Annotated in this window: 49 protein-coding genes and 4 tRNA genes (1 of these 53 running past the window's edge); 16 read left to right on the forward strand and 37 right to left on the reverse strand. The window is 35.3% G+C overall.

The features are described from left to right. Positions 1-762: 762 nt before the first annotated feature. The 5 genes from ACEN2F_RS12225 to ACEN2F_RS12245 form a co-directional block, all read right to left on the reverse strand. On the reverse strand, positions 763-1,632 hold the full coding sequence (locus ACEN2F_RS12225; RefSeq protein ID WP_441739449.1) for an ABC transporter permease: 870 nt from the start codon (positions 1,630-1,632) through the stop codon (positions 763-765). Between the two features lie 497 nt (positions 1,633-2,129). Beyond that, positions 2,130-2,435 (reverse strand): hypothetical protein, encoded by a 306-nt coding sequence (locus tag ACEN2F_RS12230; protein ID WP_441739451.1) that lies wholly within the window; start codon positions 2,433-2,435, stop codon positions 2,130-2,132. A gap of 75 nt (positions 2,436-2,510) precedes the next feature. Further along, on the reverse strand, positions 2,511-3,041 hold the full coding sequence (locus tag ACEN2F_RS12235) for a YceI family protein (RefSeq protein ID WP_441739453.1): 531 nt from the start codon (positions 3,039-3,041) through the stop codon (positions 2,511-2,513). A 423-nt stretch (positions 3,042-3,464) separates the two neighbouring features. Beyond that, positions 3,465-4,205, reverse strand: a complete 741-nt coding sequence (locus tag ACEN2F_RS12240; protein WP_441739455.1) for a pirin family protein — start codon at positions 4,203-4,205, stop codon at positions 3,465-3,467. A 269-nt stretch (positions 4,206-4,474) separates the two neighbouring features. Next, the gene (locus ACEN2F_RS12245) at positions 4,475-5,056 is read right to left on the reverse strand and encodes a Crp/Fnr family transcriptional regulator (protein ID WP_441739457.1); all 582 of its coding nucleotides are present in this window, start codon (positions 5,054-5,056) and stop codon (positions 4,475-4,477) included. A 149-nt stretch (positions 5,057-5,205) separates the two neighbouring features. Between ACEN2F_RS12245 and udk the strand changes: the two genes are divergently transcribed. The 7 genes from udk to ACEN2F_RS12280 all read left to right on the forward strand — a co-directional run bounded on the left by udk (position 5,206) and on the right by ACEN2F_RS12280 (position 11,372). Beyond that, positions 5,206-5,814, forward strand: coding sequence for a uridine kinase (udk, locus tag ACEN2F_RS12250; RefSeq protein WP_441739459.1), 609 nt, complete (start codon positions 5,206-5,208; stop codon positions 5,812-5,814). Between the two features lie 123 nt (positions 5,815-5,937). Further along, entirely contained in the window at positions 5,938-6,258 is a 321-nt protein-coding gene (locus ACEN2F_RS12255; protein ID WP_441739461.1) for an FtsB family cell division protein, read from the forward strand. 127 nt (positions 6,259-6,385) lie between these two features. Beyond that, positions 6,386-7,750, forward strand: a complete 1,365-nt coding sequence (locus tag ACEN2F_RS12260) for a methylmalonyl-CoA mutase subunit beta (RefSeq protein WP_441739463.1) — start codon at positions 6,386-6,388, stop codon at positions 7,748-7,750. Positions 7,751-7,822: 72 nt separating this feature from the next. Continuing rightward, positions 7,823-8,056, forward strand: coding sequence for a hypothetical protein (locus tag ACEN2F_RS12265; RefSeq protein WP_441739465.1), 234 nt, complete (start codon positions 7,823-7,825; stop codon positions 8,054-8,056). Beyond that, positions 8,043-8,342: a type II toxin-antitoxin system RelE/ParE family toxin gene (locus ACEN2F_RS12270; RefSeq protein ID WP_441739467.1), complete on the forward strand. Its 300-nt coding sequence runs from the start codon at positions 8,043-8,045 to the stop codon at positions 8,340-8,342. Before ACEN2F_RS12265 ends, ACEN2F_RS12270 begins: the two co-directional genes overlap by 14 nt. Before the next feature lie 32 nt (positions 8,343-8,374). Next, the gene (gene scpA / locus ACEN2F_RS12275; RefSeq protein WP_441739469.1) at positions 8,375-10,513 is read left to right on the forward strand and encodes a methylmalonyl-CoA mutase; all 2,139 of its coding nucleotides are present in this window, start codon (positions 8,375-8,377) and stop codon (positions 10,511-10,513) included. A 340-nt stretch (positions 10,514-10,853) separates the two neighbouring features. Further along, positions 10,854-11,372 carry a hypothetical protein gene (locus ACEN2F_RS12280; protein ID WP_441739471.1) on the forward strand — a complete coding sequence of 173 codons (519 nt, stop codon included), beginning with the start codon at positions 10,854-10,856 and terminating at the stop codon, positions 11,370-11,372. A gap of 65 nt (positions 11,373-11,437) precedes the next feature. On the opposite strand, the gene ACEN2F_RS12285 is transcribed toward ACEN2F_RS12280, so the two are convergent. From ACEN2F_RS12285 to dapF, 5 genes are all read right to left on the reverse strand, one after another. Beyond that, a complete protein-coding gene (locus ACEN2F_RS12285; protein ID WP_441739473.1) occupies positions 11,438-12,079 on the reverse strand; it encodes a peptidoglycan-binding protein LysM in 642 nt (213 codons plus the stop codon). Positions 12,080-12,176: 97 nt separating this feature from the next. Then, positions 12,177-13,088 carry a DUF2279 domain-containing protein gene (locus ACEN2F_RS12290; RefSeq protein WP_441739475.1) on the reverse strand — a complete coding sequence of 304 codons (912 nt, stop codon included), beginning with the start codon at positions 13,086-13,088 and terminating at the stop codon, positions 12,177-12,179. Positions 13,089-13,090: 2 nt separating this feature from the next. Next, a complete protein-coding gene (gene mltG, locus ACEN2F_RS12295) occupies positions 13,091-14,131 on the reverse strand; it encodes an endolytic transglycosylase MltG (RefSeq protein ID WP_441739477.1) in 1,041 nt (346 codons plus the stop codon). A gap of 79 nt (positions 14,132-14,210) precedes the next feature. Then, a complete protein-coding gene (locus ACEN2F_RS12300) occupies positions 14,211-14,744 on the reverse strand; it encodes a GNAT family N-acetyltransferase (protein WP_441739478.1) in 534 nt (177 codons plus the stop codon). Positions 14,745-14,777: 33 nt separating this feature from the next. Continuing rightward, on the reverse strand, positions 14,778-15,581 hold the full coding sequence (dapF, locus tag ACEN2F_RS12305; RefSeq protein ID WP_441739480.1) for a diaminopimelate epimerase: 804 nt from the start codon (positions 15,579-15,581) through the stop codon (positions 14,778-14,780). Positions 15,582-15,719: 138 nt separating this feature from the next. Here dapF and ACEN2F_RS12310 point away from each other — a divergent pair, with 138 nt between their 5' ends. Continuing rightward, positions 15,720-17,120: a S1C family serine protease gene (locus ACEN2F_RS12310; protein ID WP_441739482.1), complete on the forward strand. Its 1,401-nt coding sequence runs from the start codon at positions 15,720-15,722 to the stop codon at positions 17,118-17,120. A gap of 159 nt (positions 17,121-17,279) precedes the next feature. After that, complete coding sequence (locus ACEN2F_RS12315; protein WP_441739484.1) at positions 17,280-18,728, forward strand: glyceraldehyde-3-phosphate dehydrogenase; 1,449 nt, start codon at positions 17,280-17,282, stop codon at positions 18,726-18,728. A gap of 318 nt (positions 18,729-19,046) precedes the next feature. Here the strand turns inward: ACEN2F_RS12315 and ACEN2F_RS12320 are convergent, their stop codons facing one another. Continuing rightward, on the reverse strand, positions 19,047-20,453 hold the full coding sequence (locus ACEN2F_RS12320; protein ID WP_441739486.1) for an APC family permease: 1,407 nt from the start codon (positions 20,451-20,453) through the stop codon (positions 19,047-19,049). A gap of 520 nt (positions 20,454-20,973) precedes the next feature. Between ACEN2F_RS12320 and ACEN2F_RS12325 the strand changes: the two genes are divergently transcribed. Together ACEN2F_RS12325 and ACEN2F_RS12330 are read left to right on the forward strand one after the other, a co-directional pair. Further along, positions 20,974-21,390 carry a hypothetical protein gene (locus tag ACEN2F_RS12325; protein ID WP_441739488.1) on the forward strand — a complete coding sequence of 139 codons (417 nt, stop codon included), beginning with the start codon at positions 20,974-20,976 and terminating at the stop codon, positions 21,388-21,390. A gap of 526 nt (positions 21,391-21,916) precedes the next feature. Further along, positions 21,917-22,777 (forward strand): NAD(P)-dependent oxidoreductase, encoded by an 861-nt coding sequence (locus tag ACEN2F_RS12330; protein WP_441739490.1) that lies wholly within the window; start codon positions 21,917-21,919, stop codon positions 22,775-22,777. Between the two features lie 121 nt (positions 22,778-22,898). Here ACEN2F_RS12330 and ACEN2F_RS12335 read toward each other — a convergent pair whose 3' ends face one another. Together ACEN2F_RS12335 and ACEN2F_RS12340 are read right to left on the reverse strand one after the other, a co-directional pair. Continuing rightward, on the reverse strand, positions 22,899-23,126 hold the full coding sequence (locus tag ACEN2F_RS12335; protein ID WP_441739492.1) for a CDGSH iron-sulfur domain-containing protein: 228 nt from the start codon (positions 23,124-23,126) through the stop codon (positions 22,899-22,901). A 346-nt stretch (positions 23,127-23,472) separates the two neighbouring features. Next, complete coding sequence (locus ACEN2F_RS12340; protein ID WP_441739494.1) at positions 23,473-24,888, reverse strand: carbon starvation CstA family protein; 1,416 nt, start codon at positions 24,886-24,888, stop codon at positions 23,473-23,475. Between the two features lie 596 nt (positions 24,889-25,484). Here ACEN2F_RS12340 and ACEN2F_RS12345 point away from each other — a divergent pair. Both ACEN2F_RS12345 and ACEN2F_RS12350 read left to right on the forward strand, forming a co-directional pair. Next, on the forward strand, positions 25,485-26,537 hold the full coding sequence (locus tag ACEN2F_RS12345) for a glycosyltransferase family 9 protein (RefSeq protein WP_441739496.1): 1,053 nt from the start codon (positions 25,485-25,487) through the stop codon (positions 26,535-26,537). A gap of 73 nt (positions 26,538-26,610) precedes the next feature. Further along, on the forward strand, positions 26,611-27,078 hold the full coding sequence (locus ACEN2F_RS12350) for a VOC family protein (RefSeq protein ID WP_441739498.1): 468 nt from the start codon (positions 26,611-26,613) through the stop codon (positions 27,076-27,078). Between the two features lie 75 nt (positions 27,079-27,153). On the opposite strand, the gene ACEN2F_RS12355 is transcribed toward ACEN2F_RS12350, so the two are convergent. From ACEN2F_RS12355 to ACEN2F_RS12370, 4 genes are all read right to left on the reverse strand, one after another. Then, on the reverse strand, positions 27,154-28,620 hold the full coding sequence (locus tag ACEN2F_RS12355) for a LysM peptidoglycan-binding domain-containing protein (protein WP_441739500.1): 1,467 nt from the start codon (positions 28,618-28,620) through the stop codon (positions 27,154-27,156). Positions 28,621-29,265: 645 nt separating this feature from the next. Next, a complete protein-coding gene (locus ACEN2F_RS12360) occupies positions 29,266-31,530 on the reverse strand; it encodes an aconitate hydratase (RefSeq protein ID WP_441739502.1) in 2,265 nt (754 codons plus the stop codon). Between the two features lie 274 nt (positions 31,531-31,804). Beyond that, complete coding sequence (locus ACEN2F_RS12365) at positions 31,805-32,758, reverse strand: AAA family ATPase (RefSeq protein ID WP_441739504.1); 954 nt, start codon at positions 32,756-32,758, stop codon at positions 31,805-31,807. A 126-nt stretch (positions 32,759-32,884) separates the two neighbouring features. Beyond that, the gene (locus tag ACEN2F_RS12370) at positions 32,885-34,312 is read right to left on the reverse strand and encodes a peptidylprolyl isomerase (protein WP_441739506.1); all 1,428 of its coding nucleotides are present in this window, start codon (positions 34,310-34,312) and stop codon (positions 32,885-32,887) included. 708 nt (positions 34,313-35,020) lie between these two features. Here ACEN2F_RS12370 and ACEN2F_RS12375 point away from each other — a divergent pair. Further along, positions 35,021-36,463: an alpha-amylase gene (locus tag ACEN2F_RS12375; protein WP_441739508.1), complete on the forward strand. Its 1,443-nt coding sequence runs from the start codon at positions 35,021-35,023 to the stop codon at positions 36,461-36,463. A 184-nt stretch (positions 36,464-36,647) separates the two neighbouring features. After that, positions 36,648-38,237, forward strand: coding sequence for a peptide chain release factor 3 (locus ACEN2F_RS12380; protein WP_441739510.1), 1,590 nt, complete (start codon positions 36,648-36,650; stop codon positions 38,235-38,237). A gap of 124 nt (positions 38,238-38,361) precedes the next feature. Here ACEN2F_RS12380 and ACEN2F_RS12385 read toward each other — a convergent pair whose 3' ends face one another. The 20 genes from ACEN2F_RS12385 to ACEN2F_RS12480 form a co-directional block, all read right to left on the reverse strand. Beyond that, a complete protein-coding gene (locus ACEN2F_RS12385) occupies positions 38,362-38,727 on the reverse strand; it encodes a hypothetical protein (protein ID WP_441739511.1) in 366 nt (121 codons plus the stop codon). Positions 38,728-39,027: 300 nt separating this feature from the next. Further along, positions 39,028-39,339 carry a DUF3467 domain-containing protein gene (locus tag ACEN2F_RS12390; protein ID WP_441739513.1) on the reverse strand — a complete coding sequence of 104 codons (312 nt, stop codon included), beginning with the start codon at positions 39,337-39,339 and terminating at the stop codon, positions 39,028-39,030. Positions 39,340-39,341: 2 nt separating this feature from the next. Next, a complete protein-coding gene (gene rpoC / locus ACEN2F_RS12395; RefSeq protein WP_441739515.1) occupies positions 39,342-43,652 on the reverse strand; it encodes a DNA-directed RNA polymerase subunit beta' in 4,311 nt (1,436 codons plus the stop codon). A 300-nt stretch (positions 43,653-43,952) separates the two neighbouring features. After that, positions 43,953-47,765: a DNA-directed RNA polymerase subunit beta gene (rpoB, locus tag ACEN2F_RS12400; protein ID WP_441739517.1), complete on the reverse strand. Its 3,813-nt coding sequence runs from the start codon at positions 47,763-47,765 to the stop codon at positions 43,953-43,955. A 272-nt stretch (positions 47,766-48,037) separates the two neighbouring features. Continuing rightward, positions 48,038-48,406 (reverse strand): 50S ribosomal protein L7/L12, encoded by a 369-nt coding sequence (rplL, locus tag ACEN2F_RS12405; RefSeq protein WP_441739519.1) that lies wholly within the window; start codon positions 48,404-48,406, stop codon positions 48,038-48,040. Between the two features lie 90 nt (positions 48,407-48,496). Beyond that, complete coding sequence (rplJ, locus tag ACEN2F_RS12410; protein WP_441739521.1) at positions 48,497-49,009, reverse strand: 50S ribosomal protein L10; 513 nt, start codon at positions 49,007-49,009, stop codon at positions 48,497-48,499. A gap of 22 nt (positions 49,010-49,031) precedes the next feature. Further along, positions 49,032-49,721: a 50S ribosomal protein L1 gene (rplA, locus tag ACEN2F_RS12415; RefSeq protein ID WP_441739523.1), complete on the reverse strand. Its 690-nt coding sequence runs from the start codon at positions 49,719-49,721 to the stop codon at positions 49,032-49,034. 3 nt (positions 49,722-49,724) lie between these two features. Beyond that, the gene (rplK, locus tag ACEN2F_RS12420) at positions 49,725-50,171 is read right to left on the reverse strand and encodes a 50S ribosomal protein L11 (protein ID WP_441739525.1); all 447 of its coding nucleotides are present in this window, start codon (positions 50,169-50,171) and stop codon (positions 49,725-49,727) included. Positions 50,172-50,238: 67 nt separating this feature from the next. Beyond that, positions 50,239-50,790 (reverse strand): transcription termination/antitermination protein NusG, encoded by a 552-nt coding sequence (gene nusG / locus ACEN2F_RS12425; protein ID WP_441739527.1) that lies wholly within the window; start codon positions 50,788-50,790, stop codon positions 50,239-50,241. An 8-nt stretch (positions 50,791-50,798) separates the two neighbouring features. Continuing rightward, complete coding sequence (secE, locus tag ACEN2F_RS12430; protein WP_126455881.1) at positions 50,799-50,996, reverse strand: preprotein translocase subunit SecE; 198 nt, start codon at positions 50,994-50,996, stop codon at positions 50,799-50,801. Positions 50,997-51,013: 17 nt separating this feature from the next. Continuing rightward, positions 51,014-51,084 (reverse strand) — tRNA-Trp (locus ACEN2F_RS12435). Positions 51,085-51,151: 67 nt separating this feature from the next. Further along, positions 51,152-52,339 (reverse strand): elongation factor Tu, encoded by a 1,188-nt coding sequence (tuf, locus tag ACEN2F_RS12440; protein WP_441739529.1) that lies wholly within the window; start codon positions 52,337-52,339, stop codon positions 51,152-51,154. Positions 52,340-52,392: 53 nt separating this feature from the next. Beyond that, positions 52,393-52,464 (reverse strand) — tRNA-Thr (locus ACEN2F_RS12445). Between the two features lie 79 nt (positions 52,465-52,543). Next, positions 52,544-52,624, reverse strand: a tRNA-Tyr gene (locus ACEN2F_RS12450). A gap of 33 nt (positions 52,625-52,657) precedes the next feature. Beyond that, positions 52,658-52,731: transfer RNA gene (locus tag ACEN2F_RS12455), tRNA-Thr, on the reverse strand. 90 nt (positions 52,732-52,821) lie between these two features. Then, on the reverse strand, positions 52,822-53,124 hold the full coding sequence (hpf, locus tag ACEN2F_RS12460; protein WP_441739530.1) for a ribosome hibernation-promoting factor, HPF/YfiA family: 303 nt from the start codon (positions 53,122-53,124) through the stop codon (positions 52,822-52,824). Positions 53,125-53,155: 31 nt separating this feature from the next. Continuing rightward, the gene (locus ACEN2F_RS12465; RefSeq protein ID WP_441739532.1) at positions 53,156-54,052 is read right to left on the reverse strand and encodes a tyrosine-type recombinase/integrase; all 897 of its coding nucleotides are present in this window, start codon (positions 54,050-54,052) and stop codon (positions 53,156-53,158) included. A 66-nt stretch (positions 54,053-54,118) separates the two neighbouring features. Continuing rightward, positions 54,119-54,313 carry a 30S ribosomal protein S21 gene (rpsU, locus tag ACEN2F_RS12470; protein ID WP_035670421.1) on the reverse strand — a complete coding sequence of 65 codons (195 nt, stop codon included), beginning with the start codon at positions 54,311-54,313 and terminating at the stop codon, positions 54,119-54,121. Positions 54,314-54,633: 320 nt separating this feature from the next. After that, entirely contained in the window at positions 54,634-55,803 is a 1,170-nt protein-coding gene (locus ACEN2F_RS12475; protein WP_441739534.1) for an acyl-CoA dehydrogenase family protein, read from the reverse strand. Positions 55,804-55,929: 126 nt separating this feature from the next. After that, a complete protein-coding gene (locus tag ACEN2F_RS12480) occupies positions 55,930-56,826 on the reverse strand; it encodes a ComEA family DNA-binding protein (protein ID WP_441739536.1) in 897 nt (298 codons plus the stop codon). A 255-nt stretch (positions 56,827-57,081) separates the two neighbouring features. On the opposite strand from ACEN2F_RS12480, the gene ACEN2F_RS12485 reads away from it, so the two are divergent. After that, positions 57,082-57,671, forward strand: partial view of an amino acid permease gene (locus tag ACEN2F_RS12485; protein ID WP_441739538.1) — the 5' end (the start) only. The gene runs 862 nt beyond the window's last position; the window shows 590 of its 1,452 coding nt (coding positions 1-590); the start codon lies at positions 57,082-57,084; the stop codon falls past the right edge of the window.

Consider the following 57,671-nt stretch of genomic DNA (forward strand, 5'->3'; position numbering starts at 1 on the left):
ATTTTGAACAGTAAGGCTTTCGCATTACTATTCATAATTACTCGAAGTGACGTGTGCGTGAATCGTTTTTTATTTGATATTTCCTTGTTCTCGATACAATTTTGAACAGTAAGGCTTTCGCATTACTATTCATAATTACTCGAAGTGACGTGTGCGTGAATCGTTTTTTATTTGATATTTCCTTGTTCTCGATACAATATTGAACAGTAAGGCTTTCGCATTACTATTCGAAATTACTCGAAGTGACGTGTATATGAATCGTTTTTTATTTGATATTTCTTTATTCTCGATACAATTTTGAACAGTAAGGCTTTCGCATTACTATTCGAAATTACTCGAAGTGACGTGTGCCGATAATCATTTCTAATTCACCTCGACGGGTCGTATATTATTTAAAACCGATATTCATTTTTTTGAACCATTAAGGTCAACCAAGCATAAAAAATTAATTTTATTCCCGTTGCATGTGATTATTCAAAACGTCAGTTCGAGTGCGAAGCGTATCTAGAACCGTTTTTAATTCAAATTTTTCTTATTCTCGATACGATCCCGACCAAAAGCGGAATCACTCGAACTGATGGAAAATTATCATCCAAAACTAATTATACCCAACAGCTTACTTTTCTTACTGGTTTAAAACATTAAATTCTTTTTTTTGAACCATTAAGGCATTGAGGGCAACCCAGCATAAAACTTAATTTATTTTATGGTTTTAAAAAACAGTCTCAAAGCAAAATTTTGTATCGGAACCTAAGCCAACTTTTATACCGTATCGATAAAGCTTTTTTCGGTTCTGTTAAAAATCAATACGCCCACTAAAAACACCACTACTGTAATTAAAAAAGTATATGCCAATCCCAAAACAGATATTTGTCCAACATCCAAAAGCATGTATCGAGTTGTTTCTATTACATACGCCAACGGATTGTATTCGACCAGCCAGCCGTAATCAGGCAATTTTTCTTTAATCAACGCCATTGGGTACATCACGGCAGATAAGTACATCAATAATTGCACTCCAAAGCCGACCAAATTACTAAAATCCCTGTATTTAGTGACTAACGAAGAAATAAACATTCCCAGTCCCAGCCCTAAAACCCCCATCATAAAGATCAATAGCGGGAAAAACAGAGTTGCCCCGTTCATTCCTATTGCAGCACCTTGGGTATAATAATAAAGATAAAAACAGATGAATATAAAAAATTGAATTCCAAACTTCAATAAGTTGGAAACAACAATGGACAATGGCACAATGATACGGGGAAAATATACTTTTCCGAAGATACCTGCATTACTGCCAAAGGTATTCGAGGTACCATTGAGACAAGCGGTAAAGTAATTCCAAACTGTAATTCCAGCTAAATTAAACAAAAAAGGAGGAACGGTTCCGGTATTGATTCCTGCTACATTATTAAAAATTATGGTAAAAGTAATAGACGTAAAAAGAGGTTGAATCAAGTACCAAAGTGGTCCTAAAACAGTTTGCTTATATACGGTAACCACATCTCTTTTTACAAAGAGAAGCAGCAAATCTCTATATTGCCACACTTCCTTTAGGTTGAGCGAAAAGAATTTATTTTTAGGTGTTATTTCAAATAGCCAAGTGGTATTTGTATCTTCTGAATGCTTCATTGGTAAATGCTAAAATGCTTCTTTGGGTTGTGTTTTCTGGTACAAAAACAAATCTATTTTCTACTAAGACACTATTGTCTTCCTAAAAAGCAAATATAAATAATTTGCATTAAGTATTGTTTAAAAAACAACTTGTCCGCATTATTCTTTTTGTTGTTTTAAAATGACTGTTACTAATCGCATCGTTTAATCATTAGAAATTTAGTCCCTTCATCACAAATTTTCTAACAGTAAAACAGAGTAAAGCACCTTCTTTTAGTCGTTTTGAACCACTAAGTAATAAGAATAAAACAATGTTGCATTTTTTTTTACCATATAAGTCATGTAAGTTTAAGTTTCGATTGTGTTAGCCTTATGTAACTATAACAATCATAAGGTCATTTAAGGTTTAATTCTTATATGACTTATATGTTAAATATTATTTCACTCCTTTTTTAGTATGACATTAAATAAGTCCAACTACTTATTTATAGTTATTAATAGTAAAAAACAGTCGCTTATGCTTGTTCAATTGCCAGTAAAATTTCGCTTTTGAGCAAACCGCTACCTCCGCCATAATGCTGGACAATAATGATTTGCGGGTTTTGTTTTTTGAAAAAAGCACGCAAATCTATTTCATTTTCTTCCTCAATACCGGAACCAAGCAATACTATGGTAAATTTATTCTCCATAAAAACTTTTTTTGCTTCCTCAATATTCATCACCCCCACGCCACTCCAAGCGGGAACAGCATTTAGCAATCGGACTACGGTGGCTGTAATTTCGAGATGCCCGCCTATGTATAAAATAGCAATGGTTTTCATTGTTTTTGATTTTATAAAAACAAAACCTCAAAGAATACGAATTCTTTGAGGTCTTATTCTATTATTTGTTTGGATTTATTGTTTGGCAAATTGCAATTCAATATTCAATCGCACCTCTTCACTTACTAAAACACCACCTGTTTCCAATGCTGAATTCCAGTTTAATCCCCAATCTTTTCTGTTGATTTTTCCTTCCAATGAAAAAGCTGCTTTATTATTTCCCCAAGGATCTTTCATTATTCCTCCAAACTCAGCTACTAATTCTACTGATTTAGTAACACCGTGCAGGTTTAAATCTCCTACTAATTTATAATCTGATCCTTTTATTTTTGTAAAAGAAGTTGCTTTAAAATTAATTTCAGGAAACTGTGCTACATCAAAGAAATCAGCACTTAGTAGGTGCGTATCTCTGTCGGCATTACCCGTTGTAACAGAATCTATTGCTCCCGTAAATTCAATTTTTGCGTTTTCAAAATCTTCGTTTTCTGTTTCTATCGTTGCATCAAATTTTGAAAATTGACCAGAAACATTTGTAAACATCATGTGTTTCACTTTAAACCCAATTTCGGAATGTGTCGGGTCGATTACCCATTTTGTTGTAGACATAGTATTTGTATTTAATTAATAATTGTTGTTCTGTATTGTGACTTTCCGTTGGCGCTACCAACCGGAAATAGTGTTGGTGCTTTATAAATTTAAGTTCTTTTCTTTGAAACACTTTCGGCTCTAAGATTTATTAAGTCCAAAAACTTAATTTTCTTAATGGTTTAAATCATCTGGCCATTAGGTTTGTTACCATAAACTTACTTTTTTTCCCGTTGCCTATAATTAATCAAAACGTCAGTTCGAGTATTTTTTTGTGGAGTAAAACGGAACAAAGCTTCTCGATACGCTTCGCACTCGAAGTGATGTGTATCAAGAACCGTTTTATAATTATCCCCAACAGGTTAACTTTCTAAATTGTTTAAATTATTTAAGCCATACCGTCATTTTGTGTTTACCGAACAGTATAATTCGTTTTGTTTTGAATTACAATTGCATCGGAACTTCCATCAATAGGATTTGAGCATCGGCTGAATTAGCGATTAAATCTATTGCATTGGTATCCCAAATCCCTAATCCGTCCCGTTCCTTTACAGCGATGTTTCCTATAGTAAAATCTCCTTTTAATACAAAAGCATAAATACCATTACCCGGTTTTTTCAACGTGTATGTGGCGGCAAAATCCTTATCGAATTTCCCAATATGAAACCAAGCATCCTGATGAATCCAAACGCCTTCATCCTCTGGATTTGGTGATAAAATTTGCTGAAGTTTATTGTGTCGGTCCTTTAGATCTAATGTAATTTGGTCGTAACGAGGCGTTACATTTTTTTTGTTTGGATAGATCCAAATTTGTAAAAACTTAACCAACTGGTCTTTGTTTTTATTGTATTCACTATGAAAAATTCCAGTACCAGCGCTCATTGCCTGAATATCGCCTTCTTTAATAACAGTAGTATTGCCCATACTGTCCTGGTGTTCCAAATCCCCTTCGAGCGGAATAGAAATAATTTCCATATTATCATGTGGATGTTTTCCAAAACCCATTCCCTGACTGACTCTGTCATCATTAAGCACGCGTAACACTCCAAAATTCATGCGCTCTGGATTGTGGTAACTGGCAAAACTAAACGAGTGGAAAGATTCCAGCCAACCGTGATTAGCGTGACCTCGTGTTTCTGCTTCGTGTAAAACCGTTTGTATATTTATTTGATCTGTAGTTTCCATTGTTTTGTCCTTTAATAGTATGATGCAAAGTTGGGCTAATAAACAAGCCTGTGCATTGAACTGGGACAAGAAATGAAAAAATGAAGTTGTTTTTTGACGGAGATTGACCAGATTGGGCGGACAAGAACAAAATTCTATCTGATTAAACCGATTATTTAACACGAATTACACAAAGCATTCCTGATTTACATTCGAAAATTAGTGGAATGATTTAGAGCTAAAAAGCGCCCGCATGCAGTGTTTTAAATTTCACAATAGTCCTAAACTACTTAAAGTTTAGCCATTTTAGTTCGAATTTTGCTCAAAAACTCAGCAGAAATCCCTAAATAGGAAGCAATGTAATGCTGGGCAACCCGCTGGGAAAGTGAAGGATAATGCTCCAGGAACTCCACATATTTTTCGGTAGCTGTTTTAGCAATTGTATTAAACAAACGGTCTTGCGTAACGGCTAAACTGCGCTGCATCAGGATTCGGAATGCGCGTTCAAACTTGGGTGCGGCCGTAAATAAGGCTTCTTTGGTTTCTGGACTGAACAGAAAAAATTCGCAATCTTCCAATGTTTCTATGTACACGCGGCTTGGTTTATCATCATAACTGCTAAAGGAAATATCACTGACCCAGGCATTTTCGACAGCAAATTGCAGAATCACCTCAAAACCATTAGCATCAATGTAATACTTGCGCACACAGCCTTTGATTACAAAAGCCTCAAACGTACACATTTCCCCTTCTTGCAGTAAAATTGTTTTTTTAGGAACTGTTTTGAATTCCAATAAAGCGTTAAAAACCGCTAATTCTTCAGAATCAAAAGGAACGTACCTACTTATGTTATTGTTAATTTGCGAATACAATAGTTTCTTTTTTAGTTTTTAAAGATACCAAAATACCGTCAAACAACCGCCCATAAATATATTAAATTAGCAAGATTTCATCAAAAAACAAAAACTGCTCTCGATTAAATTCCTATTTTTGTCGGGATAAAAACATAATAAAAAAATTTATGCTCATTATAGGAATTGCAGGTGGTACAGGAAGCGGAAAAACAACCGTTGTACATCAAATTATGAATGAATTACCACAAACAGAAGTCGGTATTATTTCACAGGATTCATATTACAAAGAAAATCACGGACTCTCCTTTGATGAAAGAGCATTAATTAATTTTGATCATCCGCGCGCCATTGATTTCGAGTTATTAGTTGCCCATCTCAAAGAATTAAAAGAAGGAAACAACATTCACCAGCCCGTTTATTCCTTTGTAACCCACAACAGGTCTGACGATACGGTTTTTACACATCCCCGAAAAGTGATGATAGTAGAAGGAATTTTGATCCTAGCCAATCCTGAATTAAGAGAATTATTTGATGTGAAAATATATGTTCATGCCGATTCTGACGAACGTTTAATCCGACGCATGAAACGCGATATTGCGGAACGCGGTCGCGATATGGATGAAGTCATTAACCGTTACCAAACCACATTAAAACCAATGCACGAACAGTTCATAGAACCTACCAAAGCGTTTGCCGATATTATTATTCCAAACGACAAGTACAACACGGTTGCCATTGACGTAGTTCGAGCGGTAATAAATCAAAAAATTTTATAATTTAGTTTATTTTAGTAGAATAATTATTAGGAGCTATTTCCTGCTTTACACTGCAATCTTTTTGTTTCCAAAGGAGAAAACAAAAAGGATTTCCGTTGCAATCAGGGCTAAAAAAAATAAAAAATGACAAATCCGTATAAAGACAAACCTTGGTTTAAATTTCTGAGCAACAAATATGTCTGGGTACTGTTGTTCTTTTCGTCCTGGATGATTTTTCTGGATAATTATTCGTATTTTGACCATCGCATTTTAGACAAACAAATTGAAGATCTGGAGGACAATGCGGCTTATTACAAAGAAGAAATAAAAGAAGATAAGGAGAATATCAAACAATTAAACAATTCAGAGCAAATAGAAAAATACGCCCGCGAAAAATACTATATGAAAAAAGATAGTGAAGATATTTATATCATCGAATTTGAAGGTGACACGATCAAAAAATAAAATCCCATCCCCAACCCATCCCAAAGGGAGGGGAGCTTAAGATTTATAGTAATTATTAAAAACATAACACCAAGTTTTGGTTCCCTCTCCTTTGGTGAGGACCGGAGGGCGGAAAATGACTAACACAATGACAACAAATCTCTTCGATGATTTCAATCCCGTTTCTTCCAAACAATGGAAACAAAAAATCCAATTTGAACTCAACGGAGCGGATTATAACGAAACCTTAGTGTGGAATTCTCCCGAAGACATTCAGGTAAAACCTTTTTATCACAAAGATGAATTTACAAACGCGAATGCTGTTGTCACAAAAGCAACCGAATTTAGAATTTGTCAGAACATCTTTGTTTATGATGTTGAAAAATCAATAGAAAGAGCGCTGGATACTTTGAATCGAGGTGCTGACAGCCTTCGGTTTACAATTGAGAATGAATCCATTGATCTTACTAATCTTCTGGAACAATTGCCATTAGAAAAAATTACCATTTATTTTAATCTTGGATTTATTTCAATCGATTTCGTCAAAAAAATCGATGCTTTTGCAACAAAAAACAACACTATTGTTTTTTGTAATCTAGATCCTATTGGACAATTAGCCAAAGATGGAAACTGGTTTACAACTAAAGAAAAAAGTAATTTTGATACTTTAAATCTACTTTCGGCAGCAACAACATCAGTATCATTGATTAGCATCAATGCCGCTTTGTATCAAAATGCTGGCGCTACTATGGTGCAGCAACTTGCCTATAGTTTAGGTCAGGCTAATGAATATTTCAACCGAATTGAAACGATTAACAAACCAATTGTTTTTGAAGTAGCAGTAGGGACAAATTACTTTTTTGAAATCGCAAAACTGCGTGCCTTGCGGTTGCTCTTTACTTTAATTGCTAAAGAATACAACCACAATTTAGAGTGCAACATTATTGTTTCGCCTACTAAACGCAACAAAACTTTGTACGATTATAACATCAATATGTTGCGAACCACAACCGAATGTATGAGTGCAATCATTGGCGGAGCAGATGCTATTGCCAACTTACCCTATGATGCATTGTATCATAAAGACAATGAATTTGGTGACCGAATTGCCCGAAATCAATTGTTGATTCTCAAAAACGAAAGTTATTTTGACAAAGTCAATAATCCGGCTGACGGCAGTTATTATATTGAAAATCTAACGAATCAACTAGCGGAAAAAGCATTAGTTTTATTCAAAGATATAGAGGCAAACGGTGGATTCTTGAAACAATTGAACGATGGAATCATCAAGAGAAAAATTAAGGAAAGCGCTGATGCGGCACAGGAATTATTTGATACCGGCAAAGAAATTTTATTGGGAACAAACAAACATCCCAACAAAGAAGATAAAATGAAACATGATCTAGAGCTGTTCCCTTTTGTAAAAGTCAAACCAAGAAAAACATTGATTACACCCATCATCGAAAAACGTCTGGCAGAGAAAATTGAACAGGAAAGACTGGATCTTGAATAGTCAACTCGACTCTGTTATTTAATTTAACACCACTGGAAAAGAGTATATTTACGTTACTAAAAACTTAAAATAATGGAAGCCATAAGACAAATCGTTAAGGTAAAAAATCACAAAATAAGTATCACATTACCGGATGATTTTAATGCTGATGAAGTTGAAGTGATTATTCTCCCAAAGTCGGCTAATGTAGAAATCCCTCAATGGCAAATGGACCAAGTTAGAGAAAGAACTGAAAAATATCTTAAGAATCCTTCTTCAGCTCAAGATATTGATGATTTTCTAAAAGATATTGATGGTGAGTTATAAAATTGTAATTGTAGAGGAAGCTAAACTTGATTTCATAACAGCTTTGAATTGGTACAAAAGCATTCAACCTAAATTGGGCAATACCTTCTCCAATTCTCTCAAGGAAAGTTTAAAAATAATTAAATCAAATCCGTTACTTTTTCAAATAAGATATGATGAGACCAGAGTGGCTTTAATTGAAAATTTTCCATACTTAATTCATTTCAACAGCTACGATAACACAATTGTCATTAAAGCTATTTTTCATACTTCACGAAATACTGAAATATGGATTGAAAGGAATTAAAATTTCAAAACTATAATCTTTGTACTAAACAAATGAAAAGAAAAGATTTACAACATATAAAATTAGAAAGTACGCCTTTGAAAGCGGAGCGTGAAAATGCTACAGCTGATGCATTTCTAACTGCAGAAGGAATCGAACTAAAACCAACGTACTCGGAACAAGACGTTAAGGACCTTACCCATCTTGATTTTGGAGCTGGTTTTGCACCCAATTTACGTGGCCCGTATACCACAATGTACGTTCGCAGGCCATGGACCGTGCGGCAATACGCCGGATTTTCAACAGCTGAAGAAAGCAATGCGTTTTACCGACGGAATCTCGCTGCAGGTCAAAAAGGACTTTCTATCGCTTTTGATTTACCCACACACCGTGGCTATGATTCGGATCACGAACGCGTAGTGGGCGATGTAGGAAAAGCAGGAGTTGCCATTGATTCCGTGGAGGACATGAAAGTATTATTCGACCAAATTCCGCTGGATGAAATGTCCGTTTCGATGACAATGAATGGCGCTGTTTTGCCTATTATGGCTTTCTATATTGTCGCCGCCGAAGAACAAGGCGTAAAACCCGAATTGCTTTCCGGTACGATACAAAATGACATTTTGAAAGAGTTCATGGTGCGCAACACCTATATTTATCCGCCAACGCCTTCGATGAAAATCATTGCTGACATCTTTGAATATACCAGCAAAAAAATGCCCAAATTCAATTCAATTTCTATTTCAGGCTACCACATGCAGGAAGCGGGAGCCACTGCTGATATTGAATTGGCTTACACGCTGGCCGACGGTTTGGAATACATCAGAACTGGATTAGCGACTGGAATGAAAATTGATGAATTTGCGCCACGATTATCTTTTTTCTGGGCAATTGGCATGAACCATTTTATGGAAATTGCTAAAATGCGAGCGGGAAGAATGATCTGGGCCAAGCTGGTGAAGCAGTTTGAACCCAAAGATGATAAATCATTAGCGCTGCGAACCCATAGTCAAACTTCGGGCTGGAGTTTAACAGAGCAAGATCCTTTTAATAATGTGGCTCGAACTTGTATTGAAGCTGCGGCAGCTGCTTTTGGAGGAACACAATCTTTGCATACCAATGCCTTGGATGAAGCGATTGCTTTACCAACGGATTTTTCGGCCAGAATTGCCAGAAACACCCAACTCTATTTACAAGACGAAACTAAAATTACCAAAACCGTCGATCCTTGGGCCGGCAGTTATTATGTTGAAAGTTTGACGAATGAAATTGCCGAAAGTGCTTGGAAACTTATTGAAGAAGTAGAAGAACTGGGCGGAATGACCAAAGCCATTGAATCCGGAATTCCAAAACTTAGAATAGAGGAAGCGGCAGCCAGAAAACAAGCCAGAATTGACAGCGGCCAAGATATTATTGTAGGGGTAAACAAATATCGATTAGAAAAAGAAGACCCTTTGCAGATTTTAGATGTAGATAATCAAATGGTCCGCAAACAACAACTGGCACAATTAGACCGAATTAAAGCTAGCAGAGATTCTGAAAAAGTTCAGGATTCACTTAAAAAATTAATCCTTTGTGCTCAAACCGGTGAAGGAAATTTACTGGAAATAGCCGTTGAAGCGGCAAGAAACCGAACTACCTTAGGAGAAATCAGCGATGCGCTAGAAACGGTTTTTGGAAGATACAAAGCACAAATTAAATCCTTTAGCGGTGTGTATAGTAAAGAAATAAAAGACGACAAAAGTTTTGAAAAAGCAAAACAGTTAGCCGATGCATTCGCTCAAAAAGAAGGACGTCGGCCCCGAATCATGATTGCAAAAATGGGTCAAGACGGACATGACCGTGGTGCCAAAGTAGTCGCTACCGGTTATGCTGATGTTGGTTTTGATGTTGATATAGGTCCACTTTTTCAAACACCAGCCGAAGCGGCCAAACAGGCTATAGAAAATGATGTTCACATCCTAGGCGTTTCCTCATTGGCAGCAGGACACAAAACACTGGTCCCACAAGTTATAGCAGAACTTAAAAAATACGGAAGAGAAGATATTATGGTGGTAGTAGGCGGCGTCATTCCGGCACAAGATTACCAATTTTTATTTGATGCCGGTGCGGTTGCCGTATTTGGACCCGGAACAAAAATTAGTGAAGCGGCCATAAAGATATTAGACATTTTAATGGGAAGTTTCGAATAAAACTACGAATTCCTATTTCAAAACTAAAGTAAAACATCAATCGAAAGGTTGGTGTTTTTTTGTTTTACAACTTCAAAATAGCACCTAAAAATCTTATTAAAAAAATGACCATAATATAAATTATTTTAACATTTTTTATACAAATAATTAACATTAAGATCTTCTAAAAAAAGGTAAATTTACTTGGGCAGAGATTCAATTAAAAATATTTTTGTCATTAATATACTGATATATAGACAATTAACCAATAAAAAGAAGGGGGAGTAAAATAACAAGCCTTAGCATAAACCAATTTATTACAAGTACTAAAAAGGCATCCATTAATTTAAAACTAAATATTATGAAAGCACTTATTGTTATACTGTTTATCTGCATTGGATTAGTATCAAATGCCCAAGAAACGGAGAAAGGAAAAATAAAAATTGAAGAATTACCCGGAGTTGTAATTAAACGAGTTGGAACTGATTTTTCAGTTTATGTACCCGATAATAATCCGGATCAGAGAGTCAAAATAATAGAAGAAAAATTCATTGCGTACGATTTAGGCAAAGATGCAGAGGGATATGAAGAGTACCTTGTAGTTATGGAAGTTAAAAATGGTTCCTTAACGGCTACTTATAACGAAAACGGAAAGTTAATACGTGTTGTGGAAGAATTCAAGAACGTAAGACTTCCCAGTGAGGTAATCTATTCTGTTTACAGAACGTATCCTGGATGGGCAATTGTAAATGATCAATTTCTATACACACAAGAAGACGGTGATATTATCAAGAAACAATATAACATTAAAATCAAAAAGGATAAGGAAACCATCAAATTGGTGGTGCGTCCCAATGGAGAAATCCTTAAGGCAAGATAATGTGATTGAAAAGGAAAGAGGCTGTCAAAATGAACAGCCTCTTTTTTTGTCATCAATACAACAAATTAAATGTTTTTTGCTTTTGCATTGCTATCTGCAACAATAGACGAGGTATCGTAACCCCCAAACATTTTCATATAACTTTTTATAGAGCTTCCGTAGGCATCTCTAAAATTTCTTGTTCCGTTATTTTTAAAATATTTTTTTACAGAACCTGCACCACCAAGATGAGCTGCTGCTAAGATACCGGATTCGGTTACGTATATTCCGTTCAATATTGTGCCTTCGTATCTTTCAATCTCTCTTTTTAGCTCCCATTTGTTTTTTGCCAAAAGCGCTAAAAAAGCTTTTTCCTGTAACTCAGGACTGTTCAAAAATGTGGATCGATTGTAAATTCCTACTGACTTAAGTGTTTCAATACCAAACTGATATTTCCCCATATATCCCAGGGAGTTCACTTTTTTATATTTACTTTCGGATTCTCTGTATCCAATAGCTTCTTTAAAACCAATAAAGAAATTTCCGGTAAATGGGATGTTTAGTTTGGTGTATTCATTTTGTTCTTCGGAAGGAAATAAGTAGTGTGCTCCCTCCTCTTCATTGATCAGAAACCAAGGGCTGGTTTCTAGGTTAAACGGTTTAAAACCTGAGCTTAAAAAAACTGTTATCACAGTTAGACTTGTGTAAAAATACCACTTCTTAATCATAAATTGTTTTTCTTCAAAACGCTGTCCCGTTTAGAAATTTCTGTTCGCAAAGGTACAACAAAAATAATTATACTGATAATCAGGTAGTTAAACTTTTCTAAAAATAGATAAAGTGGTATTTTATATCGTTAAAACGCACGAACTCAATCGTTGGAGCAGGAATTTTAATGGTGTTCAGAACTGAAAAAACAGTTTTCAAAAAATGAGATTTGGTTTTTATTTTTGTCAAATCAACATCCACACTTAGGTAAAATTGTCTAAATCGTTGTGGATTAGCATTTAAAAAACCAGTATTATCGCTATTTCCGGTTAGCATTCCTTCGGCTCCATATCCAAAAGCTACATTTAGCCATTTTGGTATCTTAGAATCTTTCGCAAAAGAATATAAATTGACCGATAGCCAATAGGTTTGCCCATTATAATCCTTTAGAATTTGTTCTGAGAAGGACCTACCTAAAACTTCCGGTCTGTGATTGGCATATTGGGTGGTATGAAAAGAGAATTTAGGGGTGATCCGTTGTTCGTTCCAGATTAATTCCTGAGAAACGTATAAAGCCGTCCCGGAAGCATTGGCAATTATATCGCCATAGGAGGCTCCCCACTCAGCGGAATATCCGTCCAGAACCTCAACGGCGCTAAGAAATACAAAGCCCAAGCCTGATCCGTATATCAGTTGGTTTTTTTTAGAAGCCCCGCTCCACTGCAGCATTTCGGCACCAAACCGTCCCAAATGGTACGAAGAAAACACATGACCGGCTTTATCCAGTTGCAACCAATGGGCATTGTCATTTATAAAATGAAAATCCGATTTGGGATAATCAGCGTACCAAAGTTGGTTCAAACCAATTAAAGCTCCTGCCGTCAAAGCAGCTTCAGCAACAAAAACCCCATTTTGTTTTTTACTATTCAAAGAATCGGATGGTTTAAAAAAAGATTCCGTATTCTTTTGGGCAACTACGCTTTGGAAACCAACGAAAATTAAAAATAAAATCTTTTTTTTTAGTCTCAAAACTATCTTTTTACACCTTGGCTGTTGATCCAATCCGAATATTTTTTGGCGTTTTTATTGTGTTCGTCTAAAGTCGCGGCAAACTCGTGGTATCCAAAACGTTCCACACTGGCACAAAAATAAATAAAGTTATTTTTTTCAGGATCTAAAACCGCTTCTAGTGCTGTAATGTCAGGCATGGCAATGGGTCCAGGAGGCAGACCCAGATTCATATACGTATTATACGGATGAGCCATTGTTAAGTCTTTGTAAAAAACTCTTTTGATCACTTGGTCAAAATCATTTGCTTTCTTTTTGATCGCAAATATTACCGTTGGATCTGCTTGCAGTGGCATTCCAGCTCGCAATCGATTCAAATACACACCTGCAATTCGTGGTCGTTCGTCTTTTTTTACAGATTCTTTGTGAACAATTGAAGCCAGAATCGTGGCTTCAATAGGAGAAAGTCCTTGTTTTAGTGCTTTGGCAACTCGTTCTTTATTCCAAAAATTACGGTATTCTTTGATCATTTTATTTCGAAACTTTTCAGCGGTAGTGTTCCAATAAATCTCGTACGTATTAGGGATAAACATCACCAAAACATTTTCCTCATTAAATCCGTTTTCAGTTAAGAAAATAGAATCTTTGAATGCAGTTAATAAAGATAAACTGTCAGCTTCAATTTGTGAACCTACACGCCCCGCTAAATTTTCTATTCGTTCCTGATTGTTAAACGCCAATTTCACAGCTGAATTAAGCCTCATTGTTTTTACTAATTCATAACTATTCATCCCTTTAGTCAACAAAAAACGACCCGGAATCACATTGCCAGAATAACCTCGCTTATTTGCCACCATTTCAAAACGATCTAAATTGATTACGTACGGCGCAATTATTTTTTTGACGGCATCATAATTAGAATCCGTTGGAACGTACACGTATACTTCGTTCTCTGTGAACTTGGTATTTGAAGAGAAAATCTGACGCAAAAGAATCAGTCCATACAGCATTAATATCATTATTAAAACAACAGCGGTGATGGTAATAATTTTTTTAAAATTCATGTGTGGTATTTTTTTTGGAATAGTAGTATTTATATTTTTGCCTTACGTTTAAAATCGTCATGGTTTCAAACTACACTTTTTAAAATTTAGTATTGATCAATTGAAAAACAGTTTCATCTTTATAGACACCGTTCACAAAGGTCCATTCTTTTTTGATGCCTATCATTTCGAATCCAAATTTAGTAAAAAGAGCTTTACTTGCCTCATTTTCGGTACCAATATTTGCATACAACTGGTGTAAATTTAGATTATAAAAGGCATACTCAATCAATAATTCTAGAGCTTCTGAACCAATATTCTGATTTCGTTTTTCGTTTTTTTGAATTACGATACCTACTCCTGCCCTATTATTCTTTGGATCAAAATCAAATAAATCGATTAAACCCAAGGCCGGAAAATCCTGATCCTGACAAATAGCCAATCGCAATTGCTTGGCTTCATAAATATCCTGATGGGCATTTTCTAAATATTGTTTAACTAAAAACCGACTAAATGGGGTATTTGTATTACTGACTTCCCAAATACTCTGGTCGTTTTCTATTGCATAAACGAACTCCAAATCATTGGGTTCTAATGCACGAATGTAAATGTTGTTGCCTTTTAATGTTTTCATTTTAGGTATTTGGTTCTAGGTTTTGGGATTTAGTTAAATCTCGATTGTTCCTTTAAATACAAATTCAGCTGGTCCTTTCAGGAAAACATTAGTAAATTTCCCTTCTCCTTTATCAAAAGAGACTACCAATTTTCCGCCCTCTACATTTAGGTTTATCGAAGTAGCAGTCGTTTTTGCCAGCACATTCATTGCAATTGCAACTGCTGTCGCTCCAGTTCCGCACGAAAGTGTTTCATCTTCGACTCCTCTTTCATACGTTCGCATAGAAAAAGTGGTGTCATCAATTTGTTTGACAAAATTAATATTACTTCCTACTTTCCCGTATAAATGGCCATAGCGAATGGCGGCTCCGTTTTCCTTAATATTATAATTTTCTAGATCGTCAACGAGTTGCACATGGTGTGGCGAACCCGTATTAAGAAATACATGATCTGAACTTATTTTTATCTCAGCAACATCAATCATTTGCAGCGCAACCAATCCTTCTTCATCAATTGTGGCGTGGTGCAAACCATCTGTTGCTATAAAAGTAGCTTCATTCTCGATGACCTGTAGCTTTTTGGCGAAAGCCACTAAACACCTTCCTCCGTTGCCACACATAGAACTTTGGTTCCCGTCAGAGTTGTAATAGACCATCTTGAAATCAGTGGTCGTTGCGAGATTCGAAGCAATCTGATCCTTTTCTAATAAAATAAGGCCATCGCCACCTATTCCAAAACGTCTGTCGCATAAATGTGCAATAATCTGAGTATTTTCTTTAGGAAAAAAATTAGAACGATTATCAATCATCACAAAATCATTTCCTGTTCCTTGGTATTTGTAAAATTCTAGTTGCATTTTAATTTGTATTGTGTTTTACAAAAGTACGAACTATTAATGAAACGTTAATCATTGTTAAAGAGCGTTAAACTGTATTTTAAGAAGCTATTTTAGTTTTAATTTTACGGGTAAATATCTTAATAAACGAATTTAATTATGAAAAAAATTTCAACTCTTTTTTTGGTTTCGTTGTTGAGTGGAGGAGTTACACTTGGCGCTTACAAACTATTATTTGATACCGATGGGTATTTTTCTAATGAAAAAAATTCATTGGTAACGGCAGCATCCAATTCTTATGGAAAGAAAGTAGGATTATCATCGGATGTGCTTGATTTTACTGAAGCTGCAGAAAAAACTATTCATACGGTTGTACACGTAAAAAACGTCTCCCGCAGAACGATCACAAATCCTATTTTAGAATATTTCTATGGGTATAAAGGTGGACAATCCCAAGAACAAGTGGGAACGGGTTCAGGAGTTATCATTTCGGAGGATGGTTATATTGTGACAAACAATCACGTGATTAAAGACGCCTCAGAAATTGAAATTACGTTAAATAACAAAAAATCATACGTGGCAAAACTCATTGGAACCGATTCAAAAATGGATATTGCTTTATTGAAAATTGACGCCAATGAAAAATTACCTTACACAGTTTTTGCCAATTCTGATTCGGTTAAAGTGGGCGAATGGGTTCTGGCTGTCGGAAATCCATATAATTTAACCTCCACGGTAACTGCCGGAATTGTTTCGGCGAAAGCCAGAGATTTAGACACCAGCGGAATCCAATCTTTTATACAAACAGATGCTGCGGTAAATCCCGGTAACAGTGGTGGTGCCTTAGTGAACACGCGTGGTGAATTGATAGGAATAAACACGATGATTTCATCTATGACTGGATCTTACGTAGGCTATTCATTTGCAGTTCCTTCCAATATTGCCCGCAAAATCATTGAGGATTTGATGGAATACGGGAATGTGCAACGTGGAATTCTTGGAGTAGAAGGCGGAGAACTAAACAGCAACACATCTAAAGAATTGGGGATCAATCAAACACAAGGGTTCTATATTAATAAGGTGACACAAGATTCCGGTGCTGAGAAATCAGGACTTGAAAAAGGCGATGTCATCATCAAATTAGATGAGCAGAATGTGGCCACGTTTGCGGATCTTTCCGGATACATCAATACGAAAAGACCCAATGATAAAGTACAGGTCACCTATATTAGAGATGGAAAAACAAGAGTGGTTCCTGTAGTTTTAAGCAAAAATGAATTTTTCAATGCTGAGTTTAAAGGTATCATATTAGAAAATATTGAGACCGCTGACAAGCAAAAATTCAAAATTGAATACGGTGTACGCATTAAATCGATCACCAGCCAAAACTTGAAGCAATATGAAGATGAGTTGGTGGGTAATATTATCTTGAGTATTGACAATGTAAAGGCAACGGATGTGAAAACGGTGTCCAAACTTTTAGGTGAAAAAGAGGAAAACCAAACTATACGCATTGAAATGCTTACTAAAAAAGGGGAAGTCATGCGCGTGATTCTCTAAAACTTCAGATTTTGAAAAACCAAAGCCATCTTGAAATATCAAGATGGCTTTTTTATTTTTAAAATAAACCAAAAAATAGCTTACGAAATCGATTGAAATGGGTATTTTTGCGCCAAATTTTTAAAAAATACAACCCTTTATTTTCACTAAATTTTCAACATGGCAACCTCAACTTTATACGAAAAAGAAGTTTCTTTTCAAGCCGACAGGCGACGTGCAGGCGTAAAATTAATTAAAATCATCAGCGATTTATGGTATGATAAGTCCATTGAGATGGTCTTATTTAGAAACCCGCTTATCGACAGAAATGTCAGTGACATTATCAACCTGCATGAATATGCGGCTGCATTTGTGGGCAAACCCATTTCAGTATTTGATTCGGTTAAAATTGCAAAAGCTATTTTAGAAATGAATTTGCCGCCTGCCAAATTGGACATTGGAAAACTTACGTACGAGTATGGTTTAGAAGAAGACAAATATCCTGACGCCAAGTATTTTGTTATTGACAAATTAAAAAATGCAAAAAACTCTGAGGACATTCACCCAAAAGATGTGGTATTATACGGTTTCGGTCGAATTGGTCGTTTATTAGCCCGAGAATTAATGTCCAAAACCGGAAAAGGAAGTCAATTGCGACTGCGCGCTATAGTGACGCGCGATAAAAATGATGCTACTTCGCTTGAAAAAAGAGCTTCGTTATTGCGTTATGATTCTATTCATGGTGATTTTCAAGGCTCAGTAACGGCTGATCCTGAAAACAATGCTTTGATTATCAACGGAACAACCGTACACATCATTACGGCAAACGGACCTGAAGAGATTGATTATACGAATTATGGAATTGATAATGCTTTAGTAATTGACAACACAGGCGCTTTTACAACCCATGAAGCCTTAAGCCGACATTTAGTTTCGAAAGGCGCTGATAAGATACTACTGACCGCTCCCGGAAAAGGAGTTCCAAATATTGTTCATGGTGTAAACCATAACGAATACAATCCTGACGAAATCAACATTTTTTCGGCGGCATCGTGTACTACAAATGCTATTACACCAATATTAAAAGCTGTTGAAGATACATTAGGAGTAGTCAAAGGACATCTGGAAACCATCCACGCCTATACAAACGACCAGAATCTTGTGGATAATATGCACAAAAAATACCGTCGTGGAAGAGCTGCAGCCTTGAATATGGTAATTACAGAAACGGGTGCCGGAAGTGCCGTTGCAAAAGCATTGCCTTCATTGGAAGGAAAATTAACTTCAAATGCGATTCGCGTACCGGTTCCTAATGGTTCTTTGGTCGTTTTGAATCTGGAAGTGTCGAGAGAAACATCGCTGCTAGAAATCAATGCTATCATGAAAAAATACGCTTTGGAAGGCGAACTGGTCGAGCAAATAAAATATTCGCTGAATAACGAATTGGTTTCTTCGGATATTGTAGGAACATCAGCTCCTGCCATTTATGACAGCAACGCCACAATCGTTTCTGCAGACGGAAAAAACATCGTGTTGTACATCTGGTATGATAACGAATACGGATACAGCCACCAAGTGATTAGATTGGCAAAATATATTGCGAAAGTAAGGCGTTTTACGTATTACTAGTCTATAGATTACAGGTTGTGGATTTGAGGTTGTAATTTTTTATTTTTAGTTTTTAGTCTCCTTATTTTTAAATTTATAGCAACCGCAACCCAGCCTGAATTCAATAGAAAATCCGTCGCGTTATCAAAACGAGACGGATTTTTTTGTTCCTATTACACCGGATTAGAACGCAGATGACGCGGACTAAGCGAATTTTTACTGATTTTAAAAAAGTTAAACTTGAAAAATCAATATATCAACCCTTCTACAATTCACAAAAAACCACTTCCTTTTTACATCTTACTTTTCACTTCTCACAATTCACTTCTCATTAAAAAACTACTCTTTAGCTTTTGTCAAATAATACACAGGAATACCAATCAACATAATCAAAACACCCCAACCACTGGTACTGGTTTTAGTATACAGTAAAGCCATACAAATAGCACTAGCGATAATGATATAAAGTGCAGGCAAAAATGGATATCCAAAAGCTTTATACGGTCGTTCAGCATCTGGCATTTTCTTGCGCAGAATAAATATTCCTAAGATAGTCAAGATGTAAAATATCAAAACGATAATAACCACAAAATCTAATAAATCCCCGTATTTCCCTGTCAGGCACAATGCCGAAGCCCAGATGCACTGCACCCAAATAGACCAAGCCGGAACGCTGGCGTGATTCAATTCAGCTGCTTTCTTGAAGAAAACGCCATCTTGCGCCATGGTGTAATACACTCTGGCACCCGCCATAATCAAACCGTTGTTACAGGCAAAAGTCGAAATCATAATCATCACCGCGATTATTAATGTTCCCACCGATCCAAAAATACGTTGCGAAGCCACAACAGCCACGCGATCTGATTCGGCGGTAGCAATATCATATAAAGGTACCACGGCCAAATACATCAAGTTTGCCAAAATATAAATCACACTCACGATTAAGGTTCCTAAAAACAAACTCAATCCCACATTCCGTTTTGGATTTTTTATTTCACCAGCAATGAAAGTAACACCTTCCCAAGCTACACTTGAGAACATTGAACCTACTAATGCTGCCGAAATCCCAGATATCAAAGCCGTTCCACTGATGGGCAACCACGAACCCGTTGCTACATTTAGTGTTTGTGACGTCCAGGCATTCGTCCAGTTTGCGTCCCAAACTTCCGCTTTGGCAGCCATAAAACCAAAAACAATCAAACCTGCCAACGATAGAATTTTGATAACCGTCAGAACCGTTTGTAGAATCTTAGAGTTTTTTACCCCGCGGCTGTTGATGTAACTCAGCAAAATAATGGTGAAAATAGAAACAATCTGAGCCGCATTGAGTTTGAAATCCCCAATCTCGTACAAAATATTCTTATCACTTAAAGGCGAATACAGATAGGCGGCAAATTTAGCAAAAGCCACACCCACGGCGGCAATGGTACCCGTTTGAATCACTGCAAAAAAGCTCCAACCGTACAAGAAACCCACCAATTTACCGTACGCTTCCTTGATGTACACATATTGACCACCCGCTTTAGGAAACATCGCGCTCAACTCGCCATAACTCACGGCGGCAATCACCGTAATGGCACCCGTAAGCACCCACATAGCAATTAACCAACCGGCAGATCCCAACTGGCGCACCATATCCGAGCTTACAATAAATATCCCTGAACCTATCATAGAACCCACCACAAGCATGGTTCCGTCAAGTAATCCTAATTCTCTTTTAAAATCGTCTGGTTTTTGGTCTTCCATATTTTTTTTTTCGTTTTGAATTTAGTTGGCTAAAGATATACTTTTTTTGGAAATTTCATAAAAAGGATGAGAAAAGTGACAATAAAGTGAAGAGTGAGTGGTGAAGAGTGAGTGGTGAATGGTGAGTGGTGAATGGTGAATGGTGAAGAGTGAATGGTGAAGAGTGAAATTGTTCTTTTGGGCGTGACCCTGCAGCAGCTTTGTCGTTCCTCCTCGCTACTTTGGGTCGGGCGGTACGCTGTATCTTTATTTTCTTAAAGAAAGAAAATAAAGGATGCCGCTTCCCTCCCTCACGCAAACCGCAATATCTATAACGTTTATTCTTTTCAAGAAAATTGTAAGAAAAATTTAATATATTTGAGAAAATATAAGGTGCAATTCTATAGCGACAATCTACCCATATTTGGGTGCATACACGAAGGTTTGTTACGCCTATATTCAATTTGGCGGACAGTTGGTTGAAAAAAGAAAAAGTACGTCAATTTATTAAAAATAATAAGAATTAAAACTTATATTTAATATGCAAAGAGCAACAATAACTTTAATAGTTTTATTAATATTTAATAACTGTTTTTCTCAAACCTTCAAAAATTATGAGATAAAAAGATTGAAGACTTTTGAAATAAATACGGAATCAATTGAACTAAATAATTCAGTGAACTATTTACATTTAAAAGCTATTTTAGAGAAGGAACAAAAAAGAAAAACTAATAAAACATTAGCAATAGTCTTAACTTCACTTTCTGCATTAACAATGACATATGGAGCAAAAATAATTACAAGTTCTAAGGATGATCAAGAAGGTCTTGGGGGGTCTATTGGAATTATGATTATGACGGCTGGTGTTGTCGAATTAGGAGTTTCAATTCCTCTTTTCATATCATCGAACAAGAGAAAAAAAGAAAGGGATAATTTAATTGAGTTCTATAAAAAATAGAATAATTAAAACAAAAGCTGTCCAAAAGCTCGGAAATTGGATGAAATAAACATTCTTAATAAACAACCGATCTGCCAACACTTGCTCACAAGAGATTTGGGCAATTGGATTAATGGAAAGTTGTTTTCGTATTTGGGTTGTTTGGTCAATCCGAAAATAGGGCATAATTTAGTCCCAAACTGCTTGTAGTGCTGGAACGTTATAAAAAAACCAAACCAAAAATGAAATACGCGGAATTTAATATTGACTCGCATAAAATAGGATTCTTAAACTCCCACTGACGCTCGTTTGCAACGAGTGCCAATTTTAATTTAGAGCACAATCGTAGCGTTTGCAACGCGGTTACTATATCTATAAGATCTCATTCCCAACAAAGAGGAGTAAATAAAATAACTAACAAACTAAATGCGATTGCTTCGTTCCTCGCAATGACTGCAATGCCGACCAAACTGATATACAACAATCGTTCGCGCACTTTTGCAAACTGTACCCATAATTATCAGATAATATAAAAAACACAAAAATCATGAATACATTAAAATTAGGATGGACAGGTCTTGGCAATATGGGAAACCCAATGGTGATGAACCTACTCAAAGTGGGTTTTGAAGTATCTGTTTTCAATCGCACCAAAGAGAAAGAAGCGCCATTACTGGCTGCAGGAGCAAAATCAGCAAGCAGTTTACAAGAACTAATGCAAACCTGTGACTTAGTTTTGACGATGCTGTCCAACGACACGACGGTCAAAGAAGTTTTTGAAGGACCAACAGGTTTATTGTCTGCAGCATCTGCGGGTAAAACCATCATCAACATGAGCACGGTTTCCCCGGAAACGTCCCGTTATTTAAACACTATTTGCAACCAACACCAAGTCCATTTTATAGATGCTCCCGTTTCTGGAAGTGTCAAACCGGCACAAGACGGAACTTTGGTTATTCTTGTGGGCGCTTCTAACGAAGACTACGAAGTAGCCAAACCCATATTTGACGTTTTGGGTAAAATTGCCATTCATGTAGGCGAACCTGGCGTGGCAAGTTCGGCTAAATTAGCCATCAATTACTTGTTAGGATTGAATCTTCAAGGGTTAGCTGAAACCGTTTTATTTGCCGAGCAAAACGGTGTAAGCAAAGAAGACATGCTCAACATCATCAATCAAGGCGCTTGTGGCAACGGAATCACGAATATCAAAGCACCTTCAATTTTGAATGATTCTTATCCGCCGGCATTTGCGTTGAAACATTTAGTCAAAGATTTAGGACTAGCCAAAGAAGCCGGACTTGATTCTCCGTTGATTCATCCTTTGTATGACAGTTATGCCGCAGCAGAACAAGAAGGATTAGGCGATCAAGATGTGATGGCGATTATCAGTAGTTTAAAAAATAAGTGATAATTGAATAGCAGTACATCCAGCGAATAAGCCATTGCGTTAAACTGGTTCAAATAATAAACAAAAAAGCTACATTTTGATGAATGTAGCTTTTCTTATTTAATCGAATCAGAAAATGATATTACTTCGTTTTCATTGGTGGTAAGTCAAATGCAGCTGATTCATGCTCAAAACCATTACGGTGGGAACCATCACAAAAAGGCTTGTTTACGGACTGTCCACAACGGCAAAGACCTAGAGCCGTTCTTCCTTCTAATCCATATGTCTTCCCTTCACAGTCTGTTATTTCGAAATCACCTTCTATCTTTATAGAACCATTGCGATTGATTGTTAGTTTAGTCTTGCTCATAATACTTTATAATTTTTAAAGGTCAAAGATTGCAAAATATATCCAAACAGCTAAAAAAAATCACCTCTTTTTTAGCAACCAAAACACTAATTTACATCAGTTCTAGATTATAGAAAATCTAACAAAGACCGATCCTATAATTTGCACTACTAACAATGGGTAAATAACTAAACGAATTATCATTCCAGAAAACATGAGGTTGTAATAGAATTATTATCAATTCTTTTAGCTATCCAAATTTATATCGTCCGGCAATTCTGGTACTTTACAACCTAAATCTTTCAATACTCGTTTGACAAAATACTAATAATGTCAAACGCGCCAATGAATGAAACAGCACAATGTGCTACAAAGCTGATTTCCTTTTTGTTAAAATACTAAAAAACAATACCGTCAACGCAATTGAAAATAAGACCCCAATTGTATTTGAAATACTGATATCTAATCCGAAACCTATAGTAGGATCATAGCAAAGGTAAGAACCAACAACGGAGCTGATGAAAAAAGCAGGTACCAGCGCCACCATGTAATTTGTTTTCATTTGGTATAAATACACCGCTCCAATCCATAAAGCAATCCCTGCAGTCACCTGATTTGCCCAAGAAAAATACCTCCATAACAATTGAAAGTCCATTTTAGTTAAAATAAAGGAAATTACAAAAAGAGGAACAGCGACCATAAAACGATTTTTCAAGACCTTTTGATCAATTTTGAAATAGTCCGCAACAATCATTCTTGCAGCTCTAAAAGAAGTGTCTCCGGAAGTAATTGGTAAAACAATCACCCCTAAAACCGCGATTGTACCCGCAATAGTCCCTAAGAAGGTTACCGAAATTTTATTTACAACAGCAGCCGGACCACCGTTTTCAAGCAACGAACTAAGATCGTTGTTTCCATGAAACAAACTCATTGCAGCTGCAGCCCAAATCATTGCAATAACCGCCTCTACAATCATCATTCCGTAGAAAATTTTTCTACCGTCTTTTTCGTTGTTTATGGTTCTGGAAATAATAGGCGATTGCGTGGCATGAAATCCAGACAAGGCACCACATGATATGGTCAGGAATATTACCGGATAGTAAGGAATTCCTTTTGGATGCAGATTTTCTAAGGTCAGTTCCGGAATCGGATTCCCAAACATAAACATCCCGATACAAATACCCAAAGCGCTCAACAAAAGTAAAAAACCTAAAACTGGATAAATTTTACCAATCACTTTATCAATAGGCAGGAGAGTTGCAATAATGTAGTATATAAAGATTAGAAGTACAATAATTATATAAATATCCGCATCGTTTCCCACTAATTCATTAATCATTTTGGCAGGAGCCGAAACAAATACCGTTCCCACTAAAACCAATAAAAGAAGTGCAAAAAAGTTAACGACATGACTAAAATACTTTCCCAAAAACCGAGAGGCTAATTCCGGTAAATGTGCTCCACCATATCGCATGGAAATCATTCCTGTCAAATAATCATGAACACCGCCGGCAAAAATAGATCCAAAAACAATCCAGATAAAAGCAGACGGCCCATAAAGAGCTCCTAAAATAGGACCAAAAATAGGTCCTACTCCCGCAATATTTAATATTTGGATAAAAGAGTTTTTGTTACTCCCCATGGGAACAAAATCTACCCCATCAGTAAGAGCGTTAGCTGGAGTTGTTTTATTTTCATCAATCTTAAAATTTCTCTCTACAAACTTACCATAGATCACATAACCAAGAATCAATAAAAATATTGCAATAATGAACGTAATCATAATTTAAATAGTTTAGATTTTTTAAATGTATCACTTCGGATTAGTTATCCAAGGCAATACCTTGGTAATTTATATCTTTTTAACTAAAAGAGAACTATTTACATATAAATTCAATATTTTTTGCGAAATAATTAATTTTAACCATATTTTTACCCCTTTTTTTGAATACCTCATTATTTTTGTTGTCTAGAAAACAGTGGGGACTCCCATTAATGTTATATCTTCTAACTTACAAAACCACGATCTATAAACAGCCTGCAAACGAATTGATGCTGCAGGGGGCAAAAGCAGATTGTTTTGCAAACTATAATTTGAAACTATATAACAGTTTTAGCGAAGCCAATTCAGCTAAAATTTAAAATTCCGTTTGAAACAAAGGTGCAAGAACATCATCAGAGCGCCGGCTAAAATACACATCCTCGGTTCACTTATATTAAAGACAGGACTAAGCAATATTTCGATCTAAATTGTACATTTGTATCCTATAAAAAACTGCCAGGGTTGTATTTGAGGGTTTAGATCCATTAACAGTACTGCATTTAGCAAGATTCAACATCAATAAAATCAAGTTCAATTCTAAATCATATTGTAAACCCATGAGTATCTTAAAAAAAGTAAATATATACCGAAGAATTCTAACACAAGGCCTAACCAAAAATATTGGCCGTTCCCAAAAGAATAAAAAAATAGATTTAACTCAAAAAATCAAAATAAAGAGGGTTTTAATTTCTAGACCTAATCACAGACTGGGCAATTTGTTACTGATAACGCCACTGGTACAAGATGTAATCACGACTTTTCCGGATTGTAAAATTGACTTATTTGTCAAAGGCGGTTTGGCTCCAATTGTATTTGATAATTATACCAACATAGACAGCGTAATTGAGCTTCCTAAAAAACCGTTCAAAAACCTTGTCGACTATTTTAAGGTTTGGGTGAAAATTAAAAAGCAGAAATATGACATTGTAATTAACGTAGATAAAAACTCTTCATCCGGGAGATTATCGGCACAATTTGCTGATGCCAAATACAAATTTTTTGGAGAAGTAGATGAAAATATTCCAGCGAAATATACCGATTATGAGCATATTGCAAAATATCCCGTCTATGAATTCAGAGGCTTTTTGACCAAATTAGGTTTTCCTGAAAATGAGAATCCAATACCTTCGTTAGACTTAAAATTGAATATTTCAGAAATAAATGAAGGTCAAAAAATAGTAAAAGAGCTTGTTAAAAATGAGCGAGAGACCATTTGCATATTTACTTATGCCACCTCTGACAAATGTTATTCAACTACTTGGTGGGAAGAATTTTATAAACGATTGAAGGCAGAATACCAAAATTATAACATCCTTGAAATCTTACCCGTCGAAAATATTTCACAAATAGGTTTTCAAGCAACCACTTTTTACAGTAAAGATGTTAGAGAAATTGCCTCCGTAATTGCGAACACCGCTATTTTTATTGGTGCTGACAGCGGAATTATGCATTTAGCCAGTGCTGCAAAAACCCCCACAATTGGGCTTTTTTCACGTCCAAATATAAACATGTACAGTCCGTACAACAACAATAGCACAGCTATAGATACAAATACTGGAGATAAAGAAGACTGGATTAAAACCATAAATATCGCACTTGCGAAAGTCTAATTATGGCTCTCAATTAATTTGAGCAGAATAATTAAAAGTAAAAATAAGATTGCTTAATTCTAACTTTAATACTATGAAAACAAAATTTTTAATTCCAATATTACTCTGTTGCATTTCTACAGGAAGTCTTTGGGGACAAAATCAAGAAACATTTACTTTGAAATTAGATCACATGGCGCTTTCAGTAAAAGACTTGGAAAAATCAGTTGATTTCTATAAAAATGTTTTGCAACTTTCAGAAATTACCAACCTGACCAAAAAAGAAGGCATCCGATGGGTTTCATTAGGAGAAGGTAAAGAATTACATCTTGTTTCTACTATTAAAGAACCTGTTATAATAAATAAAGCAGTTCATTTGGCATTTAAAGTCACTCATTTTGACGCATTGATTAAGGCTCTGAAATCGCAAAATATTATATATTCAGACTGGCCTGGAGCACTTGATAAAATCACAGTTCGCGCGGATGGCATCAAACAAATTTACATTCAAGATCCAGATGGGTATTGGATTGAAATCAATAGCATTGCACTGCTAAAATAACTTGCTATCAAACAAAAAAAAGCCTCTTCAGATATCTCTGGAGAGGCTTTAGAATTTATAAACGATATACTCGATTTACTGTAACACTCGATTTATTTGGGTAAAGTTTTTTTCGTAATATTTCTCTTTAGTAGACGAAATAATAACGCCATTACTTACTGAAGCGTGAATGAATTTTATTTCACCTTCGCAAACTTCTACAACCATCCCGACATGATTAATTTGGCGTCTTCCATTAGTCTTAAAGAAAATCAAATCTCCTTTTTTAGCCTCCTCGGTATTTATTTTTGTTCCATATCCAGACTGCGCAATGGATGTTCTTGGCAGTTTAATATCAAAAGCTTCAAAGGTAGTACACATCAAACCAGAGCAGTCAAACCCAGATTTTGTAGTTCCACCCATGCGATATCGGGTTCCAATGTTTTCTGAAGCGTGTTCGATTAGCTGATCCAGAAAGTCATGGTTAAAAATGGGCTTGTTAAATTGGTTTAATTCCGGAACAGTTTCACCAATATTAGCTTCAAAATCACTTAATTCAATCTTGTTTGCTGCCGGTTGAGTTAAGGAAAGTATATTTAATTGATATCCAACCGGAAGATTTCTTTTGATATCAGGATTTTGTTTTTCTAATTCTTTAACAGAAATACCGTACTGCTTTGCTATAGAATATTTTGTTTCCTTAGGAAGCACTTCTCGAATAATTGTATGTGAATTAATTTTCTCTACACCATCTATTTGGGGACTGATAAGCGCTACGGTTTTAGGTTGCACAGCGATGGTTTCCTTGCTTTCAAGTAAAGCAGAATGAGCAGTAGCGCTACTAATATCTACTATTTCTGCTGTGTTTTCACTTTTTTGCACAACCGTTGCCACTTGATTATACGATAATTGAATCCTTGGGATATTTATTTCTTGTCCCACCCGAAGTAGCTTAACTCCCAATGAAGGATTCGCTTCATCTAATTCCTTGATGGTGATTCCGTATTGTTTTGCAATAGAATATTTAGTTTCCTTTGATAAAACTTCGCGTATAAAATATTCGGAGTTTTGTTTTTCACTCTCTTGGGGTGTTCCAGATATTTCTGATTTAAAGGATGTTTGTTGGGATTGAGAAACGGTAGCTTTAGCGGCAGAAGATGTTCCAGGAATATTGATTTTTTGACCTATTTTGAGTCCTGTTGATTCAAGTTCAGGATTGGCGGCATTTAATTCTGCCAAAGATATTCCGTATTCCTTTGCAATTCCATAAGGCGTTTGTTTAGCTAATACTTCGTGTTCTTTTGTTGGATATTTTACGATAGCAATCGTTTTTGAATTTGGTTTTTTGACAACTACGGTCGGAATTAGTAGTACGGTGTTGAGCTTTAAAAGATTCTTGGCTTTTGGATTTAATTTGTAAATGGCGCTTTGTTTAACATCATATCGCTGGGCAATACTCGAAATTGTTTCTCCTTTTACGATGGTATGTTTTACAATTTTTTCCTGTGAAAAAAGAACTACACTATTAAATAAAAAAAACACTACAATTACTCTTAAACTCATACTCTTTTTTTTCAAATTACTTACCCCATTCATTCCTCAAAAGCGATTTCGGGATATAATTATTAAATTTCGCTTTGGTTTATTTTTAGCTATTTTTTTTATTAAAAACAGCAACTTGTTACAAAAAAAATCTCAAGTTATAAGATTTAAAATCTTTGTTGATTTTGTTCTAATTTACTCCTATTCAAAAAGCAAAATTTTCCAAAAAAAACACATTACTGTCCTACAAACAAATACTTTAGTAAGATACTAATTAGAATTATGATCAAAAAAAGAGCTTTAAAAACATTTTATAAAAAGCTAATATAAGTCATATAACTCAAGAACATCTTCTTTTTTAAACTTTTAACGTGTGGAAAAAAAAATTGATATCTTTTTTGCACTTTTACCCGTTATTTTTGACGAAAATGAATTCTTTCTTCAAAAATTATCAATGTTATTGTAGGGTAGCCCTGATGGAAGTGGAAAGCCTTTTGAAGTGGAATTACATTTTTTTTAGAGAAAAAAGAGCGACCAGCGGAAGCTCCTTTATTCTCGTTAAAAAAAGTAATTCCACGAAAAAGCTTGAAACGGAGAGCAGGAAATAGCTCCAAAAAAAAACTCCCAAGTTTCCTTGAGAGTTTTGATCTAAAATATAATGTTTGTTTATGCTTTGGCTGCAGCGATCAAGTTCAATGCTGAACCTGCTACGAACCAGCCTATTTGTCCTTCGTTATAAGTGTGGTTTGCCAAGATAAGATCTTTGGTTCCATCGGCGTGAACGAATTCTAATGTTAGCGGTTTTCCTGGGGCAAAATCAACTAAATCTATCAAGTTGATGGTATCATCTTCTTGGATTTTATCGTAATCTGCTTCAGTGGCAAATGTCAAACCTAACAAACCTTGTTTTTTAAGATTTGTTTCGTGGATACGCGCAAATGATTTTACCAATACGGCTTTTACGCCTAAGAAACGTGGCTCCATAGCAGCATGCTCACGAGAAGATCCTTCTCCGTAATTGTGATCTCCAACAACAATTGAAGGAACACCAGCTGCTTTATAAGCACGCGCTACAGCAGGAACTGCATCGTAAGTACCAGTCAACTGATTTTTAACGGTATTTGGTTTTTGATTGAATGCATTGATAGCACCAATCAACATATTATTAGAAATATTATCTAGATGCCCACGGAAACGCAACCATGGTCCAGCCATAGAAATGTGATCTGTGGTACATTTTCCAAAAGCTTTGATCAATAATTTAGCTCCTGTGATATTTTTTCCATCCCAAGGTAAAAATGGAGATAACAATTGCAAACGCTCAGAAGTTTCGCTTACAGATACCTGAACACCTGAACCATCTTCGGCTGGTGCTTGAAAACCTGGGTCTTCAGCATCAAAACCTTTTGGAGGCAATTCATTTCCTGTTGGTGCGTCTAACATTACTTCTTCACCATTTTCATTGATTAAAGTATCTGTCAAAGGATTAAAACTTAGGTCTCCGGCAATAGCCAAAGCAGTAACTAATTCAGGTGAACCTACGAAAGCCAAAGTATTTGGATTTCCATCGGCACGTTTAGAAAAGTTACGGTTGAAAGAGTGAACAATTGTATTACGCTCTTCTTTTTCTGCTCCTTCTCTGTCCCACATTCCAATACATGGTCCGCAAGCATTTGCAAAAACAGTTGCTCCCATTTTATCAAAAATATCGATAAATCCGTCACGTTCTATGGTATAACGTACCACCTCAGAACCTGGGGTAATGGTAAATTGAGATTTTATTTTTAAATTTTTATCGGTAACTTGTTTCGCCAAAGAAGCTGCACGAGCGATATCTTCATAAGAAGAATTGGTACAAGAACCGATCAAACCTACTTCAATTTTCAAAGGCCAGTTATTTTTGATGGCTTCCTCTTTCATTTTAGAAATTGGAGTGGCTAAATCCGGTGTATAAGGTCCGTTTAAATGTGGCTCTAATTCGTCTAAGTTGATTTCGATAACTTGGTCAAAATACAATTCTGGATTAGCATAAACTTCAGCATCCCCTGTTAAGTAAGGTGCAATTTTATCAGCAGCATCTGCAACATCAGCTCTATTAGTTGAACGTAAATAACGACTCATGGAATCATCATAACCAAATGTAGATGTGGTAGCACCAATTTCGGCACCCATATTACAGATAGTACCTTTTCCAGTACAAGACATAGAAGTTGCTCCGTCACCAAAGTATTCAACGATAGCTCCTGTTCCACCTTTTACGGTAAGAATTCCTGCTACTTTAAGGATAACGTCTTTTGGGGCTGTCCAACCGGAAAGTTTTCCAGTTAATTTTACTCCAATTAGTTTAGGGAATTTTAATTCCCAAGCCATTCCTGACATTACATCAACGGCATCTGCACCACCAACACCAATGGCTACCATTCCTAAACCACCTGCATTTACAGTGTGAGAATCAGTACCAATCATCATTCCTCCAGGGAAAGCGTAGTTTTCCAAAACTACTTGGTGAATAATTCCTGCTCCTGGTTTCCAGAAACCAATTCCGTATTTATTAGATACTGAAGAAAGAAATTCAAAGACTTCATTACTTTGTGTTTTTGCTCTGGCCAAATCAGTTACAGCATCGATTTTTGCCTGGATCAAGTGATCACAATGCACTGTTGTAGGAACCGCTACTTTAGTTTTACCGGCATGCATAAATTGTAATAATGCCATTTGAGCGGTTGCATCTTGACATGCAACTCTATCCGGAGCAAAATCAACATAATCAGCGCCTCTGGTAAAAGCTTTTGACGGCATTCCATCCCAAAGGTGGTTGTACAAAATTTTCTCTGTTAAAGTAAGTGGACGTCCAACTATTTCACGTGCTTTATCAACACGAGTTGTCATGTTGTCATACACTTTTTTAATCATTTCAATATCAAAAGCCATAATATATAGGAATTGTTTGTTATTTGTACTGCAAATCTAAGAATTAAACATGAGAATTAAAAAGAATTTAATGAAACTCGCCTTTCTAAAAATTATTATTATAAAAAAACTGATTTTATTACATTAAATCAAGAAAAAAGCAGATTTTCGATTTTTTTTTAAATAATTGATAATTTAAAATCCCTTTTTTAACAAATTCAAAAATTTAATATCTCAAAAAAACCAGATTATTTTCACAACTATAACGTTTTCTTTCGGCAATTTTTTACCCTTTTTACAACAACTTAGTAATTATCATTTCTTCGGTAATTCCTTCGGCATCGGCTTTATAATTTTTTATAATCCTATGACGCAAAATCCCATTGGCGACGGCTTGTACATCTTCAATGTCAGGTGAAAATTTCCCGTTGAAAGCAGCATTGGCTTTAGCAGCTAAAATCAAATTTTGTGATGCTCTGGGACCTGCACCCCAATCCAGATAATTTTTCACAAACTCATTAGCTAATGAATTATCAGGACGTGTTTTGCTAACTAGAGTTACAGCGTATTCAATCACATTATCCGCCACAGGAATTCTGCGAATCAAATGTTGGAAATCTATAATTTCTTGTGCTGTAAATAATGGATTAATAGTGTTTTTAGTATCAGATGTGGTACGTTTTACTACCTGAACTTCTTCTTCAAAAGAAGGATATTCCAGCTTTATGGCAAACATAAAACGGTCTAATTGCGCTTCAGGCAAAGGATACGTCCCTTCCTGCTCAATAGGGTTTTGTGTTGCTAAAACAAAATAAGGCAACGCTAACTTGTAGTTTTCGCCAGCAATAGTCACAGAGCGCTCCTGCATGGCTTCCAGCAAAGCTGCCTGCGTTTTGGGAGGTGTTCTGTTGATTTCATCTGCAAGAACAATATTCGAAAAAACAGGTCCTTTAATAAATTTAAATTTGCGGTTCTCCTCTAGTATTTCACTCCCCAGAATGTCAGATGGCATCAAGTCCGGTGTAAACTGAATTCTTTTAAAATCAAGACCTAATGCTTGAGCCAGCGTATTCACCAATAATGTTTTGGCCAATCCTGGCACACCTATTAATAAAGCATGCCCACCAGAAAAAATACAAAGCAATATTTGATCTACTACAGCGTCTTGTCCCACTATAATTTTTGCGATTTCTTTTTTTAAAATATTCCTTTTTTCAACTAAGTTGTGTATTGCTGCTACGTCTGACATTTATAAAAATTTTAAAATTAAAAAAGAGTTAGCGTTATGAAATCATAAAACTAACTCTTTTTATTTATTTTACCGAAAAATTATTTGCAACTCATCGACATAATTTGTGGCGCTATGTTGAATACATTATTTTTTTACCCAATTATTTGTAAATGTACAATCTCTGTATTCGCCGATAATTTTAATATAGGTCTCTTTAATTTTTTCGTTGAACCACTTACCAATAGCGGTAATTTGCTTGTCTTTAAGTGCTAAATCTTTAATTTTAATATAATCATTAGCATAATCAGCGGTGTGTTCATCTATTCTATTAGTCACTGTGACTAATTTGAACTTCTTTTTACCCTCTTCGCCTTGATCTAAAATTGGAACTGAAATCTCGCCTTCTGTCAAATTAGAAACTTGACTGTAAAAAGCAGGATCCATTTTTGTTAGTTCAAAACGAGTATCTTGTGTTTTTGGATTAATCAAAGCTCCTCCATTTGCTCTTGTTTCTTTTTCATCTGACAATGTTCGAGCTGCCTCCTCAAAAGAAATTTCTTTGTCTTCAATTCTTTTTCTGATTAAAGTAATTTTTTCTTTGGCTTCGTTCAAAGCTTCCTCTGTTACAGTTGGACTCAATAATATATGGCGCAATTCTACTTCTTGTCCTTTGATCTTTTCTATGTAAATAATGTGAAATCCAAAATCAGTTTCAAAAGGATCTGATATTTCTCCCTCAGCCAGACTAAAAGCAACTTCTTTAAACTCTTTTACAAAAGGAGTTTTTCTGTTCATTTTATAATAACCCCCATTTGCTCTTGACCCGGGATCTTGAGAATACAAAACGGCCTTAGTAGAAAAGCTAGAACCTTCCAATATTTCCTTTTTGAATACATTCAAGCGATCAATAACCTTTTGTTTATCGGCAGCTGAAACTTTAGGCATAATTATAATTTGCGCTACTTCCATTTCTGCACCAAAAAAAGGTAGATCAGCAACTGGAATCGTTTTAAAGAAATTACGAACTTCTTCTGGTGTAATTTCTACCGCTTCGATAATTTTGTTTTGCATTTCTGAAGTCAATTTATTCTCCTTCAAAATATCAGAAAAATAAGTTCTAAATTCTTCTTCAGAATCTTTTTTATAATACTCCACCACCTTCTCTAAAGACCCAATTTGCTCTGTCATATAGCTTAATCGTTCTTCCATCATTCCTTTAACTTCGGCATCCGTGACAATAATACTATCCTGAATCGCTTGATGCGCGTACAATTTATCTTCTAATAATTTTCCTAACATTTGACATCTCGTAATGTCTTTTACAGAACCACCTTGACTTGAAATTTCAAGATATGATTTATCAATATCTGAGTCCAAAATAATATAATCCCCAACGGTACCAATAATACCATCAATTTTTTGCTTGCCGGTAGATTGTGCTTTTTTAACAGGAACAATTACTGTATCCTTAATGATTTCTTGCGCATTCATTACCACACTTGAAAAAAGTAGCAGAAAAAAAGTAAGAACAATTTTATTAATAAATTTCATTTGTATGTATTTTATTGGCATTTGTCTGGTTTATTTTATACTGAAGGATTTCAAATCCCCATTTTTTTAATTGTATGCTTGAAAGCGATATTAATTCTTGCCAAATATACACTTTTAAGCTTCAGGAAATGAATTGCATTTAAAATCCAAATTTCTTCTACTTTTTTAATATTTTAAGCAGACAAAAATAACAATTCCAATACATAATACAAGTTTCCGTCCTACTATTAACAAAAATTTATAAACGTAATACTTCATGGTTTACATCTGTTTCTAAATCCGCTAAATGAACAATTAAAAACTAAAAAACAGCATTTTTAATTCCTGTTTTTATCGAAAGTACAAAAGTGCATCTTTCGCTATTTTTTTCTAAAACTACTGTTAAATCATACAAAGAGGATATAATTGTCGATTTTCATTTAAAAAAAATAAACCTTTGGTATTTTGCTTTTAAAGATCCAAATTAAAAAGTTTTTAACACTACAACGTTTTCGTTCTAAAATATAAATACAGTTCCGCACCTCGTTTACAAATTTGCATACATTAGCCAAAATGATATTCTTTTTAAAATACCAGTAAAAATAAATAATTTATATTTTTAAAGGTAAAAATTTTAATTATACTAAAATTAGTACTTAAATATTATTTATTTGATAATGAGTAAACATCCATGCTACTCGATTTTAATAAAAATGCCCCTGATACATTATAACCTTAAATTATTATTCTATGAAAAAACCAAATTTGAAACTTTATTTATTGACCGCTGTTCTCGCCGGCTTGTATTCCTGTAACTCAAATGATGATTTGTTAGACAATTCAACTGGAACAGCAGCGCAATTTAAAATTATAAATGTCACGAATCATGACGGTCGTCCCTTTAATACCGGGACATCAACTAATATACAAACTGGAAAATACGTCACTAATCCAGGCGGTGGCGTTATGATGCAAGCTTTTTATTGGGATGTTCCAGCTGGTGGTCACTGGTGGAATACTGTGAACACAAAAATAACGGATTGGTCAAATGCTGGCATTGGCTCCATCTGGCTTCCTCCTGTATCAAAAGCACAAAACGGACCATTTTCTATGGGATACGACCCTACAGATTATTTTGATTTTGGAAATTACAATCAAAATGGCACGGTGGAAACTAGATTTGGTTCCCGCACTGAATTAGTAAACCTAATCACAAAAGTTCACTCAGAGAACATGACAGTATATGCGGATATGGTATTGAATCATAACAGTGGTGGACAATTAGAAAATAATCCTTTTACGGGAACGCCAACCTACACTAATTTTACTAATGTAGCTTCTGGTAAATTCCCACGAACGAGTGCTGATTTTTATAAAAATTCCTATGGAAACAATGACGAAGGAGCTTTTGGAGGATTCCCAGATTTAGCACATGTAGTGCCAAATGTACAAAACTGGCTTTGGAAAAGGGAAGACGGTGTTGGGAAATATTACAAAAACACAATGAAATTTGATGGTTGGAGATTTGATTATGTCAAAGGTTTTGCTCCGTGGGTAATCCGAGATTGGAATGCAAACGTTGGCGGATTCTCTGTTGGTGAATTATGGGATTCTAACGTAGATGTACTGAATGACTGGGCTAACAACGCCAATAGCTCTGTTTTTGATTTTGCTTGTTACTATAAAATGAATGATGCTTTTGACGGGAACAATTTAACTGTTTTGAATGATGACATGATGTGGAAAAGAAATCCTCACAAAGCCGTAACCTTTGTTTCCAATCATGATACAGATGAAATTTGGAAAAAAGAGTTAGCGTATGCTTACATCTTGACGCATGAAGGATATCCCACAATTTTTTATAGAGATTATGAAGAATGGCTAAACAAAGCGAAACTGAACAACTTAATTTGGATTCACAATAATAAAGCTACAGGAACCAGTTCTATTCTATTTACAGATACAGATGAATATATTGCCCGTAGAAATGGATATAACGGCAATCCCGGATTAGTCGTGTACATCAATAATTCATCAACTTGGCAAGAAAGATGGATTCAGACCAATTGGACTAATGCTCAAATTAAAGATTTTACCGGCAATTCCTCTTGGCTACCAACTACTCAAGCGGACAAATGGGTAAAAATACAGTGTCCTCCAAATGGATATTCCGTTTGGTCGATCAATATGTAATCAAAATATTTAACAGGCTGTTTATTTAGATGGCCTGTTTAATATGCACAAAATTCAAAGGCTTTAAACAAAACCTTTAAGATTGCACAGAAATTAGTTTTCAAAACCAACGCCATTAATTAAGAGGATACATTTTTTTAATTGGCATTTATAAATAGTACTTTTGCAAGCTATTGATATAAATATGGGCTTTTTAGAAGAAATACAACGTAGAAGAACTTTCGGGATTATCTCACATCCTGATGCTGGAAAAACAACACTTACAGAAAAACTCCTCCTTTTTGGTGGTGCGATTCAAGAAGCGGGTGCCGTAAAAAATAATAAAATTAAAAAAGGCGCCACGAGTGACTTTATGGAAATTGAACGACAAAGAGGGATTTCGGTTTCAACTTCTGTTTTAGCATTTAATTACAATGACAAAAAAATAAATATTCTCGATACTCCAGGACATAAGGATTTTGCCGAGGACACTTTTAGAACCTTAACCGCAGTTGATAGCGTTATCGTTGTGATTGATGTTGCCAAAGGTGTTGAGGAACAAACAGAGAAATTAGTAGCCGTTTGCAGAATGCGAAAAATACCAATAATCGTATTCATCAATAAATTAGACCGTGAAGGTAAAGATGCTTTTGACTTGATGGATGAAGTAGAACAAAAATTGGGTTTAACTGTTACTCCTCTAAGTTTTCCGATAGGAATGGGTTACGATTTTCAAGGAATTTATAACCTATGGGAACAAAATATTAACTTGTTTAGTGGTGATAGTCGCAAAAATATCGAAGAAACAATTGCTTTCTCTGATGTTAAAAGTTCCGAATTAGAAAAAATAATAGGTCAAAAACCCGCTGATATTTTACGAGAAGAGCTAGAACTGATTGATGAAGTTTATCCAAAATTTGATCGTCAAGATTATTTAGATGGGAAATTACAACCCGTATTTTTTGGTTCGGCATTGAATAATTTTGGAGTAAGGGAATTGCTAGATTGTTTTGTTCAAATTGCTCCTTCGCCAAGACCAAAAGATTCAGAAACCAGAGAAGTTGATCCAAAGGAGGAAAAAATGACTGGATTTGTTTTTAAAATACACGCCAACATGGATCCAAAACACAGAGATCGTCTGGCTTTTATAAAAATTGTATCTGGAACTTTCGAAAGAAACAAGCCGTACTATCACGTTCGTCAGAAGAAAAACTTAAAATTCTCTAGTCCAAACGCTTTTTTTGCTGAAAAAAAAGAAATTGTCGATATTTCCTATCCTGGTGATATTGTTGGTTTACATGATACCGGGAATTTCAAAATTGGAGATACACTGACTGAAGGAGAAATTATGAGTTTCAAAGGAATTCCGAGTTTCTCTCCGGAACATTTCCGATACATCAATAACGCCGACCCAATGAAAGCAAAACAATTGGACAAAGGTATTGATCAGTTGATGGATGAAGGTGTGGCGCAATTGTTTACTCTAGAAATGAACAATAGAAAAATCATTGGAACGGTTGGAGCACTTCAATATGAAGTGATCCAATATCGTTTAGAGCATGAGTATGGTGCAAAATGTACGTATGAAAATTTTCCTGTTCATAAAGCATGTTGGGTGAAACCTAATGATCTGAAAAGTGAAGAATTTAAAGAATTCAGGAGGATCAAACAAAAATTCTTGGCGCATGACAAATATGGGCAATTGGTGTTTCTCGCTGATTCCGACTTTACGATACAGATGACTCAAAATAAATATCCAAATGTGAAATTATTCTTTACTTCTGAATTTGAGTAATTATCATTACAAGCTAACCTTATACATCGTATATCTGGACGTTTAAATCAATAAAAATAAAGACAAAAAAAACGCTAATTTTAAAAAATTAGCGTTTTTTTTATCTCTAATAATAAGATTACTTTTAAGCTATCCTGTTTTCTAGATCTACAGCTTTTTTCAAAAATGCCTTAATCAACAATCGATTTGGAGCTGTGCCTGATGTAATCACTTGCTGTTTCGCGTTGGCTCCATCGGCGGATATTGTACTGTTTAGATCTTGCTTTGAACCCATAAACCACAATATAAATTGCATACTACTTGCATTCGAAACAGATACTGTTGAAACCTTTACTTGCTCTGAACTTGTACTCTCCTCGATTGTAGACATGTCAACCAAATTATTCTTGGTTTGTGCAACAATAACTGTATTTGACGAAACAACAAAAACAAATAAGAAAAGGCTATTTAAAACTGATTTTTTTATTATTTTCACAGAATGATAGTTCATGTCAATTAGATTGATTTAAAAACGGAATCCATTTTCCCGTCTTTGGCACGAAAGTATATTATTTGTAAATGAGTTGGAAATATTCTCGACAAAGAACCATTATAGCCGTTTAAGATCCAAAATTGTTCTTTATAACGATAATTTGAATGTGAACGTGTGGCTTTTAATTCTCAAAATTATAGAAAGGTATACGTGAGAACACTAAAATAACGGAAAGAAAATAGAGTGAATCAGCATAGACGAAGACTCAATTAGTAGCTATAAAAAAAAAGGCTCCATTTCTGGAGCCTTTTTTAGATATTATGCTTGTCCTGCAGGACCAAAATTAAGCGGAATTGGTGCTTGTTCAGTATCTTTTATTTCGCCATGAGCGACTTCAAAACGGTGAATATTTTCTCCAATTGCTTTCAACAATCTTTTAGCATGTTGCGGTGTCAAGACGATTCTTGCTTTTACCTTAGCTTTAGGTATACCTGGCATGATACTTACAAAATCTAAAACAAATTCAGAGGATGAATGATTGATTATCGCCAAATTGGAATAAATTCCTTCGGCTATTTTCTCATCCAATTCAATATTAATTTGCTCTTGTTGTTGATTAGAATTATTCATACTTAGTAGATATATTCTTCTTTGTTAGCCATCATATCATTGTAATCTTCTTTTGAACCTACAATTGTATTGTCATATTCTCTCATACCAGTTCCGGCAGGAATTCTATGTCCAACAATTACATTTTCTTTCAATCCTTCTAAATAATCGATTTTACCTGCAACAGCAGCTTCGTTCAATACTTTAGTCGTTTCTTGGAAAGAAGCAGCAGAAATGAATGATTTAGTTTGAAGAGAGGCTCTTGTAATACCTTGTAAAACTGGTGTTGCAGTTGCAGTAACAACATCACGAGCCACAACAAGGTTTTTATCCGTACGTTTCAATAGAGAATTTTCATCACGCAACTCACGAGGCGTAATAATTTGTCCTTCTTTTAAAGCTCCAGAATCTCCAGCATCCTCAACCACTTTCATACCGTACAGTTTATCATTTTGATAGATAAAATCTTTAGTGTGAATTAATTGATCTTCTAAGAACAAAGTATCTCCAGGATCTTGAACTCTTACTTTACGCATCATCTGACGTATTACTACTTCAAAGTGTTTGTCGTTAATTTTTACCCCTTGCAAACGGTATACTTCTTGAATTTCATTAACCAAATACTGTTGAACAGCTGCTGGTCCTTGAATTCTTAAAATATCGTCTGGAGTAATAGCGCCATCTGACAACGGTACACCTGCTCTTACAAAGTCATTTTCCTGAACTAGAATTTGGCTTGATAATTTAACCAAGTATTTTCTAATATCACCAAATTTAGATTCGATAACAACCTCACGGTTTCCTCTTTTGATTTTTCCAAAAGAAACAACACCATCAATTTCAGATACAACTGCTGGGTTTGAAGGATTACGCGCTTCTAAAAGCTCTGTAATTCTTGGTAAACCTCCTGTAATATCTCCTGACTTAGAAGAACGACGAGGGATTTTTACCAAAACTTTACCTGCCTTAATTTTCTCACCGTTTTCAACCATCAAGTGGGCTCCAACAGGTAAGTTATACGAACGAATCAACTCATTATCTTTACCGTAAACCAATAAAGTAGGAATTAATTTTTTAGCTCTAGATTCAGAAATTACCTTTTCTTGGAAACCAGTTTGCTCATCAATTTCAACCATGAATGATTGACCTTGCTCTAATTCTTCGTAAGCAATTTTACCCGTAAATTCAGAAACGATAACTCCATTATAAGGATCCCATTTACAAATCACATCTCCTTTAACTACGGACTGGCCGTCTTTGAAGAAAATACTAGAACCGTAAGGAATATTATTGGTACTTAACAAAATACCTGTTTTTTCATCCACTAATTTCAATTCAGAAGAACGAGAGACTACAATAGTGACTGCGTTACCATCATTATCTTCACCTTTAACTGTTTTTAGATCTTCAATTTCTAGTTTACCATTAAATTTCGTAACGATACTAGACTCTTCAGAAATACCACCCGCAACTCCACCAACGTGGAATGTACGTAATGTTAACTGTGTACCAGGTTCTCCAATAGATTGTGCAGCAATTACACCAACTGCTTCACCTCTTTGTGTCATTTTACCAGTAGCTAAATTTCTACCGTAACATTTAGCACAAATACCTTTCAATGCTTCACAAGTTAACGGAGAACGTACTTCAACTTTCTCGATAGGAGAAGCATCGATTGCTTTCATGATAACTTCGGTGATTTGCTCTCCGGAGTGAACTAAAATCTCGTTGGTCAAAGGATTGATCAAATCTTGTAAAGCAACACGCCCTAAAATTCTTTCTCCAAGTGATTCAACAATTTCTTCATTTTTCTTCAATGCTGACACTTCAACACCTCTTAGTGTACCACAGTCTTCAATGTTTACAATAACATCTTGAGATACATCATGCAATCTTCTTGTTAGGTATCCTGCATCGGCTGTTTTTAAAGCAGTATCCGCAAGACCTTTGCGCGCACCGTGAGTAGAAATAAAATACTCAAGAATCGAAAGACCTTCTTTAAAGTTCGAAAGAATCGGGTTTTCAATAATTTCACCACCACCAGCTGTAGATTTTTTCGGCTTAGCCATCAAACCACGCATACCGGTTAACTGACGAATTTGTTCTTTGGAACCCCTTGCTCCAGAATCAAGCATCATATACACTGAGTTGAAACCTTGTTGGTCTTCTCTAATGTTTTTCATTGCAAGCTCTGTCAATTGAGCATTTGCTGAAGTCCATACATCAATAACTTGGTTGTAACGTTCGTTATTAGTAATTAAACCCATGTTATAATTAGCAGAAATACCTTGAACTTGTTCTCTGGCATCAGCAATTAATTTTGGTTTTTGATCTGGAATTCTAATATCACCAAGGGAGAATGACAAACCACCTTTAAAGGCAAATTTGTACCCCATGTCCTTCATATTATCCAAGAAAACTGCCGTTGTAGGCACATCAGTAGCGCTTAAAACGTGTCCGATAATATCTCTAAGGTTTTTCTTAGTCAATACATCATTGATATATCCTGCAGCTTCTGGTACTACTTCATTAAATAATACACGACCTGCAGTAGTTTTAATGATTTGGAAAACTAATTCACCTGCATCATTAAAATGTTTTGCTCTAATTTTTACAGAAGCATTCAATTCTAATCTGCCTTCATTCAAAGCAATATTTACCTCTTCAGCTGAGTAGAATGTAATTCCTTCTCCTAAAATTTTATGTTCAGGAGTTGTTAAACGTTCTTTGGTCATATAATATAGACCCAAAACCATATCCTGAGAAGGCACTGTAATTGGAGCACCATTTGCAGGATTCAAAATATTATGAGAACCCAACATTAATAGTTGTGCTTCCAAAATAGCCTCTGGTCCTAACGGCAAGTGAACAGCCATTTGATCCCCATCAAAATCCGCATTAAATGCAGTACAAACTAAAGGATGCAATTGGATTGCTTTTCCTTCAATTAATTTTGGTTGGAATGCTTGAATACCTAATCTGTGCAAAGTAGGAGCACGATTCAGTAAAATTGGGTGACCTTTGATGACATTTTCAAGGATATCCCAAACTACAGGCTCTTTCTTATCTATTATTTTCTTCGCTGATTTAACTGTTTTTACAATTCCTCTTTCTATCAATTTACGGATAACGAAAGGTTTGTATAATTCAGCTGCCATATCTTTTGGGATACCACATTCAGACAATTTCAATTCTGGTCCAACAACAATTACCGAACGAGCAGAATAATCCACACGTTTACCAAGTAAGTTTTGACGGAAACGACCTTGTTTACCTTTTAGGGAATCAGATAATGATTTCAAAGGACGGTTTGATTCTGTTTTTACAGCAGAAGCTTTACGCGTATTATCGAAAAGAGAATCTACTGATTCTTGTAACATCCGTTTTTCGTTTCTTAAAATAACTTCTGGAGCTTTAATCTCCATTAATCTTTTCAAACGATTGTTACGTATAATTACACGACGGTATAAATCATTTAAATCTGAAGTTGCAAAACGACCTCCATCAAGTGGAACTAAAGGACGTAATTCTGGTGGAATAACGGGAACAACTTTCATAATCATCCATTCTGGACGATTCTCACGGTTCAAGTTAGACTCCCGAAAAGATTCAACAACTTGTAATCTTTTTAACGCTTCAGTTTTACGTTGTTTAGACGTTTCATTGTTAGCATTATGTCGCAATTGGTAAGACAATTGATCTAAATCAATTCTGGCCAATAAATCCATTATACATTCTGCTCCCATTTTGGCAACAAACTTATTAGGATCAAAATCGTCCAAATACTGATTGTCAGCAGGAAGCGTATCTAAAATATTTAAATATTCTTCTTCTGTCAAAAAGTCTAATCTTTGTACTGATTCACCTTCTGCATTTTTTGCAATACCTGCTTGGATTACTACGTATCTTTCGTAGTAAATAATCATGTCTAATTTCTTAGATGGAAGACCAAGGATATAACCAATTTTGTTTGGAAGAGAACGGAAATACCAAATATGAGCAATTGGCACAACTAAATTGATGTGACCTACTCTATCTCTACGTACTTTTTTCTCCGTAACTTCAACACCACAACGGTCACAAATAATTCCTTTGTAACGAATTCTTTTGTATTTACCACAAGCACATTCAAAATCCTTAACTGGTCCAAAAATACGTTCACAGAAAAGTCCATCACGCTCTGGCTTGTGCGTTCTGTAGTTGATTGTTTCCGGCTTTAATACTTCACCTCTTGACTCTTTCAAGATCGCTTCAGGGGAAGAAAGGCCGATAGATATTTTATTAAACCTTTTAATTGGGTTTTTATCTTTATTATTATTTCTGTTATTCATCATAGCTTTTACTATTGATTTATTTGTAATTAAAAAATTAATTTTTGTTTTAGAAAAAAGTCAATTACCATATCTATAAAATCACGAATAACTTTACGATTTGAACTCTCAAACTTTAGACCTAAACACTACCTCGAATTACTTCTCTAAACCTCAATTAAAATATTTGAAGTGCTAATTACAAGACTTAATCAAGTCTAAGTAAAAAATCGGAACGGTTTACGAGTATAAATCCTAAAAACCTTTATAAATACCAAAGTAGAGAAACGAATAATCGCGTCTCTACTGTTGGCAAATTTTAATCTATTCTTCTAATCTAATATCAAGTCCAAGACCCTTCAACTCATGCATTAGTACATTGAATGATTCTGGTAATCCTGGTTCCGGCATAGATTCACCCTTAACGATTGCTTCGTAAGTTTTTGCTCTACCAATAACATCATCAGACTTCACAGTCAAGATTTCTCTTAATGTACTTGATGCTCCATAAGCTTCAAGTGCCCAAACCTCCATCTCTCCAAAACGTTGACCTCCAAATTGCGCTTTACCCCCAAGTGGCTGCTGCGTAATCAATGAGTATGGACCTATAGAACGTGCGTGCATTTTATCGTCAACCATGTGTCCAAGTTTCAACATGTAGATTACTCCAACTGTTGCAGCTTGATGGAAACGCTCTCCTGTACCACCATCATATAAATGTGTATGTCCAAAACGTGGTATTCCAGCTTCATCAGTCAATTCATTAATTTGATCAAGAGTTGCTCCGTCAAAAATTGGTGTAGCAAATTTTCTACCCAAGTTCATACCAGCCCAACCAAGAACAGTTTCATAAATTTGACCAATATTCATACGTGAAGGTACACCTAATGGGTTCAACACGATATCAACTGGTGTTCCATCTTCAAGGAAAGGCATATCTTCATGACGAACGATACGAGCAACGATTCCTTTGTTACCGTGACGTCCCGCCATTTTATCCCCAACTTTCAGTTTACGTTTTTTAGCAATGTATACTTTTGCTAATTTCAGAATTCCTGCTGGCAATTCATCTCCAACAGTGATTGTGAATTTTTCTCTACGCAAAGCACCTTGTAAATCGTTCAATTTAATTTTATAGTTATGAATTAAATCATTAACCATTTTATTGGTTGCATCATCAGCAACCCATTGACCTTTACTTAAGTGAGCAAAATCTTCAACAGCATATAGCATTTTTTGAGTGTATTTCTTACCTTTTGGTAAAACTTCCTCACCCAAATCATTCATTACACCTTGAGATGTTTTTCCGTTTACAATCAAGAAAAGTTTTTCAATCAATTTGTCTTTTAGTTCAACAAATTTAACCTCAAACTCCATTTCAAGTGCCCCTAAAGCATCTTTATCTTGAGTACGTTTGCGTTTATCTTTAACCGCTCTTGCGAACAATTTTTTATCTAAAACAACACCATGTAAAGAAGGAGAAGCTTTCAATGAAGCATCTTTTACATCACCTGCTTTATCCCCAAAGATTGCGCGAAGCAATTTCTCTTCCGGAGTAGGATCTGATTCCCCTTTTGGAGTAATTTTTCCAATTAGAATGTCACCTGGTTTAACTTCGGCTCCAATTCTAATCATTCCATTTTCATCTAAATCTTTAGTAGCTTCTTCAGAAACGTTTGGAATATCATTAGTCAATTCTTCGTTACCTAATTTAGTATCTCTAACCTCTAATGAATAATCATCCACATGAATTGAGGTAAAAATATCATCACGAACTACTTTTTCAGAAATTACAATCGCATCCTCAAAATTATACCCTTTCCATGGCATAAAAGCTACTTTTAGGTTACGACCTAAAGCTAACTCACCATTTTGAGTAGCATATCCTTCGGATAACACTTGACCAAAAATCACTCTGTCCCCTCTTCTTACGATCGGTTTTAGATTGATACTAGTACCTTGATTGGTTTTTCTAAATTTTATTAAATTGTATGTTTTCTCATCTGATTCAAAGCTAACCATTCTTTCTTCTTCAGAACGATCATATTTGATTGTGATAATATTAGCATCAACATATTCAACAGTTCCATCTCCTTCAGCGTTAATTAAAACTCTGGAATCAGAAGCAACCTGACGTTCTAAACCAGTTCCAACAATTGGAGCTTCAGGACGTATTAATGGTACGGCCTGACGCATCATGTTAGATCCCATCAATGCTCTATTCGCATCATCATGTTCCAAGAAAGGAATTAAAGATGCTGAAATTGAAGCAATTTGATTCGGCGCAACATCCGTGTAATCTACTCTTGAAGGTTCAATCACGGGGAAATCACCTTCTTGACGTGCAATTACGTTTTCGGCAATGATTTTTCCTGTGGCATCCATTTCAATGTTTGCTTGAGCAATCAACATTCCCTCTTCTTCTTCTGCGCTCAAATAAATTGGAGTAGTCACTAAATCAACTACACCGTTAGTTACTTTACGATACGGTGTTTCAATGAAACCCATTCCATTTACCTTCGCATAAACACCCAAAGATGAAATCAAACCAATATTTGGTCCCTCTGGAGTTTCAATTGGACATAAACGCCCGTAATGCGTATAGTGAACATCACGTACTTCAAACCCTGCTCTTTCTCTTGAAAGTCCACCTGGTCCTAGTGCAGATAATCTTCTTTTATGCGTAATCTCGGCTAGTGGATTTGTTTGATCCATAAACTGAGACAACTGATTTGTTCCAAAGAAAGAGTTGATAACAGAAGATAATGTTTTTGCATTAATCAAATCTATTGGTGTAAACACCTCGTTATCTCTAACGTTCATACGCTCTCTAATGGTTCTGGCCATACGAGCCAAACCAACGCCGAATTGTTGCGACATTTGCTCGCCAACTGTCCGTACACGTCTATTTGATAAGTGATCAATATCATCAATCTCTGCTTTGGAGTTGATTAATTCAATCAAATATTTAACTATGGTAATGATATCTTCTTTGGTCAAGACTTGCTTTTCCATTGGAGTATCTAACCCTAATTTTTTATTAATTCTGTAACGACCTACTTCACCTAAATTATAACGTTGATCAGAGAAAAATAATTTATCAATGATACCGCGAGCAGTTTCTTCATCAGGCGGTTCAGCGTTACGCAGTTGTCTATAAATATGTTCAACAGCTTCTTTTTCAGAGTTAGTTGGATCTTTTTGCAGTGTGTTATGAATAATCGCATAATCACCTTGATTGGCATCCTCCTTGTGAAGTAAAATAGATTTAACATTAGAATCTATAATTTCTTCTACATTATCTTTATCGATAATAGTATCTCTATCAAGAATTATTTCATTTCGTTCAATAGAAACGACTTCACCAGTATCTTCATCTACGAAATCTTCATGCCAAGTATTTAAAACACGAGCAGCAAGTTTTCTACCGATATATTTTTTAAGTCCTGTTTTAGAAACCTTAATTTCTTCTGCAAGATCAAAAATTTCCAAAATGTCTTTATCTCTTTCAAAACCAATCGCTCTAAAAAGAGTAGTAACTGGTAATTTTTTCTTTCTATCGATATAAGCATACATGACGCTATTAATATCTGTCGAAAATTCTATCCAAGAACCCTTAAATGGAATTACTCTAGCTGAGTACAATTTGGTACCATTTGCATGGAACGATTGTCCAAAGAATACACCTGGAGATCGGTGTAATTGCGATACAACCACACGTTCAGCACCATTAATAACAAAGGTACCACTTGGTGTCATGTAAGGAATTGTACCAAGATATACATCCTGAACAATAGTCTCAAAATCTTCATGTTCTGGGTCTGTACAATATAGCTTTAACCTCGCTTTTAAGGGTACACTATGCGTAAGACCTCTTTCTATACATTCTTGAATTGTGTAACGCGGTGGATCTACAAAATAATCAAGGAACTCCAATACAAAGTTATTTCTTGTATCTGTAATTGGAAAATTTTCCATGAAGGTATTGTATAATCCCTCGTCGCCTCTTTCGTCAGATTTAGTTTCTAATTGAAAAAAATCTTTAAACGATTTAACCTGAACATCTAGAAAATCTGGATAGTCAGGAATATTTTTTGTAGAGGCAAAATTCAATCTTTCAGTCTGATTTGTTATCATCTATGGACAAAATTTTGATTAAAAAAAAGTAATTTATTTGTGTAAAACACTGTTTAACCGATACTTTCTTTTTTTAATCAATACCTCTTTAAAAATAATATAAGAGCAAACTCTTAACATTTATTTTCTTTCATCGTATTGATTTAAAAACACTTTTGTATTTTAAACTTTAATTTATAATAAAATGGGGTAAAATTTTATTATACGAAAAATGGTTTAGGTCTTTGGATATGAATCCAAGACCTAAACCTAATTCTTAAAACCAAGTAAAACTATTTAAGTTCAACCTCAGCTCCTGCTTCTTCCAAAGATTTTTTAAGTGCTTCTGCTTCATCTTTAGTTACACCTTCTTTAATATTACTTGGTGCGCTATCAACAACATCTTTAGCTTCTTTCAATCCTAAACCAGTAAGTTCTTTAACTAACTTTACAACAGCTAATTTAGAAGCACCAGCTGCTTTTAATACTACTGTAAATTCAGTTTGAACATCCTCAGCAGCGGCTTCGCCACCACCTGAAACTACTACAGCTGCAGCAGCTGGTTCGATTCCGTACTCATCTTTTAATATTGTTGCTAATTCGTTAACTTCTTTTACCGTTAGGTTAACCAATTGTTCTGCGAATTGTTTCAAATCTGCCATTTTTTCTATCGTTTTAAAATGATTTGTAAAAATATAATTTATTATGTGCGTTCTTTTTTTTAACAAAAATAGGATAAATACCTAATTTTATTAGGCTTCCACTTCTTCTGTAACTTCTTCGCTTTTCGCAAATTGGTTCTGAAGCGCAGCAATAACTCTTTGTGCTGGTGACTGCAATAATCCAATAAGTTCGCCAATAAGCTCTTCTTTAGATTTGATAGTTGCTAATGCATCTAATTGGTCGTCTCCAATATAAACTTCAGCATTAATATAAGCTCCCTTCAATAAAGGTTTAGCTGATTTTTTTCTGAAATCTTTAATTATCTTACCCGGAGCATTTGCAATTTCAGAAATAAATATAGCACTATTACCTGTCAAAATTGAAGGTAACTCTCCATAATCATTAGCTGAAGCTTCCATTGCTTTGGCAAGTAAAGTATTTTTAACTACTTCTAGCTTAACACCAGCTTTGTAACAAGCTCTTCTTAAGTTTGTAGTTGATTCTGCATTCATACCAGAAATATCAGATACATAAATAATATTTGTACCAGCTAACTGTGCAGTTAAAACTTCAATCGCGATTGATTTTTCTTCTCTAGTCATACTAAAAATTTTTAACTACCAATTACACTGCTTTTGGGTCCAATGCAATTGCAGGACTCATCGTGCTAGTTAGGTAAATACTTTTGATGTAAGTTCCCTTAGCCGCAGTTGGTTTAAGTTTGATTAATGTTTGAATAATTTCGTGAGCATTGTCAACAATCTGTTCAGCTCCAAAAGAAACTTTACCAATCCCTGCATGCACAATACCAGTTTTATCAACTTTAAAATCGATTTTACCAGCTTTTACCTCTTGAACAGCTTTTGCAACATCCATAGTCACAGTTCCTGTTTTCGGGTTAGGCATTAAACCTCTTGGTCCTAAAATACGACCTAACGGACCTAATTTACCCATAACAGAAGGCATAGTGATAATTACATCAACATCCGTCCAACCGTCTTTTATCTTTTGTAAATAATCGTCAAGACCAACATAGTCTGCACCAGCCGCTAAAGCTTCCGCTTCTTTGTCTGGAGTAACTAGTGCTAACACTTTAACGTCTTTACCAGTTCCGTGAGGTAATGTAACCACACCTCTAACCATTTGATTCGCTTTTCTTGGATCTACACCCAAACGAACTGCGATATCAACAGACTCATCAAATTTTGCAGAAGCAACTACTTTTAATAATGCCGCAGCATCTTTAAGGGAGTAAAGTTTGTTCTTTTCAATTTTTGAAGCAGCCTCTTTTTGCTTTTTTGTTAATTTTGCCATGTCTTAAGCTTGTTTTAGAGGAGAATCTCCAGTTACAGTTATACCCATAGATCTAGCCGTTCCTGCGATCATGCTCATAGCGGATTCGATAGTGAATGCATTTAAATCCACCATTTTATCTTCGGCGATTGTTCTAATTACGTCCCAAGTAACACTAGCTACTTTCTTACGATTAGGCTCACCTGAACCAGATTTTAGCTTTGCAGCTTCCAATAATTGGACAGCAGCAGGTGGTGTTTTTACAACAAAATCAAATGATTTGTCTTTGTACACAGTAATTTGCACAGGGCAAACTTTGCCGGCTTTATCTTGTGTTCTAGCATTAAATTGCTTACAGAACTCCATGATATTAACACCAGCAGCACCTAAAGCAGGTCCAACCGGTGGCGATGGATTCGCGGCACCTCCCTTAACTTGTAGTTTAACTACTTTACTAATTTCTTTAGCCATTTTTTAAAAAATTTTACACTACAATCTTTGGAAGCGATTGTAATGGTTATTATAGATGTAACAAAAATTATACTTTTTCTACTTGCATAAAACTAAGTTCTAAAGGTGTTTTTCTTCCGAAAATTTTGACCATTACTTCTAGTTTACGCTTTTCTTCATTGATTTTCTCAACAGTTCCATTGAAACCATTAAAAGGACCATCAACAACCTTAATCGTTTCACCTATATTGAAAGGGATTGAACGAGTATCGGCATTAACAGCCAGTTCATCTACTTTACCTAACATACGATTAACCTCAGAAACTCTTAATGGAACAGGCTCGCCGCCTTTAATCTCTCCCAGAAAACCAATAACACTGGTTATAGATTTAATAATATGAGGGATTTCTCCAATTAGATTTGCTTCGATCATAACATATCCTGGAAAATAAACTTTATCTTTTATTATTTTTTTTCCTTCCTTTACAGTAACTACTTTTTCAGTAGGAACCAAAACCTGTGAAACGTAATCACCCATTTCTAGTCGCGCAATCTCAGTCTCGATATAAGCTTTAACTTTATTCTCTTGACCGCTTACTGCCCTAACGACATACCACTTTTTAATATTATTATCTGCCATAACAAAAATTATGCTTTTATCCAGTTAAAAAATCCAGCCAAAGCTTTTGCGAAAATTTCATCTACTCCCCAAGTTGCCAAAGCGAATAGTACGGAAAAAACAGCAACAACAATCGTTAGACGTTGAACTTCAGCCCAAACAGGCCAAGTAACATTTGACTTTAATTCCTCAAATGCCTCTGATATGTAATTAACAACTTTTGTCATTATGATTTATTTTTTTGCACGGGCGGAGGGATTCGAACCCCCATCAACGGTTTTGGAGACCGCTATTCTACCCTTGAACTACGCCCGTTTGTTAATAAAAGCCAGCAACAACTTTAGGTAGTTACTGGCTTATAAATTTAATACCTTATTTAGGATTAAGCTACAATCTCAGTTACCTGACCTGCACCTACTGTTCTACCACCTTCACGGATAGCAAAACGCAAACCTACACTTAATGCAATTGCACTAAGCAATACAACATCAATTGTTAAGTTATCCCCAGGCATAACCATTTCAACGCCTGTAGGCAAAGTAATGATACCTGTTACATCAGTTGTACGTACGTAAAACTGTGGACGGTAGTTATTATGGAATGGCGTATGACGACCACCTTCTTCTTTTTTCAAGATATAAACCTCTGCTTTAAAAGTAGCGTGTGGCTTAACTGAACCTGGCTTACAAATAACCATTCCTCTTTTGATGTCTTCTTTTTGAATACCTCTTAAAAGAATACCTACGTTATCTCCAGCTTCACCTCTATCAAGGATTTTACGGAACATCTCAACTCCAGTAATAGTAGAAGTTAATTTTTCAGCTCCCATACCAATGATTTCAACTGGATCTCCTGTATTAGCAACTCCTGTTTCAATACGACCTGTAGCAACAGTTCCACGACCTGTAATTGAGAATACATCTTCAACAGGCATCAAGAAAGGTTTTGCAACATCTCTTACTGGCTCTTCGATCCACATGTCTACAGCTTCCATCAATTCAATGATTTTTGGTACCCAAGCTGGATCATTATTCAATCCACCTAAAGCTGAACCTTGAACAACAGGACCATTATCTCCATCATATTCGTAGAAAGATAACAAATCTCTGATTTCCATTTCAACTAATTCAAGTAACTCCTCATCATCAACCATATCCACTTTATTCATGAATACAACCATTCTAGGAATACCTACTTGACGTCCTAAAAGGATATGCTCACGTGTTTGTGGCATTGGTCCGTCAGTTGCAGCTACAACAAGAATTGCACCATCCATTTGAGCAGCACCAGTAACCATGTTCTTTACATAATCAGCGTGACCTGGACAGTCAACGTGAGCGTAATGACGATTAGCTGTTTCATACTCAACGTGAGATGTATTAATTGTAATACCTCTTTCTTTTTCTTCTGGAGCATTATCAATTTGATCAAATGATTTTGCTTGACAGTAACCTGCATCAGACAATACTTTTGTAATTGCCGCAGTTAATGTTGTTTTTCCGTGATCCACATGCCCAATTGTTCCAATGTTTAAATGGGGCTTGTTACGGTTAAAATTTTCCTTTGCCATTTTACTTAATTTTAAATCTTGTTATATATTAATTCCTATTTCCTACTTACTTGAGCCAATGTCGGGAATTGAACCCGAGACCTCTTCCTTACCAAGGAAGCACTCTACCCCTGAGCTACACCGGCAGAGAATTCACTTTACATTCTAAATACTGAAACTTAAATCATTACAAAAAGTATAATTTAATATTTAAAATATTCATCGTGGGGAGAGCAGGATTCGAACCTGCGAAGTTTACACAGCAGATTTACAGTCTGCCCTCGTTGGCCGCTTGAGTATCTCCCCTACTTTTTTCATTACCAAATCATTACAATTTTGAGCCGGCGGAGGGACTCGAACCCACGACCTGCTGATTACAAATCAGCTGCTCTAGCCAACTGAGCTACGCTGGCGAATCAATAAAAAAAGCCCGCTATTTCTAACGGACTGCAAATGTATAGATTTTATCTCTCAATCAAAACTTTTTTTAAAAAAAAATCATATTAAATATGAGAACTTATTTTTTCTTTCCTTTTTACCAATAACCGTTCTAAAGATTCAGCAGAATGTTCTACCGCCTCTTCAAAAGTTTTACATTGCTTTTTGACTAAAAATTCATCTCCTGGAACGTTGATTTTAACCTCAGCAATTTTATTTTCTTTATCACTAGTCTTTTCAACCTTCAAAAAAACATCGGCCGACACCACCTTGTCATAATATTTTTCCAACTTGTCCATTCGGACCTGAACAAAATCTACTAGCTTTTTGTCAACTGTAAAGTTGACTGCTTGAACACTTACCTTCATAATCTTTTATTTTAGTTAAACATAACACGAATTATTTGCGCCCTCGCGGATGAGCATCTTTATAAATATTCTTTATCTTAGACAAACTACTGTGCGTGTAAATTTGAGTTGAGGCCAAGCTGGAATGCCCTAATAACTCTTTGACTGAGTTCAAATCAGCGCCATTATTCAATAAATGTGTAGCGAAGGTATGGCGTACAATGTGAGGACTTTTTTTTACTTTCTCAGACACAGTACTAAAGTATGAATTTATTAACCGATACACAACAGAATTATTTATTTTTAATCCTCTTTTGGTAAGAAAAAAAAAATCAGCATCAACTATAGTAACCAACAATGCCCTTTCCTTCAGATATAGAGAAAACTGATCAGCAATTATTGGTAAAACAGGCAAGATTCGCTCTTTACTTCGCTTTCCAAGCACTTTAATAGACTTATTTAGTATGTCAACATTTGCTAACTGAAGTTGGATTAGTTCCGCTCTTCGCATCCCTGTGGTATAAAGCAAATCAATAATAAGTTTATTTCTCAGTTCTTCAAATCCAATTGCGTTTTGAACTTGATCTAAAACATTAAAAACTTCTTTTTCAGAAAAAGGAATCTGCAAAATTCTAGAAGTTTTTAATGCCTTATGCTTTAATAATGGACTAATTTGGATTTGTTTTGTCTTTAACAAAAATTTATAAAACGCTTTTAAAGAAGCTATTTTCCTATTGACAGAACTATTGGACACGCCTTCACCTACAAGCGAGACTATCCAACTTCTAATGTGATCATAACCTACTTGATCTATAATATCTTCTTCAAAGTGAATTTTATTAAAAAATTCAAAAGAAGCAATATCGTTACAATATGCTGTTAATGTATGAGGAGAATATTTTTTCTCCAATTGCAAATAATCCCGAAATGCATCTTTATTAGTAGTCATAAAAAAACCGTTAGCATCAAAGTTATAAAATTTTGATGACTAACGGTATTTTATTTAATAGATAATCTAACTCTCTAAGTTATCTCTCATATTTTGGATATAAGCTGCTTTTTGAATTTTGATTCTATTTGTAACTGAAGGTTTAATAAAAGCAGTACGCGCTCTTAATTGACGAACAGTTCCTGTTTTATCAAATTTTCTTTTGTAGCGTTTTAATGCTCTATCGATATTTTCTCCGTCTTTAATTGGTATAATTAACATAATATAGACACCCCCTTTCTTTAAGTGTGCAAAAGTAACTAAAATTTTGAATTTTCAGTTACTAAATGCTTTTTATTTTAAATGTGTTATCAAAACAAGGATTGTGATTCCCATTACGTTTTTACACGCCGTCACCTATTCACCGCAGTCGAGTCAATTACAAGGCTCTTGAGGAAGACATCCACTACTCATCTTGACATAAAAAAGGAGTCAAAACCCGATTGACTCCTTTTTTTATTGATTAAATACGTAAGATTAAATCTAGTTTATCATAATAAGCACAATATAATCACACTCAAAACAACCAAATTACAGCCGAATTATTTTACTGCTGGCTCATAATTTTTATTATCAATAATTAATTTTCCTAGAATTTCTTTGAGTATTTCTGAAGTTCCGCCACCTATTGGCCCAAGACGACTGTCTCTAAATAAACGTGCTAATGGATACTCTTCCATATATCCATACCCACCTAACATTTGCAAGCAACTGTATATGGCCTCATCTGCAACTTTGGTAGATTTTAATTTTGCCATAGTCGCTTCTTTTACAACATATTCCCCTTTATCTAAACGGCCTACCGCAGCATAATTAAACACCTTACAATGTTCAACCTCTGTTGCATGCTCAACAAGCGTGTGCCTCAAGGCCTGAAACTTACTGATTTTTTTTCCGAACGCTTCTCTTTGCGACATGTAATCAATGGTGTAATCTATAGCATATTCAGCTCTAGCATGTGCATTTATCGCCATAATTAAACGCTCCAAAGCAAAGTGCTGCATGATATAAGGAAATCCTTTTCCTTCTTCTCCCATTAAATTTGCTGCTGGAATTTCAACATTATCAAAAGCAATTTCAGCAGTATCTGATGCTCTCCAACCTAATTTATCAAGCTTTACAGCCGATATTCCTTTTAAACTAGTATCCATCAAAAAAATACTTATCCCTTTGTTACCAAGTTCAGGATTAGTTTTTGCCGCAACAATATAGTAATCTGCATAAACACCGTTTGTAATAAATGTTTTAGAACCATTAATAATATATTTGTCCCCTTTCCTCACAGCATTAGTGCGCATTCCTGCAACGTCACTACCTCCAAAAGGCTCTGAAATACAAAGTGCACCTATTTTTTTCCCTGCGATACTTGGCACTAAGTAGTCCTGCTTTATTCTTTCGTCACCCTCTGCATTCAAATGGGTCATCGCTAAATAACCATGAGCCCACATTGCAGCAGCAAAGCCTGATGACTTAATTTTTTGTAATTCTTCGAGAAAAATAACAGTATAAAACAAATCAAGATTTAGCCCACCATAAGCCTCTGGATAAGCAATTCCAAAATAACCCATATCGCCAAACTTCTCCCAAATAAAACGCTCTATCCTACCCGTTTTTTCCCATTTTTCAATATGCGGAACAACTTCTTTATGCAAAAAATCTTTTAAACTTTCTCTAAATGCTTGGTGTTCTTCAGTGAAATACATTGAATTCATATATTATTTATTTTTTTTTAAATAGTTTTAATTGAAACATATTAATACAAAAATGTTTCAGGTTTCGTTTTTGCGGTTAAAAATGTATTAAAAACATTCTTTCTGGTTGATTAAATCTTGACACTTCTAATTAAAGTCCAAATATAAGCCAATTATATTTGCTTTATCAACAGGAAATCCCTTAATTTTTGTTAAATCCTCAATATTTCTAATATTTCCGTACATACTTCGGTACGTTACTATTTGCTTGGCCAACGCATATCTGAAATAATGAAACTGCGAAAGCTCCTTTAACGAAGCGTTATTGATTTCTATTTTTTTAAATCGAGCTAATGTTGTGACTTTAAAATGAGTATTTAGATTCTCAATCACTTCAGGAGACAATCCCCAAATTTCTTTCATTTGCTCCATAGAAACAAATCCTCCTAAAGTTTCTTTCTGTCTTAATATTCGAACAGAAATAGCCTCGCCAATTCCGTATATTTTAACTAAATCCTCTTTTGTCGCCTGATTAATATCGATTAGGATTATTTTTTCTTTTTTGGCAGAAGCCTCATTTTGATAAACTGTGTATTCTTTAAATTTGGTATCCTTTTTTTTATTGTTAACCCAGTCCGGAAATTTAAAATATGGTGCCATCTCATTTAATAAGGAATCGGAAATTTTGGTCACACTTTGGAATTCTTTGGGCGAATTAACAAACCTATTTTCCTTTCTAAAAGCGAGTAAACGATCAATTTCCTGCAGCGACATTCCTAATTTATACGCTTTATAATCCGTTATGAAATTTGGATTAAAGAGGTATATGATGGGCTTTTTATTCTTAAAATCTACTTTTAGCGAATCCATTTCTGATTGAAGAGCAAGCCACTTTTGCTTTTCAGGATATTCTTTACTCGCCACACTAAGATCTAGAAAGAAATATGTAGTTTGCAAGACGACGATAATTAAAAACAAGAAAAAGATACCCGTACGCTGATCCTTGGTAAAATTAAAGTACGTTTGAATCGTTTTGAAACTCATATAATACAGATGGATTTGCCCGTTGAAATATTGCTTCTAAAAGTAGAAATAAAATTAAAACAAATCACTTTGTAAATAAAAAAAAATTTCAATAAAAATCAATACTTTCAATAAACCAGATTGAATAATTTATCTTTTATCACTACTAAAAAAGGCAAGACATTATTTTTTATTCCTTAAAACTAAATTAATATTTTTATTTTTTATAAAAAACAATACATTTGGAGCTTAATAACAAACAAAACCATATAACCCATGTCAATTTGGAAAACTAAACCACTGTCGGTATTGCTAAATGAAGCATCAGAATCCGAAAAAGGATTAAAAAGAACATTATCCTCAGGCTCTCTTGTTGCATTAGGAGTTGGGGCAATAATTGGGGCAGGATTATTTTCATTAACTGGAATTGCGGCTGCAGAGCATGCAGGACCAGCCGTTACGCTTTCCTTCATTCTGGCAGCCATTGGGTGCGCCTTTGCTGGATTGTGCTATGCAGAATTTGCTTCTATGATACCTGTTGCAGGTAGTGCCTACACATATTCCTATGCCACTATGGGAGAATTTATGGCCTGGATTATTGGCTGGGACTTAGTGCTTGAATACGCACTAGGAGCGGCTACAGTAGGAGTAAGTTGGTCTCGTTATCTCCTTGAATTATTGAGCAAATACGGAGTCCATCTTAATCCCAATTTTATTTGTTCCCCCTGGGAAACTCTAACACTAGGTGACGGTACTGTTGTAAATGGTGGTTATTTTAATCTTCCGGCGGTGCTTATTGTATCCTCCCTTTCCTTGTTATTAATACGAGGAACCAAAGAATCAGCTTCTATCAATAATGTTTTAGT

The organism is Flavobacterium sp. W20_MBD1_R3, assembly GCF_052119725.1.
GTDB lineage: Bacteria > Bacteroidota > Bacteroidia > Flavobacteriales > Flavobacteriaceae > Flavobacterium.

Bases quoted from the DNA above. Each gene is read 5' to 3' on its own strand.
- ACEN2F_RS12265 (WP_441739465.1), top strand. From the start codon at position 7,823: ATGGAAGCCATAAGACAAATCGTTAAGGTAAAAAATCACAAAATAAGT.
- ACEN2F_RS12255 (WP_441739461.1), top strand. From the start codon at position 5,938: ATGACAAATCCGTATAAAGACAAACCTTGGTTTAAATTTCTGAGCAAC.
- ACEN2F_RS12370 (WP_441739506.1), bottom strand. From the start codon at position 34,312: ATGCCAATAAAATACATACAAATGAAATTTATTAATAAAATTGTTCTT.
- ACEN2F_RS12365 (WP_441739504.1), bottom strand. From the start codon at position 32,758: ATGTCAGACGTAGCAGCAATACACAACTTAGTTGAAAAAAGGAATATT.
- ACEN2F_RS12385 (WP_441739511.1), bottom strand. From the start codon at position 38,727: ATGAACTATCATTCTGTGAAAATAATAAAAAAATCAGTTTTAAATAGC.
- ACEN2F_RS12270 (WP_441739467.1), top strand. From the start codon at position 8,043: ATGGTGAGTTATAAAATTGTAATTGTAGAGGAAGCTAAACTTGATTTC.
- rplK (WP_441739525.1), bottom strand. From the start codon at position 50,171: ATGGCTAAAGAAATTAGTAAAGTAGTTAAACTACAAGTTAAGGGAGGT.
- ACEN2F_RS12225 (WP_441739449.1), bottom strand. From the start codon at position 1,632: ATGAAGCATTCAGAAGATACAAATACCACTTGGCTATTTGAAATAACA.
- rplJ (WP_441739521.1), bottom strand. From the start codon at position 49,009: ATGACTAGAGAAGAAAAATCAATCGCGATTGAAGTTTTAACTGCACAG.
- ACEN2F_RS12235 (WP_441739453.1), bottom strand. From the start codon at position 3,041: ATGTCTACAACAAAATGGGTAATCGACCCGACACATTCCGAAATTGGG.
- ACEN2F_RS12240 (WP_441739455.1), bottom strand. From the start codon at position 4,205: ATGGAAACTACAGATCAAATAAATATACAAACGGTTTTACACGAAGCA.
- ACEN2F_RS12360 (WP_441739502.1), bottom strand. From the start codon at position 31,530: ATGGCTTTTGATATTGAAATGATTAAAAAAGTGTATGACAACATGACA.
- hpf (WP_441739530.1), bottom strand. From the start codon at position 53,124: ATGAAGGTAAGTGTTCAAGCAGTCAACTTTACAGTTGACAAAAAGCTA.
- rpsU (WP_035670421.1), bottom strand. From the start codon at position 54,313: ATGTTAATTATACCAATTAAAGACGGAGAAAATATCGATAGAGCATTA.
- mltG (WP_441739477.1), bottom strand. From the start codon at position 14,131: ATGAATTTTAAAAAAATTATTACCATCACCGCTGTTGTTTTAATAATG.
- dapF (WP_441739480.1), bottom strand. From the start codon at position 15,581: ATGCAACTAGAATTTTACAAATACCAAGGAACAGGAAATGATTTTGTG.
- ACEN2F_RS12260 (WP_441739463.1), top strand. From the start codon at position 6,386: ATGACAACAAATCTCTTCGATGATTTCAATCCCGTTTCTTCCAAACAA.
- ACEN2F_RS12480 (WP_441739536.1), bottom strand. From the start codon at position 56,826: ATGAGTTTCAAAACGATTCAAACGTACTTTAATTTTACCAAGGATCAG.
- ACEN2F_RS12390 (WP_441739513.1), bottom strand. From the start codon at position 39,339: ATGAATAATTCTAATCAACAACAAGAGCAAATTAATATTGAATTGGAT.
- ACEN2F_RS12320 (WP_441739486.1), bottom strand. From the start codon at position 20,453: ATGGAAGACCAAAAACCAGACGATTTTAAAAGAGAATTAGGATTACTT.
- rplA (WP_441739523.1), bottom strand. From the start codon at position 49,721: ATGGCAAAATTAACAAAAAAGCAAAAAGAGGCTGCTTCAAAAATTGAA.
- ACEN2F_RS12340 (WP_441739494.1), bottom strand. From the start codon at position 24,888: ATGATTACGTTCATTATTGCAATATTTTTATTGATTCTTGGTTATGTG.
- ACEN2F_RS12375 (WP_441739508.1), top strand. From the start codon at position 35,021: ATGAAAAAACCAAATTTGAAACTTTATTTATTGACCGCTGTTCTCGCC.
- ACEN2F_RS12300 (WP_441739478.1), bottom strand. From the start codon at position 14,744: ATGAAAACATTAAAAGGCAACAACATTTACATTCGTGCATTAGAACCC.
- ACEN2F_RS12325 (WP_441739488.1), top strand. From the start codon at position 20,974: ATGCAAAGAGCAACAATAACTTTAATAGTTTTATTAATATTTAATAAC.
- ACEN2F_RS12330 (WP_441739490.1), top strand. From the start codon at position 21,917: ATGAATACATTAAAATTAGGATGGACAGGTCTTGGCAATATGGGAAAC.
- ACEN2F_RS12465 (WP_441739532.1), bottom strand. From the start codon at position 54,052: ATGACTACTAATAAAGATGCATTTCGGGATTATTTGCAATTGGAGAAA.
- ACEN2F_RS12350 (WP_441739498.1), top strand. From the start codon at position 26,611: ATGAAAACAAAATTTTTAATTCCAATATTACTCTGTTGCATTTCTACA.
- ACEN2F_RS12475 (WP_441739534.1), bottom strand. From the start codon at position 55,803: ATGAATTCAATGTATTTCACTGAAGAACACCAAGCATTTAGAGAAAGT.
- nusG (WP_441739527.1), bottom strand. From the start codon at position 50,790: ATGGCAGATAATAATATTAAAAAGTGGTATGTCGTTAGGGCAGTAAGC.
- tuf (WP_441739529.1), bottom strand. From the start codon at position 52,339: ATGGCAAAGGAAAATTTTAACCGTAACAAGCCCCATTTAAACATTGGA.
- udk (WP_441739459.1), top strand. From the start codon at position 5,206: ATGCTCATTATAGGAATTGCAGGTGGTACAGGAAGCGGAAAAACAACC.
- ACEN2F_RS12310 (WP_441739482.1), top strand. From the start codon at position 15,720: ATGAAAAAAATTTCAACTCTTTTTTTGGTTTCGTTGTTGAGTGGAGGA.
- ACEN2F_RS12335 (WP_441739492.1), bottom strand. From the start codon at position 23,126: ATGAGCAAGACTAAACTAACAATCAATCGCAATGGTTCTATAAAGATA.
- ACEN2F_RS12345 (WP_441739496.1), top strand. From the start codon at position 25,485: ATGAGTATCTTAAAAAAAGTAAATATATACCGAAGAATTCTAACACAA.
- rpoC (WP_441739515.1), bottom strand. From the start codon at position 43,652: ATGATGAATAACAGAAATAATAATAAAGATAAAAACCCAATTAAAAGG.
- ACEN2F_RS12280 (WP_441739471.1), top strand. From the start codon at position 10,854: ATGAAAGCACTTATTGTTATACTGTTTATCTGCATTGGATTAGTATCA.
- ACEN2F_RS12230 (WP_441739451.1), bottom strand. From the start codon at position 2,435: ATGAAAACCATTGCTATTTTATACATAGGCGGGCATCTCGAAATTACA.
- ACEN2F_RS12380 (WP_441739510.1), top strand. From the start codon at position 36,648: ATGGGCTTTTTAGAAGAAATACAACGTAGAAGAACTTTCGGGATTATC.
- ACEN2F_RS12355 (WP_441739500.1), bottom strand. From the start codon at position 28,620: ATGAGTTTAAGAGTAATTGTAGTGTTTTTTTTATTTAATAGTGTAGTT.
- rplL (WP_441739519.1), bottom strand. From the start codon at position 48,406: ATGGCAGATTTGAAACAATTCGCAGAACAATTGGTTAACCTAACGGTA.
- ACEN2F_RS12285 (WP_441739473.1), bottom strand. From the start codon at position 12,079: ATGATTAAGAAGTGGTATTTTTACACAAGTCTAACTGTGATAACAGTT.
- rpoB (WP_441739517.1), bottom strand. From the start codon at position 47,765: ATGATAACAAATCAGACTGAAAGATTGAATTTTGCCTCTACAAAAAAT.
- scpA (WP_441739469.1), top strand. From the start codon at position 8,375: ATGAAAAGAAAAGATTTACAACATATAAAATTAGAAAGTACGCCTTTG.
- ACEN2F_RS12315 (WP_441739484.1), top strand. From the start codon at position 17,280: ATGGCAACCTCAACTTTATACGAAAAAGAAGTTTCTTTTCAAGCCGAC.
- secE (WP_126455881.1), bottom strand. From the start codon at position 50,996: ATGACAAAAGTTGTTAATTACATATCAGAGGCATTTGAGGAATTAAAG.